General features: G+C 65.2%; 54 protein-coding genes and 3 pseudogenes (2 of these 57 running past the window's edge). 30 read left to right on the plus strand and 27 right to left on the minus strand.

Annotated elements, in window-relative coordinates; all coding sequences use genetic code 11:
- The 8 genes and pseudogenes from dxs to RO07_RS26800 form a co-directional block, all read right to left on the minus strand.
- On the minus strand, nucleotides 1–223 hold the beginning of the coding sequence (gene dxs, locus RO07_RS07750; RefSeq protein ID WP_039409526.1) for a 1-deoxy-D-xylulose-5-phosphate synthase. Its footprint begins 1688 nt before the window's first position; 223 of the gene's 1911 nt are visible here — the first part of the coding sequence; it begins with the start codon at nucleotides 221–223; the stop codon falls past the left edge of the window.
- 22 nt (nucleotides 224–245) lie between these two features.
- Nucleotides 246–1319 (minus strand): 2-aminoethylphosphonate aminotransferase, encoded by a 1074-nt coding sequence (locus tag RO07_RS07755; protein ID WP_039409528.1) that lies wholly within the window; start codon nucleotides 1317–1319, stop codon nucleotides 246–248.
- A 39-nt stretch (nucleotides 1320–1358) separates the two neighbouring features.
- A complete protein-coding gene (aepY, locus tag RO07_RS07760; RefSeq protein ID WP_039409530.1) occupies nucleotides 1359–2546 on the minus strand; it encodes a phosphonopyruvate decarboxylase in 1188 nt (395 codons plus the stop codon).
- Nucleotides 2539–4257, minus strand: a complete 1719-nt coding sequence (gene aepX, locus RO07_RS07765) for a phosphoenolpyruvate mutase (RefSeq protein WP_039409532.1) — start codon at nucleotides 4255–4257, stop codon at nucleotides 2539–2541. Before aepX ends, aepY begins: the two co-directional genes overlap by 8 nt.
- A complete protein-coding gene (locus RO07_RS07770) occupies nucleotides 4254–5018 on the minus strand; it encodes a phosphocholine cytidylyltransferase family protein (RefSeq protein WP_039409534.1) in 765 nt (254 codons plus the stop codon). Before RO07_RS07770 ends, aepX begins: the two co-directional genes overlap by 4 nt.
- A gap of 15 nt (nucleotides 5019–5033) precedes the next feature.
- A complete protein-coding gene (locus RO07_RS07775; protein ID WP_039409536.1) occupies nucleotides 5034–6053 on the minus strand; it encodes a flippase-like domain-containing protein in 1020 nt (339 codons plus the stop codon).
- Nucleotides 6054–6881, minus strand: coding sequence for a HalD/BesD family halogenase (locus tag RO07_RS26420; RefSeq protein ID WP_052267548.1), 828 nt, complete (start codon nucleotides 6879–6881; stop codon nucleotides 6054–6056). It abuts the gene before it with no gap.
- 219 nt (nucleotides 6882–7100) lie between these two features.
- Nucleotides 7101–7583, minus strand: a pseudogene (locus tag RO07_RS26800) (CDP-alcohol phosphatidyltransferase family protein); the annotation flags it as partial.
- Between the two features lie 373 nt (nucleotides 7584–7956).
- Here RO07_RS26800 and RO07_RS07790 point away from each other — a divergent pair.
- Nucleotides 7957–8712 carry an SDR family oxidoreductase gene (locus RO07_RS07790; protein WP_039409538.1) on the plus strand — a complete coding sequence of 252 codons (756 nt, stop codon included), beginning with the start codon at nucleotides 7957–7959 and terminating at the stop codon, nucleotides 8710–8712.
- 167 nt (nucleotides 8713–8879) lie between these two features.
- Here the strand turns inward: RO07_RS07790 and RO07_RS07795 are convergent, their stop codons facing one another.
- From RO07_RS07795 to pagP, 11 genes and pseudogenes are all read right to left on the minus strand, one after another.
- Nucleotides 8880–9227, minus strand: a complete 348-nt coding sequence (locus RO07_RS07795; protein WP_039409540.1) for a hypothetical protein — start codon at nucleotides 9225–9227, stop codon at nucleotides 8880–8882.
- Nucleotides 9228–9378: 151 nt separating this feature from the next.
- Complete coding sequence (locus tag RO07_RS07800) at nucleotides 9379–9729, minus strand: cupin domain-containing protein (RefSeq protein ID WP_039409543.1); 351 nt, start codon at nucleotides 9727–9729, stop codon at nucleotides 9379–9381.
- A 72-nt stretch (nucleotides 9730–9801) separates the two neighbouring features.
- Entirely contained in the window at nucleotides 9802–10641 is an 840-nt protein-coding gene (locus tag RO07_RS07805) for a siderophore-interacting protein (protein ID WP_039409546.1), read from the minus strand.
- Nucleotides 10641–11276, minus strand: a complete 636-nt coding sequence (locus RO07_RS07810; RefSeq protein WP_084072511.1) for a PadR family transcriptional regulator — start codon at nucleotides 11274–11276, stop codon at nucleotides 10641–10643. The genes RO07_RS07805 and RO07_RS07810 overlap by 1 nt, the downstream gene beginning before the upstream one ends.
- Before the next feature lie 343 nt (nucleotides 11277–11619).
- The gene (locus RO07_RS26530) at nucleotides 11620–11919 is read right to left on the minus strand and encodes an ATP-binding cassette domain-containing protein (protein ID WP_269466455.1); all 300 of its coding nucleotides are present in this window, start codon (nucleotides 11917–11919) and stop codon (nucleotides 11620–11622) included.
- A gap of 11 nt (nucleotides 11920–11930) precedes the next feature.
- A pseudogene (locus tag RO07_RS07820) lies at nucleotides 11931–12260 on the minus strand (transporter substrate-binding domain-containing protein); the annotation flags it as partial.
- Between the two features lie 49 nt (nucleotides 12261–12309).
- Complete coding sequence (locus RO07_RS26535) at nucleotides 12310–12504, minus strand: hypothetical protein (protein WP_052267113.1); 195 nt, start codon at nucleotides 12502–12504, stop codon at nucleotides 12310–12312.
- A 41-nt stretch (nucleotides 12505–12545) separates the two neighbouring features.
- A pseudogene (locus RO07_RS26540) lies at nucleotides 12546–12773 on the minus strand (ABC transporter permease subunit); the annotation flags it as partial.
- 251 nt (nucleotides 12774–13024) lie between these two features.
- The gene (locus tag RO07_RS07830; protein ID WP_039409552.1) at nucleotides 13025–13480 is read right to left on the minus strand and encodes an HU family DNA-binding protein; all 456 of its coding nucleotides are present in this window, start codon (nucleotides 13478–13480) and stop codon (nucleotides 13025–13027) included.
- 347 nt (nucleotides 13481–13827) lie between these two features.
- On the minus strand, nucleotides 13828–14898 hold the full coding sequence (locus tag RO07_RS07835; protein ID WP_039409553.1) for a hypothetical protein: 1071 nt from the start codon (nucleotides 14896–14898) through the stop codon (nucleotides 13828–13830).
- A gap of 161 nt (nucleotides 14899–15059) precedes the next feature.
- Complete coding sequence (pagP, locus tag RO07_RS07840; RefSeq protein ID WP_084072512.1) at nucleotides 15060–15713, minus strand: lipid IV(A) palmitoyltransferase PagP; 654 nt, start codon at nucleotides 15711–15713, stop codon at nucleotides 15060–15062.
- 706 nt (nucleotides 15714–16419) lie between these two features.
- Here pagP and RO07_RS07845 point away from each other — a divergent pair.
- Both RO07_RS07845 and dmpG read left to right on the plus strand, forming a co-directional pair.
- On the plus strand, nucleotides 16420–17406 hold the full coding sequence (locus tag RO07_RS07845) for an acetaldehyde dehydrogenase (acetylating) (RefSeq protein ID WP_174234864.1): 987 nt from the start codon (nucleotides 16420–16422) through the stop codon (nucleotides 17404–17406).
- Between the two features lie 31 nt (nucleotides 17407–17437).
- The gene (gene dmpG, locus RO07_RS07850) at nucleotides 17438–18457 is read left to right on the plus strand and encodes a 4-hydroxy-2-oxovalerate aldolase (RefSeq protein WP_039409557.1); all 1020 of its coding nucleotides are present in this window, start codon (nucleotides 17438–17440) and stop codon (nucleotides 18455–18457) included.
- A gap of 160 nt (nucleotides 18458–18617) precedes the next feature.
- Here the strand turns inward: dmpG and RO07_RS07855 are convergent, their stop codons facing one another.
- The gene (locus RO07_RS07855; RefSeq protein WP_052267115.1) at nucleotides 18618–19409 is read right to left on the minus strand and encodes an IclR family transcriptional regulator; all 792 of its coding nucleotides are present in this window, start codon (nucleotides 19407–19409) and stop codon (nucleotides 18618–18620) included.
- 416 nt (nucleotides 19410–19825) lie between these two features.
- Here RO07_RS07855 and RO07_RS07860 point away from each other — a divergent pair, with 416 nt between their 5' ends.
- From RO07_RS07860 to RO07_RS07890, 7 genes are all read left to right on the plus strand, one after another.
- Complete coding sequence (locus RO07_RS07860; protein ID WP_147284532.1) at nucleotides 19826–21421, plus strand: hypothetical protein; 1596 nt, start codon at nucleotides 19826–19828, stop codon at nucleotides 21419–21421.
- Between the two features lie 129 nt (nucleotides 21422–21550).
- On the plus strand, nucleotides 21551–23056 hold the full coding sequence (locus RO07_RS07865) for an amidase (protein WP_237171398.1): 1506 nt from the start codon (nucleotides 21551–21553) through the stop codon (nucleotides 23054–23056).
- A gap of 80 nt (nucleotides 23057–23136) precedes the next feature.
- Entirely contained in the window at nucleotides 23137–24486 is a 1350-nt protein-coding gene (locus RO07_RS07870) for an MFS transporter (protein WP_072636986.1), read from the plus strand.
- Nucleotides 24487–24666: 180 nt separating this feature from the next.
- Nucleotides 24667–25398, plus strand: a complete 732-nt coding sequence (locus RO07_RS07875; protein ID WP_039409564.1) for a TenA family transcriptional regulator — start codon at nucleotides 24667–24669, stop codon at nucleotides 25396–25398.
- 93 nt (nucleotides 25399–25491) lie between these two features.
- Nucleotides 25492–26946 (plus strand): aldehyde dehydrogenase family protein, encoded by a 1455-nt coding sequence (locus tag RO07_RS07880; protein ID WP_039409565.1) that lies wholly within the window; start codon nucleotides 25492–25494, stop codon nucleotides 26944–26946.
- 60 nt (nucleotides 26947–27006) lie between these two features.
- A complete protein-coding gene (locus tag RO07_RS07885; protein WP_039409567.1) occupies nucleotides 27007–27486 on the plus strand; it encodes a GlcG/HbpS family heme-binding protein in 480 nt (159 codons plus the stop codon).
- A 13-nt stretch (nucleotides 27487–27499) separates the two neighbouring features.
- A complete protein-coding gene (locus RO07_RS07890; RefSeq protein ID WP_039409569.1) occupies nucleotides 27500–28534 on the plus strand; it encodes a 2Fe-2S iron-sulfur cluster-binding protein in 1035 nt (344 codons plus the stop codon).
- 91 nt (nucleotides 28535–28625) lie between these two features.
- On the opposite strand, the gene RO07_RS07895 is transcribed toward RO07_RS07890, so the two are convergent.
- A complete protein-coding gene (locus tag RO07_RS07895; protein ID WP_039409571.1) occupies nucleotides 28626–29555 on the minus strand; it encodes an ornithine cyclodeaminase family protein in 930 nt (309 codons plus the stop codon).
- Between the two features lie 229 nt (nucleotides 29556–29784).
- Between RO07_RS07895 and RO07_RS07900 the strand changes: the two genes are divergently transcribed.
- The 4 genes from RO07_RS07900 to RO07_RS07915 all read left to right on the plus strand — a co-directional run bounded on the left by RO07_RS07900 (nucleotide 29785) and on the right by RO07_RS07915 (nucleotide 32533).
- Nucleotides 29785–30096: a 2Fe-2S iron-sulfur cluster-binding protein gene (locus RO07_RS07900; RefSeq protein ID WP_039409574.1), complete on the plus strand. Its 312-nt coding sequence runs from the start codon at nucleotides 29785–29787 to the stop codon at nucleotides 30094–30096.
- Nucleotides 30097–30461: 365 nt separating this feature from the next.
- The gene (locus RO07_RS07905; protein WP_039414694.1) at nucleotides 30462–30740 is read left to right on the plus strand and encodes a 2Fe-2S iron-sulfur cluster-binding protein; all 279 of its coding nucleotides are present in this window, start codon (nucleotides 30462–30464) and stop codon (nucleotides 30738–30740) included.
- Nucleotides 30734–31684 carry an alpha/beta hydrolase gene (locus RO07_RS07910; protein WP_084072513.1) on the plus strand — a complete coding sequence of 317 codons (951 nt, stop codon included), beginning with the start codon at nucleotides 30734–30736 and terminating at the stop codon, nucleotides 31682–31684. The genes RO07_RS07905 and RO07_RS07910 overlap by 7 nt, the downstream gene beginning before the upstream one ends.
- 174 nt (nucleotides 31685–31858) lie before the next feature.
- Nucleotides 31859–32533, plus strand: a complete 675-nt coding sequence (locus tag RO07_RS07915; RefSeq protein ID WP_052267116.1) for a GntR family transcriptional regulator — start codon at nucleotides 31859–31861, stop codon at nucleotides 32531–32533.
- A 46-nt stretch (nucleotides 32534–32579) separates the two neighbouring features.
- On the opposite strand, the gene RO07_RS07920 is transcribed toward RO07_RS07915, so the two are convergent.
- Nucleotides 32580–33782 carry an ammonium transporter gene (locus RO07_RS07920; protein ID WP_039409577.1) on the minus strand — a complete coding sequence of 401 codons (1203 nt, stop codon included), beginning with the start codon at nucleotides 33780–33782 and terminating at the stop codon, nucleotides 32580–32582.
- Here RO07_RS07920 and RO07_RS07925 point away from each other — a divergent pair.
- The 9 genes from RO07_RS07925 to RO07_RS07965 all read left to right on the plus strand — a co-directional run bounded on the left by RO07_RS07925 (nucleotide 33781) and on the right by RO07_RS07965 (nucleotide 42265).
- Complete coding sequence (locus RO07_RS07925; protein WP_147284531.1) at nucleotides 33781–34167, plus strand: hypothetical protein; 387 nt, start codon at nucleotides 33781–33783, stop codon at nucleotides 34165–34167. The two genes, RO07_RS07920 and RO07_RS07925, sit on opposite strands and share 2 nt — an antisense overlap.
- A 27-nt stretch (nucleotides 34168–34194) precedes the next feature.
- Nucleotides 34195–34494, plus strand: a complete 300-nt coding sequence (locus RO07_RS07930; protein ID WP_039409583.1) for an antibiotic biosynthesis monooxygenase family protein — start codon at nucleotides 34195–34197, stop codon at nucleotides 34492–34494.
- Nucleotides 34495–34730: 236 nt separating this feature from the next.
- The gene (locus RO07_RS07935) at nucleotides 34731–35462 is read left to right on the plus strand and encodes a FadR/GntR family transcriptional regulator (RefSeq protein WP_039409587.1); all 732 of its coding nucleotides are present in this window, start codon (nucleotides 34731–34733) and stop codon (nucleotides 35460–35462) included.
- A 48-nt stretch (nucleotides 35463–35510) separates the two neighbouring features.
- Nucleotides 35511–36923: an FAD-binding oxidoreductase gene (locus RO07_RS07940; RefSeq protein ID WP_039409590.1), complete on the plus strand. Its 1413-nt coding sequence runs from the start codon at nucleotides 35511–35513 to the stop codon at nucleotides 36921–36923.
- A gap of 136 nt (nucleotides 36924–37059) precedes the next feature.
- Nucleotides 37060–37950 (plus strand): amidohydrolase family protein, encoded by an 891-nt coding sequence (locus tag RO07_RS07945; RefSeq protein ID WP_039409591.1) that lies wholly within the window; start codon nucleotides 37060–37062, stop codon nucleotides 37948–37950.
- A gap of 63 nt (nucleotides 37951–38013) precedes the next feature.
- A complete protein-coding gene (locus RO07_RS07950; protein WP_039409593.1) occupies nucleotides 38014–39243 on the plus strand; it encodes an MFS transporter in 1230 nt (409 codons plus the stop codon).
- Nucleotides 39244–39317: 74 nt separating this feature from the next.
- Nucleotides 39318–40067, plus strand: a complete 750-nt coding sequence (locus RO07_RS07955; RefSeq protein ID WP_039409595.1) for an electron transfer flavoprotein subunit beta/FixA family protein — start codon at nucleotides 39318–39320, stop codon at nucleotides 40065–40067.
- Nucleotides 40068–40081: 14 nt separating this feature from the next.
- Nucleotides 40082–41014 (plus strand): electron transfer flavoprotein subunit alpha/FixB family protein, encoded by a 933-nt coding sequence (locus RO07_RS07960; RefSeq protein WP_039409596.1) that lies wholly within the window; start codon nucleotides 40082–40084, stop codon nucleotides 41012–41014.
- A gap of 147 nt (nucleotides 41015–41161) precedes the next feature.
- Nucleotides 41162–42265: an NAD(P)/FAD-dependent oxidoreductase gene (locus RO07_RS07965; RefSeq protein WP_039409598.1), complete on the plus strand. Its 1104-nt coding sequence runs from the start codon at nucleotides 41162–41164 to the stop codon at nucleotides 42263–42265.
- Nucleotides 42266–42410: 145 nt separating this feature from the next.
- Here RO07_RS07965 and RO07_RS26280 read toward each other — a convergent pair whose 3' ends face one another.
- Nucleotides 42411–42806, minus strand: coding sequence for a transposase (locus RO07_RS26280; protein WP_024788698.1), 396 nt, complete (start codon nucleotides 42804–42806; stop codon nucleotides 42411–42413).
- Nucleotides 42807–43525: 719 nt separating this feature from the next.
- On the opposite strand from RO07_RS26280, the gene RO07_RS07975 reads away from it, so the two are divergent.
- The 3 genes from RO07_RS07975 (at nucleotide 43526) to RO07_RS07985 (ending at nucleotide 47430) form a co-directional block, all read left to right on the plus strand.
- The gene (locus tag RO07_RS07975) at nucleotides 43526–44341 is read left to right on the plus strand and encodes an IclR family transcriptional regulator (RefSeq protein ID WP_039409601.1); all 816 of its coding nucleotides are present in this window, start codon (nucleotides 43526–43528) and stop codon (nucleotides 44339–44341) included.
- A 544-nt stretch (nucleotides 44342–44885) separates the two neighbouring features.
- Entirely contained in the window at nucleotides 44886–45968 is a 1083-nt protein-coding gene (locus tag RO07_RS07980; protein ID WP_039414703.1) for a porin, read from the plus strand.
- Nucleotides 45969–46068: 100 nt separating this feature from the next.
- Complete coding sequence (locus RO07_RS07985) at nucleotides 46069–47430, plus strand: MFS transporter (RefSeq protein WP_039409604.1); 1362 nt, start codon at nucleotides 46069–46071, stop codon at nucleotides 47428–47430.
- Between the two features lie 131 nt (nucleotides 47431–47561).
- Here the strand turns inward: RO07_RS07985 and RO07_RS07990 are convergent, their stop codons facing one another.
- The 3 genes from RO07_RS07990 to RO07_RS08000 form a co-directional block, all read right to left on the minus strand.
- Nucleotides 47562–48572: an AraC family transcriptional regulator gene (locus RO07_RS07990; RefSeq protein ID WP_039409607.1), complete on the minus strand. Its 1011-nt coding sequence runs from the start codon at nucleotides 48570–48572 to the stop codon at nucleotides 47562–47564.
- A 144-nt stretch (nucleotides 48573–48716) separates the two neighbouring features.
- Nucleotides 48717–49484, minus strand: coding sequence for an SDR family NAD(P)-dependent oxidoreductase (locus RO07_RS07995; RefSeq protein ID WP_039409610.1), 768 nt, complete (start codon nucleotides 49482–49484; stop codon nucleotides 48717–48719).
- Nucleotides 49485–49549: 65 nt separating this feature from the next.
- Nucleotides 49550–51211, minus strand: coding sequence for an acyl-CoA synthetase (locus RO07_RS08000; protein WP_039409612.1), 1662 nt, complete (start codon nucleotides 51209–51211; stop codon nucleotides 49550–49552).
- 436 nt (nucleotides 51212–51647) lie between these two features.
- Here RO07_RS08000 and RO07_RS08005 point away from each other — a divergent pair, with 436 nt between their 5' ends.
- From RO07_RS08005 to RO07_RS08015, 3 genes are all read left to right on the plus strand, one after another.
- Entirely contained in the window at nucleotides 51648–52781 is a 1134-nt protein-coding gene (locus RO07_RS08005) for an acyl-CoA dehydrogenase family protein (RefSeq protein ID WP_039409614.1), read from the plus strand.
- A gap of 236 nt (nucleotides 52782–53017) precedes the next feature.
- On the plus strand, nucleotides 53018–54169 hold the full coding sequence (locus RO07_RS08010; RefSeq protein ID WP_039409617.1) for an enoyl-CoA hydratase/isomerase family protein: 1152 nt from the start codon (nucleotides 53018–53020) through the stop codon (nucleotides 54167–54169).
- A gap of 64 nt (nucleotides 54170–54233) precedes the next feature.
- Entirely contained in the window at nucleotides 54234–54791 is a 558-nt protein-coding gene (locus RO07_RS08015) for a YggT family protein (RefSeq protein ID WP_039409620.1), read from the plus strand.
- Here the strand turns inward: RO07_RS08015 and RO07_RS26365 are convergent.
- Nucleotides 54765–55196, minus strand: a complete 432-nt coding sequence (locus RO07_RS26365) for a hypothetical protein (protein ID WP_039409623.1) — start codon at nucleotides 55194–55196, stop codon at nucleotides 54765–54767. The two genes, RO07_RS08015 and RO07_RS26365, sit on opposite strands and share 27 nt — an antisense overlap.
- Nucleotides 55197–55613: 417 nt before the next feature.
- Between RO07_RS26365 and RO07_RS08025 the strand changes: the two genes are divergently transcribed.
- A protein-coding gene (locus RO07_RS08025) for a MurR/RpiR family transcriptional regulator (protein WP_039414706.1) crosses the window boundary here: on the plus strand, nucleotides 55614–56642 show its 5' portion. The gene runs 156 nt beyond the window's last position; 1029 of the gene's 1185 nt are visible here — the first part of the coding sequence; it begins with the start codon at nucleotides 55614–55616; its stop codon lies beyond the right edge, outside the window.

The raw sequence follows: 56642 nt of genomic DNA on the forward strand, positions 1-56642 counted from the left end.
GATGGCCGACGTCCCACACGATGCGATCGTTGGGCGTGTCGAACACGTAGTGCAGGGCGATCGTCAGTTCGACGGTGCCGAGGTTCGACGACAGGTGCCCGCCGGTGCGCGACACGTTTTCCAGCACACATGCGCGCAACTCGTCGGCCAGACGGCGCAGTTCGGCGCGCGAGAGGGCGCGCAGGGCCGCCGGGGACTGGATGCTGGCAAGCAGATCGGTCATGGTTGAACGTCCGTCCCCGCGCTCACTTCACCAGTCGGGCGAAGGACGCCAGCAGGCGATCGATGTCGGCCGCGGTGAGGTTGCCCATCGTCGAGATGCGGAACAGCTCCTTGGACAGACCGCCCTGGCCCGCGTAGATCACGAAGCCGTCGGCCTTGAGCCAGTCGTGCAGGCGCGGGTAATCCACGCCGGCAGGCAGCTTGTAGGCGCGCAGCACGACCGACGACTCGCCCGGCGGCAGCACGCTGTCGATGCCGAGTGCGGCCAGACCGGCGCGCGCCTGCTCGGCGAGCGCACCGTAGTGCGCGTGACGCTTCTGCCAGCCGCCGGCATCCTCGAGCTCGCGCAGCGCTTCGACGAGCGCATAGTACGCGTGCACGGACGGCGTGAATGGCGTGTTGCGCTCGGCCTGGAGCTTGGCGAGACGGCCGATGTCGAGGTAGTAGGTGCGGCTCGCAGCCTTGGCGAGCGCGCTCTTGCGCACCAGCACGAAGGACACGCCCGGCACGCCATGCAGGCATTTGTTGGCGGTCGCGGCCACGGCCACGATACCGGGCGAGTCGAAGTCGATGGCTTCGGCCGCGAAGCTGCTCACGCCGTCGACCAGCAGATCGATGCCGCGCTCGCGACAGGCGTCGGCGACACCGGCCAGATCGTTCAGGCGGCCGGTCGTCGTTTCGTGGTGGATGATCGCCACGTTCGTGTACGGACGATCGCCGGCGGCGTCGAGCTTCGCGACGATCTGCGCCAGATCCGGCGCCTGCATCCATTCGAAATGGATGACGTCGTGATCGATGCGGTACTGCTTGGCGATCTGCGAGATGCGCTCGCCATACACGCCGTTCTCCACGATCAGCAGGCGGCCGCCTTCGGGCACGAGGCCGGCCGTCATGCTTTCCACGGCGGCGGTGCCGGAGCCGGTCATCAATACCGGCGCCCAGACCGCCGGGTCGAGACCGTAGACAGCGCTCAGACGTGCGCGGGCTTCCTCCTGCAGATCGAAGAACTCGGGCTCGCGGTGGCACAGGTCGGGCTGCAGCAGCGCCTTGCGGACACGCTCGGTCAGGGTAACGGGGCCCGGATTCAGTAACAGCATGGCAGAGCTTCCTCGGCAAATATCGTAAAGGGGGAACGCTCAGGCCGAGGCCGGGGCGCGTTGTGCAATATGGTCCATCAGGCGCGACTTGACCGCCTCGGGCGTGACGTTCGGCCGCGGCAAGCCGTCGGGCGTACCCGGGCGCGTCGTCAGGCAGGCGAAGCGCGGGCCGTCGTTCAGGCTGGCCGTGCGGGCGTCGAACAGTTGCTCGACGACATCGAGCGTATCGCCCTCGAGGGCGAGCGCGTAGCCGCTGGCGGCGGCCACTCCCGCGAACGAGACCGTCGGCGAGACGGTGGCCTGTGCGCCCGTGGAGTCGTGCGACGCGTTATCGAGCAGCAGATGCACGAGATTCGACGGACCGTAGGCGCCGAGCGTGGCGAAGGCGCCCATGCGCATGAGCGCGGCGCCGTCGCCGTCGAGCGCCACGACGCGCAGGTCGGGGCGCGCCAGCGCGAGGCCGAGCGCGAGCGTGGTCACGCAGCCCATCGAGCCGACCATGTAGAGCTGGTTGGGACGGTCGTCGAGCGCATACAGCTCGCGGCCGCAGAAGCCGGTCGAGGCAAGCACGACGGTGCCGTCGAGCGGCGTATGGGCGATGACGCGCTCGAGCGCATCGCGACGCGCCGGCAGCGCGGACGGCGCCACGCCGCGCATGAGCGACACGGGCGCGGGCTGCGCCGGGCGTGGCGGACGCTCGGCCGGCTGCAGCGGGAACGGCGCCACGCTGCCCTTTTGCATCACGAGCGCGTACGGACGGCCGGTCTCGTCCATGTGCTTCACGGCGCGTTCCAGCGCCGGCGCTATCGCGTCCGGCTCCGTGGGGAACAGTTCCCAGGGCACTTCCATCAGGTCGAGCATCGCGGGCGTGATCGGACCCATGAGCGCGTGCTGCGGCTCGTCGGTGATGCCCGGCTGGCCGCGCCACGTCACGATCAGCAATTGCGGCAGACGGAACGTCCAGGTGAGCGACGTGAGCGGGCTCACGGCGTTGCCCAGCCCGGAGTTCTGCATCATGGTGACGGCGCGCGCGCCGCGCCCCTCGCCGAGCGTGGCGCCCGCGGCGATCGCGACGGCGTCGCCCTCGTTGGCGGCCGACAGGTAATGCAGCGTCGGGTCCTGCAGCACGTAGTTGATGAACGGCGTGAGGAACGAGCAGGGCACGCCGGTGTACCACGTGAAGCCGTGGGCGCGCGCGGCTTCGACGAACTGACCCGCCTCAATCACCTTGCGCCTCCGCATCGGTGCCGCTGAACGGCGTCTGGCCGTGCGCGAAGTCGGCGGCGCGGCGGAATTCCTCCATGTCGTTCACCCCGCGCCAGTGGCCGTGCACGTACTGCACGGCGATCTTCGCGCCATCCTGCACCAGCGCGTTGATGAGATCGGGCATGCCGAGCCGGTCGAAGTCGGCGCGGGCCTGCAGCGCGGCGAACACACGTTGCAGTTGTGCGCGGCCTTCGTCGCCGCGCACGCCGAACAGGCCGATCCAGCGGCCGTTCGGACCAGGGGCGGTGTCGGCGGCATCGCCGGCGTCTGCGCTGATCTTCTCGAGCAGCACCTGCTGACCGAACAATCCGCGGTCGTCGCCCGACGAGCAGTACGCGAAGTCACGCACGCTGGCGTTGGCCGCATTGACGGTGGTGGCGGCCGTGGAATCGACCACGACGGTGAAGTCGGCCTCGCTTTCGACGAGATCGCGCACGATGTAGCTGCGGAAGAGCAGGTCGCCGTAGGAGACCACCGTGTCTTGCGTGAAAGCGTTGGCCACGCGTGCGAGCGAGGCGAGCTCGCCCGTCTCGGCGTGACGCTCGTTGATGGCGAGCGTGATGCCGGCGGTGTCGATCGCGTCGGCGCGATAGCCGCCCACGACGGTAATGTCGTTGACGTTCTGCTTCTTGAAGCCGTCGACCAGCCAGCGCAGCAGCGGCTTGCCGGCGACCGGCAGCATGACCTTCGGGCGGTCCGTCGTCACGCTCTCCAGATTCTTGCCGCGGCTGGCCGCCAGCACGATGGCCGAGCGCGGCGCATTCGCGGCCGACAGGTAGCGGTCTTCCGCTTCGGTGTATTCGTCGGCGTCCTGAAGACGGAAGATCTCGTCGACGGTGGCGATGCGGTCCTCGACGTTGACGAGCGTCTCGCTGCGATGGATTTCGGCCGCCACCGCCTGCATGGCCGACGTGGCTGCGCGGATCAGGTGGTTCGCCCAGATCACGACGCTGATGCCAGCTTCGCGGAAGACATCGGTCGGCGTGCTGTAGTACTTGGTCGGCACGATCACCAGCGGGCAGCGGTTGCCCCATTCGCGGGCGAACTGCACGATCTCGTCGGCGCGCTTGAGCTTGCTGTGGATCAGGATGGCGTCGGCGCCGGCCTGGTGGTAGGCCTCGGCGCGGCGCAGGGCTTCTTCCATGCCCCAACCGGCGATGAGCGCTTCCACGCGGGCCACGATCGAGAAGTCGTCGTCGGCCTGCGAGTCCTTGCCGGCCTTGATCTTGCCGCAGAACTCGTCGATGTCCGCGAGCGGCTGGCGCTCGCCGCCGATGAAGCTGTTCGTCTTCGGGAAGACCTTGTCTTCGATGCACACGCCGGCCACGCCGCGTTGCTCGAGCTTGCGCACGAGACGGCGCATGTTGTTGAAGTTGCCGTAGCCGGTGTCGCCGTCGAGCAGGATCGGCAGATCGCTGGCGTCGGCCATGAATTCGAGGTTGTCGACGACCTGCGTCCAGCTCGCTTCATTGTTGTCGCGCACGCCGAACTGCGCCGAAATCGCCAGGCCGGAAGCCCAGATGCCCTTGAAGCCCGCCTCGCGCACGATGCGCGCGGACAGGCCGTTGTGGGCTTCCATCAGGAACTCGAGCTGGTTGCTGCGCAGCATGGCGCGCAGCTGGGCCGCGCGCGTGGTGGTCGGCGGCAGGGAAAATGCGTCGGGAGCGTTCATTCGGACACCATCGTGAGCGGTTCGAGTTGCGGCAGCACCTGGTCGGCGGCGCGCTTCACGTCCTCGGGGTAGTCGATTTCGATCCACGGGAAGCCCGTGACATCGGCCGTTTCGAATTGCGCACCGCGCTCGAGCAGCAGATCGCGCACGGCTTCTTCGTGCGGCATCTTGGCGCGGCCGGATTCGACGTAGTCGCGCGTGATTTCCGCCAGACGCGTCGCCGTGGCCTCATTGAAACGGAAGAAGCCGACCGATTCGCCAACAGTGTCGTATTCCAGACCGACCATGACCTGCTTGCGCAGTTCGACGGGCACGCCGTCCTTGAGGCACAGTTTGACGGGTTCGTCGCCGACTTCGAAGTCGCGGTCGATGAGCAGACGGTTGGCGGTCTTGCCGGCGACCAGCGCGTTGAAGATACGTTGATCGTAGAGCACGTCGGCATCCATGACGAGCACGTCGCCGCCGGCGGTCATCGCGTCGGCAGCCGTGTGCAGCGTGAGCACGCTGCCCAGATGGAATTCGGGATTGAGGCGAATCTGCGGACGCGGCGTCCAGTCCAGGCGTTCGAGTTCCTCGCTCACCTGCTCGTGGTGGAAACCGAGCGCGAGCACGACATCGGTGATGCCGGCGGCCGCCAGCATGCGCAGATGGCGCTCGAGCAGCGACATGCCGTCGAACTTGAGCAGACACTTCGGCGACTGCTTGTCTTCAGGCTGGAGCAAACGCAGGCCCATGCCTGCTGCGAGAATGATGGCCCGCATGGTCGATATCCTTCTTTAAAGCGGTGCAGTATCGGTGGCGGGCAGCGGCACGCTTTGTTGCGCGGCGCGCTGGCGACGCCAGCCACGTTCGGAGAAATGCAGATAGACGAGACCGGGCACGCCGAGCAGCAGCTCGCGCGTGCGCTTGGCCAGCGACAGGGCCAGCGCGGCGTCGGCCGACAGGCCCACGAGCGGGGCGAGCAGCAGGTAACCGCCTTCCTGCACGCCGAGCGAGCCCGGCACGAAGAAGGCGGCGCCGCGAATCGCCTGCCCGAGACTTTCGAGCAGCAGGGCGTCCACCCAGCTCACCGGATGCCCGATGAACTGCAGAATCAGCCAGACTTCGGCGGTGCCGACGATCCAGCCGACCAGACTCAGCGCAAAGCTTGCAAGCACCTGGCGGCGCCGGCCGTACATGCGTTGCACGATTTCGTCGACGGCGTTGGCGCGATCGAGCAGTGACGACCAGTCGCGCTTGGACGACATCTTCGAGAGCATGCGAAACGCCCAGCCGAAGATGCCGCGCCGCTGCGCGACGTAGAACGCATAGAGCAGCGCCGAGATCACACCGGTGACGAGCAGCATCGGCAGCCAGAGGCCGGCGTCCGTGTCACGCGTGGCGCTGATGCCGAACACCGCCAGTCCGAGCAACGCGAAGACGATCTGTGCGACGGCCTGCAGCGTCGTGCTCACGGTGATGGCGGCAGCCGCTTCCCGGCCGGCAAGTCCGCGTTGTTTCATTTGACGCACCATGGCGATCGGCCCGCCGATCTGGCCCGCCGGCAGCAGGCTGTTGACCGACTCGCCCACCCAGCGCGTGAGTACGGCGCGGCGCAGCGAGCAGGACCTGGCGACCAGCACCTGGATGGCGGCGGCATCGAGCACCAGCGGCAAGAAATGGAAGGCCGCGATGGGCAGGAGGCCCCAGCCGGCAATGGCCAGCGTGGACATGACCGAGCCGGCGCCCTGCCAGATCAGCAGGGCGACGAAAAGGGCAAGGCCGAGGGAGAGAGAGACGATGGCGGTCCGGTTCATTTAGCGTTTCGTCCGTCCCAATACTTGACGAAACACTTGCCGGAAACCGAAATAGGCGATGGCGTCCTTCATGTTCGAAATGAAGCGCTGCCAGGTGCCCATGCGTGGGTCGGTCACGTACTCGAACGTCAGCGAAATCCGCTCCTCGTTGTCGCCGAGCGGCGTGATGCGGTGATGCAGCTTATCCCCGTCGAAGAACACGAGCGCGCCGGGCGGGTACGCCACGGCGCCGTCGACTTGCGTCACGCCGGGGTTGCGCGTGTGCAGCCGGTATTCGAGCTTGCAGCTCGATCGATCCACCACGCCCAGCAGCAGCGTGTAACGACGGCCCTTGTAATAGGACGTGTCGTAATGCCAGCCGATGTGATCGCCCGGGCGCGTGTAGTAGTACAACGCGTACGCGTGCGGATCGTCCTGCGGCGAGGGTAGCAGCCTTTCGCCGGCCAGACGCTCGAGAAAGCGCATCAGCGCGGGCGAGCGATAGAGCTCGGCCACGTATGGCGCACGCTCGTCGAGCGTGTGGCGGCTCACGCTGCCGCCTTGCTTGTGTCCCGGCAGATAGTTGCGGTTCACGTTGGGCGTGACCGCGCGCGCGGCGGCGATCAACTGCTCGGTGACCGCCTGCGGCAGGAACTTTTCCAGATAGATGAAGGCGTCCTGCGACTTGAATTCGCGCGTGACGGCGTCGAAGTCGATGGCGTCGAGCGCGCGTTCGATCTCGGCATCCACGGCGAAGGCGGCAGGTGCGGCGGGAGCGAGCGGCGCGAGCGGTTCGGCGGTGGCTGCGGCCGGTGCCGCTTCGGCCTTGCCCGGCAGCGGGCGGCGCATCACGCGCACGTAGTCGGCGATCACGAGCAGCGCGAAAAGCGGCGCGCCGATGGCCGCGGCGATGAGGAAGCCGCGGGTGCCGTCGAACAGCGTGACGAGCGGCATCAGGTACAGCACGTCTTCCGTCTCGAAGCCGCCGACGGAAGCCTGTTTCGTGCCGGCCTTGCCCACGCGGTCCTCGATGCGCATGCGCAGGAAAAAAATCAGCGCCACGGCGACGCCGGCAATCCAGCCCAGTGCCGACGCCGATAACGGGACCGGCAGCAGGAACTGGCCAGGCGCGAGCGTTTCCACGCCCATGCCGATACCGCCGAAGAGCAGCACGGTGACGAGCGCGTCAGACGCGAGATCGTACAGATGGCCGAAGCGGCTCGTCTTGCCGCTGATGCGGGCGAGCTCGCCATCGGTGTGATCGATGAAATTCGACAGCACGAGCAGCACCGCGCCGAGGTTGGCCATCGCATAACCGCCTTGGGCGAACGCCCACGTGCAGGCCAGGCCGACGATCAGACGCAGCGTGGTGAGATGGTTCGGACTCACACGCGTGTCGACGAGCGGTGTGACGAGCCAGCGCGCGAGCCGCGCATCGTATTGACGGGGGCGCGGCGGCATGGGGCGTGTGGTCTTCTCTGTGGTCGGCGCAACAGCAGGCGCCGAAATAGTTTTCGGTATCGTTTCCATGAGGGGGGAATATATACCCATAAGACGGTAATGTGCAGGCCACCAAAATGCCTGTACCTACCGCGACACCCTTGACGGACGGGGCATTGACGCGCGAGGGAAAGTTCGCGCAACACCGCATTCCCGACCGTTCCGGCCGTCGTGTGTCATACCTTAGGCGATATGCGGACCAAGTCCGCGATTATATTCCGCAACACTCCGTTTCGCTTTTGATATCCCAGGGCGTCGTTTTGACGCACCCGCATGGCGACGCCCGCATCGCACAGGGGGCCGTCCGAGGCCCACATCGCCGTCAAAACCGACAGATAGTCGGTATAGCGGCCGCCTCGCGATGCGCGGATAATGGCGGTCCCGTTCGTCACTTATTGCGGCGTGACTCACCCGCATTTCTCTCATGTTCCAAACGATTGCGATTCTTACCGGCGCTTCGCGCGGTCTCGGCGCGGCGCTCGCGCGCGGACTGCTCGCCCCCGGCACCCATCTCGTGACGCTGGCGCGTCGCACGGACGACGACCTCGCCACGCTGGCCGCCGCGAAGGGCGTCTCGCTCGAGCAGATCCCTGTCGACCTGTCCGACGCCGATGCCGCCGCCCGCGTGGCCGAACGCGTCTGCGCCGCGCTGCCGCGCGACGCCGGTCGCTATCTGCTGATCAACAACGCGGGCACCGTCAACCCGGTGGCCAACTCGGCCGTGCTCGACGACGCTGGCGCGATCGGCGCCGCGTTCACGCTGAACGTCACGTCCGTGATGCTGCTCACGTCGCGCTTTCTGGCGGCGACGCAGGGCCTTGCCGCCCAGCGTCAGATCGTGAACATCTCGTCCGGCGCCGGCCGCAACCCCAATGCGGGCTGGGCCGTGTACTGCTCGACCAAGGCTGCGCTGGATATGTATACGCGCGTGGTCAACGCCGAGCATCGCGAGCACGGCGTGCGGGCTGTGTCGCTCGCGCCGGGCGTGGTCGATACCGGCATGCAGGAGACCATTCGCAGCAGCAGCGTGGAGAGCTTCCCGGCACTGGCGCGTTTCCAGGATCTGAAGGCGAGCGGCAAGCTTTCGTCGCCGGAGGACGTCGCCCGCCGTATTCTGGCGCTGGCCGAGCGCGACGATTTCGGTCAGATCGAGATCGACGACATCCGCAATTACGCCTGATCGCGCTTTTTGCACCTGCGTGGCGTGTGGGGGCGACTCAGCGCCCGCACCGCTGAGCGTTCCCGACAGGTAAGAAGAGCACCGGTCCGCCAGTGGGGTGAACCGGTGCCCGTCGGTCGATGCGTGGGCGTTACGCCGCGAACCCAGCGTAACGCCGTGTGCGCGGTCTACTGCTCCGTACTCGTAATGAAGACGCTCCCATTGCGCTCCGGCGCGTACAGGATGAGCGTCGGTGCATGAATGTCGAAGGCGCGCTCGCACGCTTCGGCAAACGAATCGAACTGCACGGCCCAGGCGCCGTTTCGTACGTAGCAGTGCGTGATGGTGTCGGTCCGGCGATCGAATTCCTGCCCCAGAAATACGCCCTGGGTGTAGCACCAGACGACGAACCCGTGAAAATCGGCCTGTTCGGGTGCGCGAAACACGCGCCAGCGGGCGTCGTCCCGCCCCGCCTGGCGCGCCGTCGCGCCAGCCGCCCAACGCTCGAAGCCGTCGTGTCGTTTGCGTTGCTCCATGCCGTGTGACCCCCCTTGGGTGAACCGCCCTCCGGGTGCCGAAATTCGACATCCCCGGGCGCGTTTCCATAGTCCGAAGTTGTTCCCGGCTTTTCTATCAGGCAATTCCGAAAGATGGCAGGGAATTTCTCCAAAGGGACAGCTTGGAGGATCAGTCGTAATGGACCGCGAGCCATACCGTGGCCTCACCTTGCGCGGTCCATTCGACGCGATGCTTCCGGTGCGCCGCGATCGTCAGCACGTCGCCCGGGCGCAGCACGAGCGTCTCGCCCGGCGTGTCGGCGAACGAGAGTCCAGCGCTCCCCGCGAGCAACGCCACCCACTCGTGTTGGGGTTGGTCGTACCAGACGCCCGGTGGCGACGCCTGCCCGGTCGAGACGATGCGCTCCACGCGCAGGCCGGGGCGGGCCAGCAAGGCGTCGAATCGCTCGGCCGCGGCGGGATCGGGCGAAGCGGGCAGACCGGCAAACAGGTTCGAGTCGGGCAGGAGCGGTGTCGTCATTGGCGGGCGCGTCGGGCGTCGTAAGGGGGGCGATAGGGGATAGAACGCGTACATGCGCGCGTCTCCCGGCACTCAGTCGTCGAGGTTTTCATGCACGGCGGCGTCGCCGCGTCGCCAGTAGGCGGCCGCCTTGACCCACTTCGGGTTCAGGCCGCGTGCCTCGACCAGATGGCGGCGCACCGCCTTTGCCACACCCGCCTCCGCGGCGACCCAGGCGTGGACGTCGCCGGCCGGCAGTGTGGCGCAAGCCAGCGCGTCGATCAGCGCCGTGCTCTGTCCGGCCGGTGTGCCTTCGCGGTAGATCCACTCGATCACCACATCCGCCTCGCTCGCGAAACGCAGACGGTCCGCCGGACTGTCGACTTCGGCGAAGACGAATACGAGCGCCCCTGCCGGCAATTCGGCCAGCCGACGGGCGATGGCGGGCAGGGCCGTATCGTCGCCGATGAGCACGTAGCCGTCGAAATTCATGGGAACGATGAACGAGCCGCGCGGGCCGCCCACACCGAGTGGGTCGCCAGGCCTGGCCGAGCGCGCCCATTGGGTGGCGGGGCCGGATTCATGCATCGCGAAGTCGATCACGAGCGTCTTCGACGCGGCGTCGTAGCGGCGCGGCGTGTAGTCGCGCATGAGACGCGGCGCTTCCCCTGGCGCGGGCTTCGATACACCCTCCGGGCCGATCTGCGGCAGCGACAGTTCGCCGGTTTCGGGGTTGGGGAAGAACAGCTTTACGTGATCGTCGAAGCCGGGGCTGTGAAAGCCCTCGAGATCGTCGCCGCCGAGCGTCACGCGCAGCATGTGCGGCGTGAGCGACTCGACGCTGCGCACTTCGAGCCGGCGCATGCGGAGTTCGTGCCGCACACGTTGCGGCGTGTGGTCGGGAGAGGTATTCAGGGCAGAGTTGTCCCGCATCAGATTCGCTCCAGTTGTTGTGCGGCCGCGTCGAGGATCGCGGCGAACGCGTTGGCTTGTTCGGTCGTGAGCGGTTCGCCGCCCAGACGCAGGTGCACGGCGTACTTGAAGTTGTGCAGCGCGCGCATGACCTGCGGTGGCATGTCTTCCGATCGCTCGCGGCGCATGGCCAGTCGGGCGAGCAATTCGGTCACGTTGTCGTCGTTTTCCGCCAGGTATTCGCGACCGGCGTCGGTCGCCTCATAGGACTTGCGTTGACTGTCGCCCGTGTTTTCCTGCACACGGATGTAGCCCATTTCTTCGAGCAGGGTGAGCGTGGGGTAGACCACGCCGGCACTCGGGCTGTACGTGCCGTTGACACTCTCTTCGATGGCCTTGATGAGTTCGTAGCCGTGACGCGGCTGCTGTGCGATCAGGTGCAGCAACACCAGTCGCAGGCCGCCGTGGCTGAACAGACGACCACCGCCGCGTCCTCCACGGCCGCCGCGCTCCCCGCGCTCGCTGCGACCTTCGCGGCCATCGTCGCCTCGACGGCTCCAGCGCTCGCCGTGGCCGCCGCGACGTTCGTCGCCGAAATCCATTCTGTCCAGGCCCTGCGGGCCTCGGCCCATGAAATCGCCACGTGATCCACGCATGATGCGACATCCTTATCGATGTAGTTAAGACGTGTTTACGATATATCTAAATTGCATCGAAAGCAAAATTATTTTTGGAAATCAGCCGGGGAGTGGGCAACAAAGCCCGTGGGACGGGGCATTGGCGGGTGAAGCGGAGTGGGCAGGAAGGCGGCTGGATCGGGGAAGTCATATCGAAATCGATATGTTGCTGGCGCGGGAGAGGGCGACGGGCGATCACCGGCGTGCCGTCGGAGAGGGACGGATGGCACGTTCGGGTTCACCCCGGGACGAATCGTGAAATTCGTCCCGACGGTTCGAAGGGCGACGACGGGCAATGGGTGACGCTCGCCGCCCGGCGGAGCTACTGCGCCGGGTGATTCGGCAACTGGCCGAGAAACTGACGCGTCTTGTCGTGCTGCGGATTGTCGAAGAACTGCGAGGGCGGCGCCTGTTCGACGATGCGTCCACGCTGCACGGGCTCGAGCCGGTTGATGCAGCGAATGAGCGTCGATTTGCCTGAACCGGACGGCCCGCAAATGACGATCCGCTCCCCGGCCGCAACCGTTAGATCGATATCCGTGAGCACCTGGAACTCGCCGAACCACTTGCTCACGGCGTTCATCTCGATGATCGGTGCACCGCACCCGGCGGATGCCCGCATGACGGCGTCGCTCATTGCAGCTTCGGCAAGTCGGTGTCGAGCCACTTGCGGTACAGCTTGTTCAACTCGCCGTTGGCCGTGTTGCGGGTGACGAAATCGTTGACCGCCGCGAGCAACTCGGTCTGATTGGGACGAAGCGCGATGCCCATGGACTGTTGCAGCAGGTTGAACTTCGGTTCGAACTGTCCCGGTGCCCGCTGGCGGATCGCATTGGCGACGGTGACGGAGCAGCCGATCGCATCGACCTGTCCCGAGAGCAGCGCCTGCATGGCGGAGGCGTCGTCGTCGAAGCGTCGGATTTCGGTGCCTGCCGTCGCTCGAGCCGCGCGGCGAATCGCGACAGCGGCCAGCACATCACGAAGTACAGCGCGGCCACTACGGAAAATACGATCATCGGATGGAACGTCGCATTATTGACGATCTGCCCGGCGCGGGTGATTCCGTAAAGCCGATGATCGCGGCGAGCGATGTGCCTTTGACGATCTGCACCAGATAGCCCACCGTGGGCGCGATGGCGATGGCGATGCGCCGCGCCTGCAGCAGCACGATGTCGCGCATGCGCTGGGACCACGTGAGCGAGAGCACCTGCGCCGCTTCGGTTTGACCGGGCGGTACCGCTTCGATAAAAAGAAGAAGAGCTGAACGAGGAATGGCGTGTTGCGGATGCGTTCGATGTAGGTCTCGACAAGCCATCGCACCGGCGCTGGCCCCGACGTTTTGCCCCAGGCACACGCAATCGCGAGCAGCAGGCCGAGCGCCATCGCATTCAGCGAGAGTTCAATCGTGATCCAGGCGTCTCTGAGCAGTAATGGCCACGCCGCGAATACGTCGCCAAACGCAAACGTGTATTGCAAGGAGTCCCCCTTGCAGCTTGCCGACGGATGTCCCGAGCGATGTTAACGGGCGCCGCATGGGGCGTCCACTCCGCACAAACCCCAGCGAAAACCCCAGGTTTTTGCCGAGGAAGATTCGCGCGGACGAGTGGCTTCACGATGTCCGGACGAAAAAAAACGGCGCCGAAGAATCGGCACCGTTTTCAGGCATGGCCTGCCAGATCCTGCCCAATCGCGCCGCCGTGCGGAGCACGGCGTGACGATGGCAAGACTTACTGGGCGGCGTCCTTGACCTTCTTCAGCGGGCGAACCTTCACGCGCACCGAAGCCGGCTTTGCCGGGAACCAACGCTCCTGGCCCGTGAACGGGTCCTTGCCGAAACGCTTCGCCTTGGCGGCGATTTGTTGCGACGTGACCTTGAACAGACCATGCAGCGTGAATTCGCCGGCACCCTTCTTGTGCAGCGAACCGAGGATCGTGTTCTCAAGCGCGGCCAGCACTGCCTTCACTTCCTTCACGGCGACAGCCGATTGGTCTGCGAGGTGCGCTGCGAGCTGGGTCTTGTTGAGCGTGTCCTTGATCGGCGAGAGCTTGCCGTTGGCGGCTGCCTTCGGAGCTGCCTTGGCTGCCTTCGGGGCTGCCTTTTTCGCTACCGGAGCCTTCTTGGCTGCCGGAGCCTTTTTCGCCACAGGGGCCTTCTTTGCTGCTGCTTTCTTTGCCGTTGCCATATCGATCCAATCGATGAGAATAAGAAAGTGCCGTCGGAGAACGGCCACCCGAATGATACGTCTTGCTGCGCCGACGATTCTACCTAAGAAATCGCTTTGTGCGAGCAGTGTGCGACGAATGTTGCGCGCTTGCCGCACAAGGCTGAGCGGCGATTCGGCTGCATTTCCACTCGTTTCGTTCGCGACGCGATGCGCGGGCTTTGTAGCGAAACGCAGCCGACGAGAATTCGACGCCCGCCTTTTCGCGAACGCCGAGGCCGGCTTTCATGCCATTTTTCAGGGGGATTTTGACGTGCGCGCCGATCCGGAATGCGAGCCAGCACTCTTGTCAAATGCCCCGAAAACCCTTAGAAACGCTGCATTTCGCAGGTCTCGCAGCGGCCGTCGCCGTTGCACCAGGCGTCGGTGAGGGTCGTGCCGTCCGCGCCGAAAGTGATGTCGTGCTTCGCACCGTAGCTGCCCGCCAGTTGCAGGCGATCGCCGGCGAGCGAGCCCTGCACCGTGGTGTGAATGTTCGGTTCGACGTCGTCGACGCTGCCGGTGACTTGCGAGCCATTGAGAGCCAGCGCCATCAGCCTCGTCATCGGCGAGCTGAAAATTCCCCACCACGGCGGGGCGCTCTTGCACAGACCGCGCCAGCGACCCGATGGGTTCACCACGCGCAACGGCGCGGCGGCGGCCGTGCCCGCCGCCGCATCCGGTGCGCCCGGTGCAATGGGCGGTGTGACGATCGTGGCGACGGCCGGGGCAGGCGCATCGATCGCGGCGACGTCGCGCGCGAGCTCCGGCGTGCCCGTGTTTGGTGTGTTCACCGCATTGAGCCCGGCAGTGTCGCCGATGCTGCTCGGCGGCGCCGTGCTCGCGAGCGCCGCGTTCTGCGCCGTAGCGGCGGGCGGGGCGTAGGTGCTCACGTTTCCGGCGGGCGCGGTGGACGGTGCGACGGCGGCAACGGGTGCCATGGGCGCGGCGCTGAATGTGCCCGGCGCGCCATCGACGCGCGCCATGTCGGGCGGCAGTCCGTCGTTCGCGACCGGCGCCGACGCGGCGGCGCACACGTGGCACGACATATGAGAGAGGCTGTTGCGGGTGAGCGGACGTGCGCCATACAGACGCTGAGTGCTCATCGCCCCGTCGCGCAGGATCGTGACGTAGGGCGTGTCGTCGAGTTGGTAATCGATCCTCGCGCACGACGGCGCGTCGGTTTGCAGCGTGACGTCGGCCGAGAACGCGCCGTTGAGCGCGCGCGTCGGGAGCACCGTCACGGAGGCCGAACAATCGGCCACGATCTGTGCGCAGTTGCAGGCGGCAACCGGCGTGCGCGCCGGACTGCCCGATTGCGCCTGTGCATGACCGGCAAGGCCGAACATGCCCGCGACGAGCCATCCCGTCGCGAACTTCCAAGTCTTGAAACCCCGCATGATGTATCCCCGAATGTGGCGGCTTATCCCAAGCTGCGGATAGTCGATCAAAAGACGTCCGCTGACAAGAGCCGAAAGCCGGGAACAGCGAGGGAAAAGCGAGACACGACGTCGTTTTGGATGCCATCGGGGCGTCATGCATCCGTGAGATTTCGCCGAATTCAGCCCGGTTTGCCGAACGTATAGCGCCCGAAGATGAACAGCACGTTGCCGTTGCCCTTGCCGCCGGGCACGTAGGCGGTCGCGATGGAGGCGCGCCCCACGCCGATTTCCGCGAGCGGCAGTGCGCCGGGGAAGGGCACGCCGCCGAGCGTGTCCGAGCGCGACATCAGGAAGACCGTGTAGCCGAGACCGAAACGGACCGGTCCCGCGTTCGCGACATTCCAGATCCTTCCGTAGCCGGCCATCGGCGACCAGTCGTTGTGCGAGTCCTTGAACGCCATCGCGTACAGCATGCGCGAGCCGTTCTTGCCGTCGGAGAGCACGCGTCCGTAGCCGAGACCCCACGGGTTTTCGTTGTACTGGGAGATCTTCTCGCGGGTGTAGGCGAAGCGAAGGTGGTGCGTGTGCAGCGGCACGTAGAGATCGCTGGCGCCTTGCGTGGCTACTTCGCGCACTTCGTCCACGATGGCGCCGGTCCACGTCGAGATGCCGCTCGGTGCATCGTCGGCCTGTGCCGCGAACGGTGTCAGGAGAGACAGCGCAGCACACCATGCGAGACGACGGGGGCGTTGCGGCGTATGGGGGCGGGGGGCAGGCGGTGCGAGATGAACCGATTGCGCGAGCCGCCCGTTGTTTTGGGGGGTCGTAGACATAGCGGGCGTGAACCGTCGATCAGGTTGTGGGAGCCGTCGAGCGATGCGTCGACGTCGAATCGGTAGATGGGGAGACGCTGAATCAGCGGATGGGGGGACGCTGAGCTACCTTGATTCGCGGGGTATATAGACCGCGGGACACACACAAAAGTTCTCGCTCGCGCGATGGCCGGGACCCTCGCTCACGGTTCGGGCAACGGCTGACCGCGGTTGCTGCGCGGCGAGAAAAACCTTTCGCATCAACGGGATACCTCGGATATCGACGCGTTATTCACCGGGTTGTGAACATTTTCTGTGGATAACCGCGCTAGGGGGCGGCGTCGCTATTCGCGTCACTCGCAGGCAGTCCCTCATGGCGCGCGCCGCACGCCAACGGCGCGGCAGTGGCGCAGTAAATGCGCGCGCGACTTTTTCCCCGTCCGATCAACGACTTGAGCGAGCTATCCGGGAGTTGTCCACTGGCTTGCAAACAGATTCTGTGGATAACGATGCATCCCGTAAACCCGCGTCATGCCTGGTTTTGCGGCCGATGGCACAACTTTCGCGCGCGGCAAATCTTCCTTGTCGAATCATCGACTTGCGACGCTTTTCCGCAAGTTATCAACCGCCTTGTGAACAAAAAATGTGGATAAACCGCCAATGCATTTAATCTCAAAATATGAGATAAATACTTACATATTGACATTTAAGTTCGTGCGCAATTACGATGCGCCTCATACCGGTGGACGGACACGTTCAGGAGACAACCGTGACGGAACGACGCAAGCAGAAAGTGGCGATCATTGGCTCGGGCAACATCGGCACCGACCTGATGATCAAGGTGATGCGCAATAGCGAGCATCTGGAAATGGGCGCGATGGTCGGTATCGACCCGGCGTCGGACGGTCTCGCGCGGGCCGAGCGTCTCGGCGTGCCGACGACGGCAGGTGGCATCGATGGGCTGCTGGCGATGCCGGGTTTCGACGACATTCGCATCGCGTTCGACGCGACCTCGGCCAAGGCGCACGCGCACCACAGCGAACTGCTGCAGGCGCGTGGCGTGCAGGTGATCGACCTGACGCCGGCGGCCATCGGCCCGTACGTGATTCCGTCGATCAACCTCGACGCGCATCTCGACGCGAAGAACATCAACATGGTGACGTGCGGCGGCCAGGCCACGATCCCCATCGTGGCGGCCATCTCGCAAGTGGCGAAGGTGCATTACGCCGAGATCGTGGCGTCGATCTCCAGCAAGTCGGCCGGCCCGGGCACGCGTGCGAACATCGACGAATTCACCGAAACGACGTCCAAGGCCATCGAAGTGCTCGGTGGCGCGTCGCGCGGCAAGGCGATCATCGTGCTCAATCCGGCCGAGCCGCCGCTCATCATGCGCGACACGGTATTCGCGCTGTCGGAGCCGGGCGATCAGGCCGCCATCGAAGCGAGCATTCAGGCGATGGTCGACAAGGTGCACGCGTACGTGCCGGGCTATCGTCTGAAGCAGAAAGTGCAGTTCGAACTGTTCGATGCCTCGCGCCCGCTCAACGTGCCGGGACTGGGCAAGCTCACTGGTCTGAAGACCTCGGTATTCCTCGAAGTGGAAGGCGCCGCGCACTATCTGCCGGCCTACGCAGGCAACCTCGACATCATGACCAGCGCCGCGCTGGCCTGTGCCGATCGTATCGCCGCCACTCGCCTGGCCATTGCCGCCTGAGCGCCGCGCGCGCTCCCGGAGACACATCACCATGACGCAGAAAAAGCTCTACATTTCCGACGTGACGCTGCGCGACGGCAGCCACGCGATTCGCCACCAATACAGCATTGCCAACGTGAAGGCGATCGCCGCGGCGCTCGATGCGGCGCGCGTCGATTCGATCGAAGTCGCGCACGGCGACGGCCTGTCCGGCTCGAGCTTCAACTACGGGTTCGGCGCCCACACCGATCTCGAATGGATCGCGGCCGTGGCCGAGACCGTCACGCACGCCAAGGTGGCCACGCTGCTGCTGCCGGGCGTGGGCACCGTGCATGACCTGCGCGAAGCCTACGATGCAGGCGCTCGCGTGGTGCGCATCGCCACGCACTGCACGGAAGCCGACGTTTCGCGTCAGCACATTGCGTACGCGCGCGAGTTGGGCATGGACACTGTCGGCTTCCTGATGATGAGCCACATGACCACGCCGCGGCATCTGGCCGAGCAGGCCAGGCTGATGGAGTCGTACGGCGCGACGTGCATCTACGTGGTCGATTCGGGCGGTGCACTGGGCATGAACGACGTGCGCGATCGCTTCCGCGCGTTCAAGGACGTGCTCAAGCCCGAGACGCTCACCGGCATGCATGCGCACCACAACCTGAGCCTCGGCGTGGCGAACTCGATCGTCGCGGTGGAAGAGGGCTGCGATCGCATCGATGCGAGCCTGGCCGGCATGGGCGCCGGCGCCGGCAACGCGCCGCTGGAAGTGTTCATCGCGGCCGCGTCGCGTCTTGGCTGGAACCACGGCTGCGATCTGTACACGCTGATGGATGCGGCCGACGACATCGTGCGTCCGCTGCAGGATCGTGCCGTGCGCGTCGACCGCGAGACGCTGGCGCTGGGCTACGCGGGGGTCTATTCGAGCTTCCTGCGTCACGCCGAGGCGGCCGCGGCGCGCTACGATCTGAAGACCGTCGACATCCTGGTCGAGCTCGGCCAGCGTCGTATGGTCGGCGGGCAGGAAGACATGATCGTCGACGTCGCGCTCGACTTGCTCAAGCGTCGCGCCGCGTGAGGACGTAAGGCGGCCGCGCGATCCGACGCAAGGCGCACACGCGTTGGCGGTGGATTGCCAACGCGTTATCGGGTATCACCCTGGCAGTCGTATCACCCAAGCAGTACCGGTGCCGGCCCGCTTCACGCGGTGCCGGCTTTTTTGCGTCCGTGCGCCGAGTTCAGCGCGCGACGCCGGACCAGCCGAGTTGCCGACTGATCTGTGCGGCCGTGTCCCTCACGCGCGGCACGAGCTCCTGCATGCGTTCGCGGCTCATGTACTTGGTCGTACTCGACACGCTGATGGCGGCCACGATGCGCTGGCTCGCGTCGTACACGGGGGCTGCCACGCAGCGGATTTGCGGCGTGTCGTCTTCGAGGTCGAAGGCGTAGCCCAGACGCGCGTAATCGTGCATGCGCGCGAGCCACGTTGCCGTGTCGATGGGATGCGAGGGCACTTTCGTCTGGAAGTGTTCGAGTTGCGTGCGCCACGCCGCTTCGTCCTGATCGAGCAACAGCGCCTTGCCGACACCGGTCACGCAGATCGGCTTGCGCCCGCCGATGCGCGAGCTGATTTCCACGGCACGCTGGCCAGGCAGTTTGTCGAGATACATCACTTCCCAACCGTCGGCGACGGCCAGATGCACCGTGTCCTGCGTTTCGCTCGCCAGCGTTTCCAGCGCGGGGCGCGCCACGCGCGGCAGGTCGATCTGCCGGTATGCGAGAAAGCCGAGCTCGATGAGCTTGTTGCCGAGCCGGTAGCCGCGTCGCGGCTCGAAGCGCAGATAGCCGGCGTGGACGAGCGCCGACGCGATCCGGTGCGTGGTCGACGGCGTGATGCCGGTATGCGCCGAGAGCGCCGGCACGGTGTCGATGCCGGCGGCCACGGCTTCCACGATGTCGAGGCCGCGAAAGAGGGTCTGGCTCGCGAGCGTGCGTGGGCGCTCGGTCTTCTGCGCTTTCGGTTTTGCCATCACGCCCCCTCGAGCGCCGGCAGGCGTTCGTGGACGTAGCCCGTGAGTGGGACGCGCGGAAATCCCGGGGTTGTCGTGCAAAGGGTCGTGGACGCGTGAGAGGGTGTATGGGTAGGCATGTCGGTTCAGCGAAGTGGGCGCTCGCCGGAGCGCCCGAGACGGCCGCGGACGTCAGTGTGGCGAAAGTCTACCGCGACGCATTGTCACTTGGCGAGAGCTCAAGCCCCAGGACGCTGTACAAGTTGCGTAAGTGGGGGCTCGCTGGAGGAGAACGACAAGGCGGGGGACCGCGTTTCGACATCGGAATATCAAGGCTTGCGCGCGTGCCCGTCCTGCGAAGCGCCGCGCGTTCCGCATCGTCTGCCTATAGTCGACAGTTTGCCGACACGCTCGGCGACGAACTTGCGGGGGATTCGATGGGGTGCCAACAGTGTGCAGGCGCGACGGGCCCGGGCTCGGGATGGGACGCCGATTCCAGGGTCAAGGCGCAGGCTGGCCTCGAGATGGCGGGCATGCGCGAGGAGGCGGCATGCCTGCGCGCCGAACAGATGAGTTTGGGCGCCCGGCTCACGCGTGCGTGCAATGCGGCGAGCAACGCGCAGCGCAACGGCCAGGCGCTGCCGCGTGGCGTCGACCCCGCTCTGGCGCGGGCATTTACGCGCGCATGGGCGGGTCTGTGGGTGTCGACCGGACCGTGCCAGCATTTCTATCGCAAAGAGTTCGATCTCGCGCACCAACGCGATGGGCGGCTCGCGCAGACCAGGCATCGGGTCGATGCGAGGTTGGCGCCCACTCACGGTGAGGACGTGCGGCAATCGACCGACGTTCTCGCCGAGCAGGTCAGCAGCGACGCACTCGCGTGGCTGAAGACGATTTCCGAGACCGGTCATCGCGGATGGCATTTCCGTGCGGCGCGCGACGCCATGTCGCTCGTCGGCAACCTGTCGTTGCTTGCGATCGTCGCCGCTTGCTTTTACCGCGAGCACCAGGCGGACGACGAGCCGACAGGAGATCCGGCGGCTCGGATGTCCGCGGCCAACACACCGTTCGGTGTGCCGTGGGCCGACTGGACGTTGCTGGCGTTCGAAGGGGCGAAAGGCGTACTGACACAATCGCTGGGCTCGCCGACGCTCATTCGCCATCACGCGGTCGACGAAGTGCTCAAGCGCATGGATGCGGGATGTCGTCTGCTCGAAGCATGTGTGATGTTGCCAGCGTCCCCGAGGACATCGCCATGGCGCGATACGCTGGGCACACTCACCCGGGCGCGCGACGTCGCGACGCTCTTTACGTTTGCCAATTCCGCGGTGCCACCGACGCGGTTTGCCCTATGGATACCGTCCTGGTTTTCGGGCCCGTCGGAGACGAGAGACGGCTACCGCGGCCTCCTGCGGGTTGCGGGATTGATGCTGGACTCCTGTCGTGCCGTAACGAGTCTGCTGGGCACATGGGCGCGCAACGAGGCCTTTACCATCGATGCGAACGGGCTGGCGCAGCGATGGGAAGCGCTTTGTGCACGATTGGCGGCGGTGCCGGCGGAGGATGTGGCGACCGTGCTCGATCGCGTCGAAGCCGTCACGCAACTCGCCGCCCTTTGCGACACGCCACTGCTGGCGAAGATTGCGTCGCTCTCGATGTTGCGCGAACGTTTGCTCGTCTCGGGCGGTAGTTTGACCGCGGATCAGATTGCTGTTGAGTGCGCAGCGCTCCAGGTGCCGTGTCATGCGTCGCGCGTCGACGGCGCGAGCCGTCTGAGTCTGAACCCGGGGGAAAGCCCGTGGGGGCATCGCTGGAACGGCGAAGCGTGGCAGATCGGCGCTGCCACGCCAGCCCGGGCGTCGTATCGGTTGTTGTTGCTGTATCAACACTGGAGCGCGGCGCTGCTCGAACGGGCGGTGTCTGCCTCGATCGCCGAGAAGCAGGAGGCGGTGTCGTCGCAAGACGATCGCTCGCGCGCCGGACGTACGCGCTCAAGCGTGGCATACATCGATATCGAATCGACGCGGGTCTGAGCCAAGCGTCGCCACCGTGCGTCCCTCCCCACATCACCGCATCTAAGCGGAAACCCTGATGAGCATTTGACTTGACACCGATAATTTGTCCATCGATGGTATACAGAATACTGAAACGAGTTTTCCATCATGATGAATCCCACAGTCGAGCCGCTCGACGACGGTGTCATATCAGGTCGGGCAACCGGGGCGGTGCCATGGCATTACGCCACGCTGACAGCAGTCCAGGAGGCGCTGCGGCGGCGTGAGGTCACTTCCGAAGCCCTCGTGGCAGCGTGCGAGGGTGCATGGCGCAAGGCGAATCCGCGGCTCAATGCGGTCGTGGTAAGCGATTTCGACAGCGCCTACGCGCTCGCGCGCAAGCGCGACGCCGAGTTGCGCGCCGGACTCGTCCGAGGCCCCTTGCACGGCGTGCCGTTCACCATCAAGGAGTCGTTCGACGTCAAGGGCTGGCCCACCACCGTGGGCGATCCGGCGTTCACCGGCAATATCGCGGCGCGGCATGCGGGCGTGGTGCAACGGCTGACCGACGCGGGGGCGATCTTGCTGGGCAAGACCAACGTGCCGATCTGGCTGCGCGACTGGCAAAGCTACAACGACGTCTACGGCACGACGCGCAATCCTCACGACATGCACCGCACGCCGGGCGGTTCGTCGGGCGGCAGCGCTGCCGCCGTCTGTACGGGCATGGCGTTCTTCGACGTCGGATCGGACATCGGTTCCTCGATCCGCAATCCAGCGCACTACTGCGGCATCTTTTCGCACAAGAGCACGCACGGTCTGGTGCCGCTCGACGGCCACGGACTTCCCGGTGGCATGACGTTTCCCGATATCAACGTGGCCGGACCGCTGGCCCGCAGCGCGGCCGATCTCGAGGTGGTGCTTGCCGCGATCGCCGGGCCGTCCGCCGAGGCCGCATGCGCCGTGCGCTTCGAACTGCCGCGCTTTCATGCCACCGATCTGCGCCAGATCCGCTTCGGCATTCTGCCCAATCACCCGGTTGCCGACGTCGACGCCGAGGTGGAGCAATGCCTCGTGAATCTCGGCAAGGACCTCGAACGGCGCGGCGCGCAGGTGCTCTGGAACGCCCACCCGTCGCTCGACGCTACCGAACTCATGCGCGTCTATACGCTGATGCTGCGCGCGTCGACCTGCGGGTATCTCGGCGACGACGCTTTCGAGGCTGCCGTCGCGGCCGCCGCGCAGGCGCCCTCGGACGACGTCCGTTACGCATCGCTCCAGTACGTGGGGGCCGCGATGCGCCACCGCGACTGGCTCAGGCTGCAGCCGTTGCGTGAGCGTTTTGCCGCGGCGTGGCGCGAGTTGTTCGAATGCGTGGACGTGCTGCTGTGCCCGGTGGCCGCCACACCGGCGTTCCCCTTGAACGAGGAGGGGGCGCCCTGGCAGCGCACGCTGGAGGTCAACGGCTGCGCACAGCCGCTCACCACACAGCTTTTCTGGGCCGGACATTCCGGCTTGTGCGGCCTGCCCTCGACCGTGGCCCCCGCGGGGCGTACGGCTCGGGGGCTGCCCGTCGGCGTGCAGATCGTGGCTCCGCTGTATCACGACCTGCGCTCGATTCATGTAGCCAGATTGCTGGAAGCCGCCGGCTACGCCTTCGTACCACCCGCCTGATCCTTCGAACCACCGAAACCCCAAGCGTCGACAACCTCATCGATCCCACAAAACCCACGACCTCCAAGGAGGACGCCGCCATGTCCTGGCTAAATTCGCTATCGAGAAACGAGAAGCGTGCCTTTGCGGGCACGTTCATCGGCCATACGGTCGATGTCTACGATTTCATGATCTATTCCTTTCTCATTCCGGTGCTGCTCACCACCTGGAACATGAGCAAGGCCACCGCGGGCAGCATCGTCACGTACACGCTGATCGCTTCCCTTGTCGGCGCGATCGGCGCGGGCCTGCTCGCCGACCGTTACGGCCGCGTGCGCATCCTGCGCTGGACCATCGCCATCTTCGCGCTGGCGTGCTTCGGCTGCGGTCTGACCAACTCTCCCACGCAACTCGCCGTGCTGCGCATCGTGCAGGGCCTCGGCTTTGGCGGGGAGTCGTCGCTGTGCATGGTGCTGGTCATGGAGACGATCCGCAATCCGGCCCATCGAGGCAAATTCTCCGGCTTTACGGCCAGCAGCTATTCGTTCGGCTGGGCGCTGGCGGCCATCGCATATAGCGCGATCTTCAACTGGCTGCCGTCCGAGATCGCCTGGCGCGTGTGCCTGTTCATCGGTGTGGCGCCGGCGTTGATGGTGTTCTGGCTGCGCCGCAATCTCGAAGAGCCGGAAGCCTTTACCCGCACGATGGCGGAGCGCCGTCAGACCAGCCCGCTCACGACGATTCGTGGTGTGTTCAGCGGACGCCTTGCCGCTCGCACCCTGTGGTGCAGCCTGCTGTCGGGAGGCATGCTCGGCTCGTACTACGCGATCGCGACCTGGATGCCGACGTGGCTCAAGACGGAGCGGGGCCTGTCGGTGACGGGAACGGGCATGTGGCTCGCGATCACGATCGTGGGCTCGATCGTCGGTTACGCGGCAGGAGCGTGGTGTACCGACAGGCTCGGCCGTCGTCCGACCTACATCCTGTTCGCGCTCGGCGCATTCGCCATGAGCATTGCCTACATGCTGATTGCGGCGCCGATACCCGTGATGATGGTGCTGGGCTTCCTGATGGGCGTGCTGATGCAGGGAACGTTCGCGGGCGTGGCGGCAACGATTTCGGAGACGTATCCGCACGAAGTTCGCGCCACCGGTTATGGCGTTGCCTATAACGCGGGACGCGTCATCGGCTCGATCTTCCCGTTCATGGCGGGCTGGCTTGCCAGCGGTCACACCACGCTCACCTTCGCCATTCCGATCGTCGCCGCCGTCGGTTATGGTCTCGTGGTCGTTGCGGCGCTGATGCTGCCCGAGACGAACGGTATCAAGCTGGACGCGATCGATCCCGTGAATGCCGATACCCGCGCTGACGCCGACGCTTCGCGTACCGTGCATCCGGTCCACGGCACTCATGGCACAGTGACCAACGCCGTTGGCCGCGCCGTCGACTGAGCTTTCCTTCTCTCTCTGTATCCCTGCACCTCTTTACCGCGGCACGTCCCGCACCGGAATTTGTTGTATTGGCATTTTTGGTAAAACTGTATACAGTGTACCAAAATGATAAATCGAACCCGCTTTGTACCGGCTTGCCGGGGCGGAGCGGGTCAACCACCTGAAACCAAGGAGCAAGACATGGCTGAACTGATGGACCGCGAAACCTTCCGCGCGGCACTCGAAGAAGCAATCAAGGGCAAGAGCGCGAACAAGGCGCCGTTCAGTATCGCGTGGGCCAGCGGCAAGCTCTCGCGGGCGCACCTGGCGCGCTGGGCGGAGAACCACTACCACTATGTGGGCCCGTTCGCCGATTACCTCGGCTACCTGTACGCCCGCACGCCCGACCACATGACCGAGGCGAAGGACTTCCTGCTGGCGAACATGTACGAAGAGGAGATCGGCGGCGATCGCCACACCGATCTGCTGATCCGTTTCGCCGAGGCGTGCGGTACGACCCGCGAGCGCGTCGTCGACCCGGACAACATGTCGCCGACCACGCGCGGCCTGCAGAGCTGGTGCTATGCCGTGGCGATGCGCGAAGACCCGGTGGTGGCCGTGGCCGGCCTGGTCGTCGGTCTGGAGTCGCAGGTGCCGTCGATCTACCGCAAGCAGACTCCCACGCTGCGCGACAAGTACAAGTTCACCGACGAGGAAGTCGAGTTCTTCGATCTGCATATCGTCTCTGACGAGATTCACGGTGAGCGCGGCTATCAGATCGTGCTGGAGAACGCCAACACCGTGGAGCTTCAGCAGCGTTGCCTGAAAATCTGTGAGATCGGCGCGCAAATGCGTCTGCTCTACACGACGGCGCTCTATTACGACTACGTCGAGAGCGAAGTGCCGCTGCCCGAACTGGGACTTGCCGCCTGAGCAGGCTCCGCCTCCCCGCGCCGCCAACCGTCCTGTCTTCCGGGCGACACACGGCGGCGCGGTCCTGAAGACGCTTTGCAGGACGCTGTTGTCATGACATCCGCTCCCACATTTCTGAACTACATCGACGGCGAATGGTGCGCGAGTCGCTCGGGCGCCACCTTCGCGAATCTGAACCCGGCCGACACGCGCGACGTCGTGGGCCACTTCCAGGCGTCCAGCGAGGTGGATGCACAGGCCGCCGTGCGCGCCGCCGCATCGGCATTCGACGCCTGGAAGCGCCTGTCGACGAGCGCTCGCGCCAGATTCCTCATCGATGCGGCGACCTATCTCGAACGCAACGCCGAGCGTTTCGGCGAAGAGCTCACGCGCGAGGAGGGCAAGCCGAAGGCCCTCGCGAAAGACGAGTTCATGCGCGCGGCGCAAACGCTGCGCTACTACGCCGTCGAGGCGCAGTCGTACGGCGGGGAGACGTTTCCCAATGACGACGCCGATATGACGGTGTATACCGTCCGCGAGCCGCTGGGGGTGGTCACGGTGATCTCGCCGTGGAATTTTCCCGTGTCGATCCCGGCGCGCAAGATCGCGCCGGCCCTCGTCTGCGGCAACACGGTGGTGTTCAAGCCGGCGTCCGACGCGCCACTGAGCGGGCTGCGTCTGGCGGAGGCGTTCGTCGAGGCAGGCATTCCCGCGGGCGTACTCAACTTTGTGACGGGCAGCGCATCGGCCGTCGGCCCGACACTGGTCGGCGCACGCGAAGTGCGCGCCATCTCCTTTACCGGATCGACGACGGCGGGCGAGCAGATTCACCGTGCCGCGTCGATGTCGACTCGCACGCAGATGGAGCTCGGCGGCAAGAATCCGCTGATCGTGCTCGACGCGCGGGACATCGACCGCGCTGTCGATCTGACGATCAAGGGCGGCTTCTCGCTCACCGGTCAGGCGTGTACCGGCACCAGCCGGGTCCTGGTGGCGCGCGATATCCGCGCCACATTCGTCGAGCGGCTGGCCGCGAAGACCGCGACGCTCAAGGTCGGCAGCGGCATGCAGCCCGGCATCGATATCGGCCCGTTGGCAAACGCGGGGCAGTTGCGCACGGTGCTCGACTACATCGAGATCGGCAAACGCGAAGCCACGCTGGTATGCGGCGGCGAGCAACTCACGCATGACGCTTACGCGCACGGCTACTTCGTCACGCCGGCGGTCTTTTCGCAGGTACCACGTGATGCCCGTATCGCACGCGAGGAAATTTTCGGCCCGGTCATCGCCGTGATCGACGTGGACGGCTACGAGGACGCGATCGCCGTTGCGAACGACAGCGACTATGGACTCGCCGCCGCGCTCGTCACGCAGGATCCGCGACTCATGCACCGTTTCGCGAACGATATCGAAGTCGGCACCGTCAAGATCAACCGCACGACCACCGGCAATCTCGTGAACGCGCCGTTCGGCGGCATCAAGCAGTCGAGCACGGCCACATTCCGCGAGTCCGGGCGCGACGGCCTCGAGTTCTATCAGCAGATCAAGACGGTCTATCGCGGTGTTTGACGCCCGCGCATCTTCCGTTCCCGATATTCCAGATATCTCCGACACCTCACCGGATCAGTCATGAAACCCTTCTTCAAACTTGAACTTGCCGAAGCCCGTCACATGATCGCGGCGGCGATTGCGCGTTCGCGGGAAATCGGCGTCCTCGAGTCGATTTGCGTGGTCGACGAGGGCGGCTTCCCGCTCGCGCTCGAACGCATGGACGGTGGCCGCATCACCGGCCCGCAGATCGCCTGGAACAAGGCGTTCACGGCGGCGGGACACAAGCGCTCGACGCACTTGTTCACCACGCCTCCCAACGGTCCCGCGCTGCCCGGCAACGAAGCTTTCGGTATCCAGTGGAGCTTCGAGGGGCGCTTCGCGGCGTTCGTCGGCGGCTTCCCCATCGTGGTCGACAAGCAGGTCGTCGGCGGCATCGGTTTGTCGGGTGGCAATGGCGAGCAGGATACGCAGGCGGGTCTGGCGGGTCTGGCCGCGTTGCAGGCGCTGTTGCGCGAGAGCGGACGCGAAGTCCTCGTCCAGCCCGACATCAAGCTTTGATGCGAGGCCGCCGGTGAGCTATCGAATCACATGGATCGAGGCCCAGCGAAGCTTCGACGCAACGCCCGACGAAACCGTGCTCGAGGCCGCGCGGCGGGCGGGGGTCGTACTGCCGTCCGAGTGTGAGTTCGGCGGCTGTGGGACGTGCCGCGTCAAGCTCACGCAGGGGCGCGTGCGGTACGAGGACATGCCGGGCGCGCTCTCGCGCGAGGAGGCCGACGCGGGCTACGCACTGCTGTGTCAGGCGCATGCGTGCTCCGATCTCGCGATCAGTACGGAGCGCGTGCTCGAATCGCCCGGGCCGGCACGTCGGCGTCTGGCGACGGTGGCTCGCTTGGCATCGCTTGCGCCGGACGTGACCCGGCTCGTGCTGGCCATCGACGACGGCGATCCGTGGGTCTTCCGTCCCGGGCAGTACCTCAATGTTTTCCCCGGCGGCGATTTGGGGCCGCGCAGCTTCTCGATGGCGTCTCATCCCGACGCCGCCGACGGGCGTCCCGAAGTGGAGCTCCATATCCGTCATATCGAGGGAGGGCGCTTCACGCAGACGCGCCTGAGCCAGCTGCGTCCCGGCGACAAACTCGAGGTGGAAGCCCCGTTGGGTGGATTCGGTTATCACGAAGACGACTACCGGCCGATCGTCATGGTCGCCACCGGCACGGGCATCGCACCATTGCGCAGCATGCTGGCGCAGATGCTGGCAAGCGGCGATACACCGCCGATCGATCTGTACTGGGGCGGTCGCACGCAGGCGGCGCTGTATCTGCACGGCGAGCTGACGCAGCTTGCCGCCGAGCACGAGGATTTCCGCTACGTGCCGGTGCTTTCGCGTGCGGATGACGACTGGCAGGGCGCACGCGGTTACGTGCAGGGTGTCGTGCTGTCCGAGCATCCCGATCTTTCCGAGCATGCGGTGTACCTGTGCGGCTCGCCGATGATGATCGCGGACGCGCAGCGGGCCTTCGTCGCGAATGGCGCCAGCGTGCGCTATGTGTATGCCGACAGCTTCACGTTCCAGCATCCGGCGCCCGTGGAGGCCGCAGCCTGAGCGTCATGCAAAAAGCGGGGGAATGGCGCTTGCGCCGCTCACCCCCGCCCGTCGCCCATCCGCCCCTGTCTATCGGAAGCGCTTCGACGTATCACGCGCCGCGCTCGATGAACGTCCGGTAAGCCAGCGCGGCGAGTGCCACGTCCTGCAGACCGAATCCGACCGCCTTGTAGACGATGATCTCGTCGTCGCGTTGCCGGCCCGGCGTCAGGCCTTCGAGCACGTCGCCCAATTCCTCGACTTGGTCCCAGTCGACGAGCCCCGGCGCGGCCAGCAGCAAATCGCCGGCTTCTTCGCGGGCCTGCTCGCGCAACTCCACGACGACGCGCGCCGCACGGGCGAGGGTGCTGTCGTCCGTCTCGCGCGTGGTCGGCAGGCTCGAACCGATAGCGGCGACGAAAGCGCCCGACGACAGGGCGCGGCCATCGAAGAGCGGCGTCGTCGAGCGTGTTGCGGTGACGACGATATCGGCGCCATCGAGCGCCTCGTCGGTTTGCATGGCGCTGGCCGTCACGCCTTGCGCGCCGTAAGTCTCGTTGAGCGCTGCGGCGAGGGCGGCATCGCCGTCGATACCGACAATCCGCAGCGTTTCGACGCCCCGCATTTGCGCGAGCGCGTGGGCGTGAGCCGCTCCCTGGACGCCGGTGCCGAAGACCGCCGCCGTGCGTGCGCCGCGCCGGGCCAGCGCCCGTACGGCGAGCATCGTCGTCGCGGCCGTGCGCACGCGAGTGATGGCATTCGCGTCGAGTGTGGCAAGGCAAGCGCCGTCGGACGCGCGGAACAGCACGATCACGAAGTTGAACTGACCTCGAATGGTGGAGTAGACCTTCGCACCCGCGACGTCCGCGCCGGGGAGCACGGCGCCGAGGGTCGAGAGCTTCGTGCCTTGTGCTTCGGTACGTATACGACGTTGCACTGCGGCGCTACCGCGTGCGAGTTCGCGAAATGCGCTCTCGAGCGTGGGAATGGCTTGCGGGACGTCAATCAGCTTGTCGATTTGTGCGTCGGTGAGATGAATCATCGGTCGCGTTTTGTATAGATTGAAAATGGGTATACGGTATACGAACAAAAGCCATCTCACAAATAGTTCGAGGCCGAGGGGCCAGTGAAAAGCCTGAGTTTCGAGGTCGAGACGCCACAGAGCGGTCCGTTGGAATTTATTTCGGTATACAGTATCCATTAACGCGTTACACTGTCGCAAAAACCGCCGCCGTACGCCAAGGGGCGGGGTCTCGGTGAAAGGAGGAGGTATGCCAGTCGTTGTATTTCGCAGGAACGGTCAGACGTACCGGGAAGAGGTGAAGGCCAGGACCAACCTGGTCGTCCGTGCGGGCATCAAGCAGTTTCCATTCCCCCATTTGCGCTACGAATGCGGCATGGGCAAGTGTTCGCGTTGCGCGTGTCGCGTGCTGGCCGGCGGCGAACATCTTCCGGCGCCGAACTGGAAAGAGAAGAAGCAACTGGGCGAGCGGCTCGATGCGGGTTTCCGGCTGGCTTGTCAGCTCTGGATCGAGCACGACATCGAACTGGAGCAGGGCGACGAATTGCCGGTGGCGCCTTGAGCGCAGGGCACTGTCGCGCATCGTCAGGCTACCCGCAACGAGGAAAGCGAATGTACATCGTACTTACGAGCCGCCCGGGCCAGTATCGCAGCGAACCCACGCCCGGCATCACACCGATCGAGACCCACGACTACTTCTACGGCACGCGCCACGTCGCGGCGTTCGTGGTGGCAAAGCTGGACGCGCAAGCGCGCGTGCGCATCGTCGACGAATCCGTGCCGGACGAGGCGAATCTCGTGCCCACCAAATTTTTCGAGAAGTTCGACAGCGTGTCGGAGGCGGTGGCGTCGCTCGAGTCGCTCGTTGGCCGCGAACATGCGCTGGCGCGACTTCGCCGCCGCAATCCGGAGACATCGGTCAACACCATGGTGCAAATCACGTTCATCACGAATGGCGGCAAAGTCGTCGAGGCGCCGCCCAACAGCAATCTGCTGCGCGTGTCGTTGCGCGAGAAGGGGGGGATTCCGTTCAAATGCGGCGGCGGTCTGTGCGGTACCTGTCGGTGCCGTGTGGAACAGGGCCGTGAGCATACCGACGAGGTCAAGCAAAAGGAGCGCAGGCACCTGAGCCCCGACGACCTCGCCAACGGCTATCGCATGGCCTGCCAGACCTTCGTCAACGGCAATGTGAGCGTGTCATGGTGAGCGGCCCGGACGTGACGACCGAGCCGTTCTCGGCCTTGCCGATCGAGCAGCGTCGGCTGATGCTCGAACTGGGGCCGCGCTGGAACGATGACATCATCGCGCACCGCAAGGCGGTGATCGAGTGCTACACGCCAGTGCTGGCGGCGGCGCCGAGGAGTCCGCACGTCGAGCGCGACGTGCCCTACGGCGAGCATGCGCGTCAGGTCCTCGATGTCTTTGAACCGGTCGCGCCTTCGACGGACCTGCGCGAAGCCGTCCTGTTCGTCCATGGCGGTGCGTTCGTACGCGGCAACAAGAGCGTCAACGGTGAGATTTACGACAACGTATGCCACTGGTTCGCGCGACAGGGCATGTTGGCGATCAACGTCGAATACCGTCTGGCCGACGAGGCGCGGTGGCCCGGCGGCGCGCAGGATGTCGCGCGGGCCATCGCCTGGGTGCACGAGAACGCTTCGCGCCTGCGTATCGACACGTCGCGCATCTTCCTCATCGGACACTCGGCCGGGGGCACGCACGCGGCCGGTTGTCTGTTCGATCCGGCGCTGACGGAAGCGTCCTCCTTGCCGGCTGGAGGTGTGGCTGGCCTGGTGCTGATCAGTGCGCGGTTGTTCGCGGATGTCGATGCGCGCAACCCGAACGCGGGGCCCGTGCGGGCGTATTTCGGCGGCGATGAATCGCGCTATGCGCAGCGCTCGCCGCTCACGCACGGTGCGTGCTGCGCGGTGCCGACGATGATCGCCGTCGCGGAATACGAAAACCGGTTCCTCGACGACTACGGCGCGGCGTTTTTCCAAACACTCCTGCGCGCACGCGGTGCGGCGCCCCGGTTCGTCCAGGTGCGCGGCCACAATCACACGTCGATCGTGGCGCACTTCAATTCCGGTGAGGAGTGGCTGGGGCGGGAAATACTGGCGTTCATGGCGTCGGCATGTCGTCCTGCCTGAGAGCGGACATCTACGCCGCGTCCCGGGCAATACTTGCCGGCGGAGTGCCTCCCTGATCGTGTACAGTCTACAAAAAGCCGTTGCTGCTATAAAATGCGTCGGTTATTGGGGACCATGGGCCACGGCAGCAGGCGTCCGTGGGCGCGGAACCGTCGGTTTGTGGAGATTGGAATTATGGTACGGGGAGCCACAGGGGCAAACGGTCGCGAGCCGATCATGCACCAGCAGCTTTCGGATCTGGTGACTGCCCGTTTGCGCGAGTCCATCACCTCGGGGACTTACAAGCCGGGCGACCGCCTCGTCGAAGGACGGATCGCTCAGGAACTGGAGGTGTCGCGCGTGCCGGTGCGCGAGGCGTTGCGGGCGCTGGCCGTCGAGGGGTTGGTGGAAGTGAGGCCCCGGCACGGTGCGGTCGTGGCGTCGTTCGATCCGGCGTCGGCGCGTGAACTGGTACAGATCCGCGCCACGCTCGAGGGACTGAACGCCCGCCTGGCGGCGGAACATTGCACGCCGGAGTTGGTCAAGCGCATCGAAAAGGTTCTGCAGGAGGGCAACGCCAAGGTCGCCGCGGGAGAGACGTCGGGCCTCCTGGAACTCAATGCCCGTTTCCACGACTTGTTGTATTCCGCGGGCGCGAACGCGATGCTCGCGGACCTGATGCGTTCCATGCGCGACCGTTCGCGCATGCTGTTCGTCAACGCCAGCGACGAAGAGGTACGCATCACCTGGGAAGAGCACGCCGCCATTCTGCGCGCAGTGCAGTCCGGCGATGCGGCGTTTGCCGCACTTCTCGCCGAACGCCACGTCACTCGCGCCGCGCAGTACTACCTGGATAACCTCGCCCGCTGAGCTGCTTGCGTCGAGCGAAGACACAAGCGCTTGGCTCACCCTCGGTTCACCAATTCGTCTCCCGCTCCGGCGTCGCCGTGATCTTGTGGATGGAGAGGTCGGCGCCGTAGTACTCCTGCTCGTCGTCGAGCCGCAGGCCCATGACGCGCTTGATCACGCCGTAGACGAGGTAGCCGCCCGCGAAGGCGATGGCCACCCCCATCATCGTGCCGGCAACTTGTGCGATGAAGCTCACGCCGCCGAGTCCGCCGAGCGCCGTCTGACCGAAGATGCCCGCCGCCAGCCCACCCCAGATGCCGCACACGCCATGCAGCGGCCACACGCCAAGCACGTCGTCGATGCGCAGGCGATTCTGCGTCACCGTGAACAGCCATACGAACAGTCCACCCGCCACGGCGCCGACGACGAGCGCGCCCAGCGGATGCATCACGTCGGAACCCGCGCACACCGCCACGAGCCCGGCGAGCGGGCCGTTGTGAATGAAGCCCGGATCGTCCTTGCCGACCCACATCGCGACGAGCGTGCCACCGACCATCGCCATGAGCGAGTTCACCGCGACCAGCCCCGAGATACCGCCCACGCGCTGCGCACTCATCACGTTGAAGCCGAACCAGCCCACGATCAGGATCCATGCACCGAGCGCCAGGAATGGAATCGACGACGGCGGATGTGCCGCGACCTGTCCCTGACCGTTGTAACGTCCGCGGCGAGCCCCGAGGTGCAACACGGCTGCCAGCCCGATCCAGCCGCCGACCGCGTGCACCACGACCGAACCCGCGAAGTCGTGGAACGGCGCGCCCAGCGCATGCGTGAACCCGTCTTGAATGCCCAGATGGTTGTTCCACGCAATTCCCTCGAAGAACGGGTAGATCACGCCCACGAGGAAGAAAGTCGCCACCGATTGCGGATGAAATTTCGCGCGCTCCGCAATGCCTCCCGAAACGATGGCCGGAATCGCCGCGGCAAACGTCAGCAGGAAGAAGAAGCGGATCAGCGCATAGCCATTGTGCTCGGAGAGCACCGCCGCGCTCGACCAGAAATCGACGCCGTAAGCGAGCGGATAGCCGATAAAGAAATAGGCGAGGCCGGAGACCGCGAAGTCGGTCAGGATCTTGACCAGTGCGTTCACCTGGTTCTTCTTGCGAACCGTACCAAGTTCGAGAAAGGCAAAGCCGGCGTGCATGGCAAGCACCAGGATCGCGCCGAGCAGAAGGAACAGCACGTCGCCGGGGGTATTGGAATTGGGCATGAATGTGCTCTTTTGGTGCAAACGAGAAGAAGAACGAAGATATGCAAGAGCGATGCCAGACTTCTCAACCACTTTGATTTATATGGACGTTTTATCTGATGAGTCGATGTGGTCCGTCGCGTCTGGCACGATCGTGGTGCCGTGTGCCGTCCTGGGAACGAAGATGGGCGAACTCGGTGCATGTCGTCGCGAGGGCGGCAGTGAAAAATGCGGAAAGGCGTGCCGCCGTCATGCGCGATGCGGCGCACTCGCGTGCGGTATAGAATCGGGCGTTCTCGCAGCTTCGGACCGAGGCTGCGTCGCGCGGCGTCGCACGATGCGTCTGGACAGCGCCTGGAGCGAGGGCGGTGAGGCGGCGCTGTGCGACAACTACAACATCGATTGACACACGCACAACCACAGAGGAAATCCCATGATCTTTGAAATTGCCCAGATCGAAGTGAAGCCCGGCACCGAAGCCGCCTTCGAGCAAGGCGTGGCGAAGGCCGCACCGCTTTTCAAGGGCTCGAAAGGCTGCCACGGCATGCGTCTGCTCAAATCCATCGAGCAGCCGACGCACTACAGCCTCGTCGTCACCTGGGAAACGCTCGAAGACCACACCATCCACTTCCGCAACTCGGAAGCGTTCCAGCAATGGCGGGCACTGGTGAGCGAGTGCTTTGCCGCACCGCCCAACGTGAGCCACGTCACCGAAGCGCTGATCGGTTTCTAAGCGACGGGATGTCAGGCGCGTCCGGGCGCTGCCCAGGCCCCAGGCCCCAGGCCCGGATGACGCACCCGGCGGCGCAACGCCGTGAGTCCAAAGGGCGGCGGCAGGAGAAGTCCTCGTCGCCGCCTTTTGTTTTTCTGTCTTTCATCGGATGGGAGACTAAGGGTTAACTCGGTGAAGTTCGTCGAAAGTTTTCAGATAACATGAAAACCAGAAAAGCATGAGACGGACGTGAGAGGATGGCCACCAAGCCCAAGACCCTGACCGAACAGGTCGCGCAGCAATTGCAGGACGCGATTCGGCAGGGCGTTTATCCCGTCGGCACCCGGTTGCCGACCGGCAAGCAGCTTTCCGAGACCTATGGCGTAAGTCCCGCGGTGATCCGTGAGGTCACGGAGCGCTTGCGCGCGCAGGGGCTTATCGACAGCCGGCAAGGTGCGGGCGTGACGGTCAAGGCGCGTACGCCGTCGAGCGGCTTCCAGGTCCCCGTGGGGCAGGACGCCGCCGATCTCGCGAGCGTCTACGAGTTGCGTCTCGACCTGGAGAGTACGGCCGCCGCGCTCGCCGCCGTGCGTCATACCGAGGAGGACATTCGTCGGCTCGGCGACATTCTCGAAAAGCTCGAAACGAACCTGTATCACGTGGAAAACGGCGCGGAGTACGACACGGCGTTCCATGCCGCCATCGCCCGCGCCACGCACAACCGCTACTACGCCGATCTGCTGCAGTATCTGAATCTGCAGATCCGCCAGGTCGTCCACACCGCGCGCACGAACACGCTGCTCCACGAAGGGCTTGCCGCGCAGGTGCATCAGGAGCACGTGGCCGTGTTCAATGCGATCAAGGCGCGCGACCCATTGCTCGCACGCGCCGCGTCGCTCTCGCACCTGCTGCGCGCCTCGGCTCGTCTCGGTCTGACGCTGCCCGGTCGAGACGTCATCACCGGCGCCATCGCGCCGACCCGGCCCTGATCTGTCAGATGCCATTCCCTGCACTGCAACTCCCCGACGCGGGACATCATGACTCACACCGCTTTTGCTCAACGCCTCATCGATGCCGTCGGCGTCGACAGCGTCCTCACGGCAACCGACGACATCGCACCGTGGCTGGCCGACTGGCGCGGCATGTATCGTGGCAATGCGCAGGCCGTCGTGCGTCCGCGCACCACGGAAGATGTCGCGAAGATTCTCGCGCTCTGTCAGAGCACGGGCACGCCCGTGGTGCCGCGTGGTGGCAATACCGGCTTGTGCGGGGGCGCGACGCCCGACGCCTCGGCGCAGAACGTGGTGCTGAGTCTGGACCGCATGAATGCCGTGCGCAGCCTCGACACCATCGCCAACACGATGGTCGCGGAAGCCGGCTGCATTCTCGAAGACCTGCAGCGCGCCGCGCGCGACGCGAACCGTCTGTTGCCCCTGAGCCTCGCCGCCGAAGGGTCGTGCCAGCTCGGCGGCAATCTCGCGACGAACGCCGGCGGCGTGAACGTCGTCCGCTACGGCATGACGCGTGAGCTGGTCCTCGGCGTCGAAGCCGTGCTGCCGAACGGCGAGATCCTGCACGGCCTGCGCACGCTGCGCAAGGACAACACCGGCTATGACCTCAAGCAACTGCTCATCGGCTCGGAAGGCACGCTCGGCGTGATCACGGCGGCGGCGCTGCGGCTCCATGCGCCGACGCCGGTGCGACAGGTGGTGATCGCGGCCGTTGGTTCGCCGCGTCAGGCGTTGGCGCTGTATGAGCTGCTTTTCGCCGAATGCGGTCCGCGCATGCAGGCGTTCGAGTTCTTCACCGGCGAGTGTGTCGATCTGGTGATCGCGAACGTGCCCGGCGTGCGGGCGCCGTTCGCCGACCGGCATCCCGGCTATGTGTTGATCGAGCTTGCCGACACGGCGAACGAAGCGGCGTTGGCCGCCTTGCTCGAGCGGGTTATCGAGACGGCGATCGAGCGCGACCTCTGCGCCGACGCCGTGGTGTCGTCCACACTCGGCCAGCTCGAAGCGATGTGGAAGCTGCGCGAAGAGATTTCCGAAGCGCAACGCGCGGACGGCCCGCATCTCAAGCACGACGTTTCGCTGCCGATCGAAGCCATTCCCGATTTCATGGCGAGCGCCGAGGCGCGCGTGCGTCGCGTATGTCCGCAGGTCCGTCCGTTCATCTTCGGTCACTTCGGCGACGGCAATCTGCACTACAACCTGTCTCGCCCCGCGGGGGAAGCGCCGGACTTCATGACGAAGCACGGAGAGGCGATCACGGCGGAAGTGCTCGACGAAGTCGCGCGCCACGGTGGCAGCATCAGTGCCGAGCACGGCATCGGGCAGCTAAAGCGTTCGTATTTCGCCAAGTACAAGTCGCCGCTCGAACTGCGTCTGATGCGCGAGATCAAGGCCGTGTTCGATCCGGCCGGCATCATGAATCCGGGCAAGCTGCTGTAAGCGCGCGCTTCCCGCTTCCCCGTTTTTCCGGTTTGTTCCGGTTGTTTTTCCTCGGGCGCCGTCGCCCGATCCGTTTTAGCCCCTGGCGTGAGCCCGACGTCGTCACTGTCGCCCTCGCGCCTCCTGAGGAGTCGACATGACCGCAACCCCCGCCGCCGGAGCGCCGCTGTGCCTTGGCCCGCTGCCGGAGATCGATCCATCCACGTTTGACGTGCCCGCGGGCGCGGTCGATACGCACGCGCACGTCGTGGCGGCGAGCGGCGACTATCCGATGGTGCCCGAGCGCAGCTATACGCCGCCGCCCGCGCCCGAGGAGAAGTACCTCGCCATGCTCGACGCCACCGGCATGCGCCACGGCGTACTCGTGCAGATCAGTGTCTACGGCACCGACAATCGCTACATGCTCGAGACGCTGCGCCGTCATCCGGATCGACTGCGCGGTATCGCCGTCGTCTCGCCCGACGTGACCGACGCGGAACTCGAGGCGATGCACGCCGCCGGCGTTCGCGGCCTGCGCATCAACGTGCTGTTCGGCGGTGGCATCGGCTTTGCGGCGATGGAGACGCTGGCGCATCGCATCAAGGATCTCGGCTGGCACATGCAGTTCCTGATGGACGTGAAGACGCTGCCCGAACTCATGCCACGCATGACGAAGCTGCCGGTCACCGGGATCGTCGATCACATGGGACATACGCCGGTGGCGCAGGGACTCGATGCGCCGGGCTTCTCGGCGTTGCGCTCGCTCGTGCGCGATCACGGCTACTGGGTCAAGCTCTCGGGCGCCTATCGCATCAGCGAGCGGTTTCCGACGTTCGACGACGTGACGCCGTTCGCGCAGGCGCTTATCGACGACGCCCCCGACCGCATGGTGTGGGGCAGCGACTGGCCCCACGTTTCGCTCACGCGCATGCCGAACACCGGTGCGTTGCGCAACCTGCTGCCGATCTGGGCGCCGGACGCCGACGTGCGCCGCCGCATCCTCGTCGACAACCCGGCGCGTCTGTACGGATTTCCCACAACGGCCTGAGCGCATGACATCGCGGACGCCCGATGCGCCCGCGCATCATTCAAGATTTCAAGAGGAGACAAGATGAACTGGTATCGCCAGATGAACAAGACCGAACGGCGGACTTTCATCGCCGCGTTCGGCGGGTGGGCGCTCGATGCGCTCGATTTCATGGTGTTCACATTCGTGATCAGCACGCTCATCACCATCTTCAGCATCGACAAGGCGCAGGCCGGCATGCTGGCCACGGTGACGCTGCTGTTCTCGGCCATCGGCGGCTGGCTCGCGGGCGTGCTCGCGGACCGCTTCGGCCGCGTGAAGATCCTGCAGGTCACGATTCTGTGGTTCTCCGCGTGCACGATCCTGATCGGCTTCGCGCAGAACTTCGAACAGATCTTCGTGCTGCGCGCACTGCAGGGCCTGGGCTTCGGCGGTGAGTGGGCCGTGGGTTCGGTGCTCATGGGCGAGATCGTGCGCACCGAGTATCGCGGCCGCGCCGTGGGGACGGTGCAAAGCGGCTGGGCCATCGGCTGGGCGGTGGCGGCGCTGTGTTACACGGTGTCGTTCTCGTACTTGCCGGAAGCGTACGCCTGGCGTGTGCTGTTCTGGATCGGGGTGATTCCGGCGCTCTTCGTGATCTTCATCCGCAAGCACGTGCCCGAGCCGGAACTGTTCGAGCGCACCCGCAAGCAGGAAGCCTCGGCCGCCAAGCGCACGTCGGCGTGGGCGATCTTCTCGCCGGCGCTCCTCAAGACGACGGTGCTCTCGGCGTTGCTGTGCACCGGCGTGCAGGGCGGCTATTACGCCGTGACGACGTGGCTGCCCACGTTCCTGAAGACGGAGCGTCATCTGTCGGTGATCGGCACGGGTGGCTATCTGCTGGTGATCATTCTGGGATCGTTCATCGGCTACCTCACCGGCGCCTATTTGACGGACCGCCTGGGCCGCCGCGCCAACCTGCTGATCTTCGCCGTGCTCTCGGGGGCAAGCATCTACGCGTACACGCAGTTCCAGCTGAGCAACGACCAGATGCTGATCCTGGGTTTCCCGCTCGGCTTCGCCGCCTCCGGCATTTTCAGCGGCATGGGCGCCTACCTGACCGAACTGTTTCCGTCGGCGGTGCGCGCGAACGGGCAGGGCTTTGCCTACAACTTCGGGCGCGGCATCGGCGCACTGTTCCCGAGTCTCGTCGGCTATCTGGCCAAAACGAGCGGTCTGGGCACGGCCATCGGCATGTTTGCGGGCGGCGCCTACCTCGTGGTGCTCGTGACGGCATTTCTGTTGCCCGAGACGAAAGGGCGCGAGATCGAGTAAGTTCTTACCTTCGCGGGTGGCGGATGCGGCAGCGCCGGTGTGCCACCCGGTTTTCATGATTCAACGGAGTTCGCATGAAGGTTCTGGTGCCGGTCAAACGGGTAGTGGATTACAACGTAAAAGTTCGCGTGAAGAGCGACGGGAGTGGGGTTGACATCGCGAACGTGAAGATGTCGATGAATCCGTTCGACGAAATCGCGGTGGAAGAGGCGGTGCGACTGAAGGAAGCGGGCGTGGCGACCGAGGTGATCGCGGTGTCGGCGGGCGTGTCGCAGTCGCAGGAGACGCTGCGCACGGCGCTGGCGATCGGCGCCGATCGTGCGATCCTGATCGAGTCGGACGAGGAACTGCAGCCGCTGGCGGTGGCCAAGCTGCTCAAGGCGATCGTCGACAAGGAGCAGCCGCAACTGGTGATCCTGGGCAAGCAGGCCATCGACGACGACTCCAATCAAACCGGACAGATGCTCGCGGCGCTGGCCAGGCTGCCGCAGGCGACGTTCGCCTCGAAGGTGACGGTGGCGGACAATCGCGCGCAGGTCACGCGTGAGGTGGACGGCGGCCTGGAGACCGTTTCGCTGTCGCTGCCGGCGGTGATCACGACCGACCTGCGCTTGAACGAGCCGCGTTACGTGACGCTGCCCAACATCATGAAGGCGAAGAAGAAGCCGCTGGAGACGGTCAAGCCGGGGGATCTGGGCGTGGATGTGTCGCCGCGTCTGAAGACGCTGAAGGTGGCCGAGCCGCCCAAGCGCAGCGCGGGGGTGAAGGTGGCGGACGTGGCAGCGCTCGTCGACAAGCTGAAGACCGAAGCGAAGGTCATCTGAAGGGGGACGACGAGATGAGCATTCTGGTAATTGCGGAACACGACAATCAATCGATCAAGGCCGCGACGCTGAACACGGTGACGGCCGCGCTGCAATGCGGCGACGACGTGCACGTGCTGGTCGCGGGCAGCAACGCCCGGGCGGCGGCCGACGCGGCCGCGCGGATCGCCGGCGTGAAGCAGGTGCTGCTGGCCGACGCGCCGTATTTCGGCGACGGGCTGGCCGAGAACATCGCCGACGAGGTGGTGTCGATCGCGGGTGCGTACTCGCACATCCTGGCGCCGGCGACGGCGTACGGCAAGAACATCGCTCCGCGCGTGGCGGCGCTGCTCGACGTGGCGCAGATTTCGGACATCACGAAGGTCGACAGCGCGGACACGTTCGAGCGCCCGATCTATGCCGGCAACGCGATTGCGACGGTGCAAAGCGCGGACAAGGTGAAGGTGATCACGGTGCGCTCGACGGGCTTCGACGCGGCAGCGGCCACGGGTGGCGGCGCGGCGGTGGAGACGGTGGCGGCCACGCCGGACGCGGGCGTGTCGCAGTTCGTGGGCCGGGAGGTGACGAAGCTGGACCGTCCGGAGCTCACGAGCGCGAAGATCATCGTCTCGGGTGGCCGAGGTCTGGGCAGCGGCGAGAACTATACGAAGGTGCTCGAGCCGCTGGCGGACAAGCTGGGCGCGGCGCTGGGCGCGTCGCGCGCGGCGGTGGACGCCGGCTACGTGCCGAACGACTATCAGGTCGGTCAGACGGGCAAGATCGTGGCGCCGCAGCTGTATATCGCGGTGGGGATTTCGGGGGCGATTCAGCACTTGGCGGGGATGAAGGATTCGAAGGTGATCGTGGCGATCAACAAGGATCCGGAAGCGCCGATCTTCTCGGTGGCGGACTACGGTCTGGTGGGCGATCTGTTCACGGTGGTGCCGGAGCTGACGGGCGCGCTGTAAGCGTTCGGCGGACGCTACATTGAAGCGAGGCTGCGGGGCGTGTCCCCGCAGCCGATCCGCATGAGGATGGCGTGCTCCGCGAGATTGGCGGGCGCGGCTGACGTCTTCATGTCTTCATGCGAATCGGAAGGAAATCAAGGAACAGCAATGGACAACGTCGATTGCGTCGTGATCGGCGCGGGTGTGGTGGGATTGGCCGTTGCGCGGGCGATGGCGCAGGCCGGCCGGGAGGTGATCGTTCTCGAATCCGAGCGCGCGATCGGCACCGGCACGAGCTCGCGCAACAGCGAAGTCATCCACGGCGGCATCTACTATCCTCCCGGCTCGCGCAAGGCGACGCTGTGTGTCGAGGGCAAACACCGGCTCTATGAATTCTGCGCGTCGCATGGCGTGGAGCATCGTCGCTGCGGCAAGCTGATCGTGGCGACGACCGATCGTCAGATCGAAGAACTCGAAGCCATCGCCGCCAACGCGCGCGCGAGCGGCGTGGACGATCTCGAATGGCTCACCGCCGCTCAGGTTGCGCGGCGCGAGCCGGCGTTACAGACATTCGGTGCGCTGCTTTCGCCGTCCACGGGCATCGTGGACAGTCATGGCTTGATGCTCGCCCTGCAGGGAGACGCGGAACGTGCGGGTACGATGGTGGCGTTCGAATCGAAGGTGACGGGGGTACGTGTCGGCCCGGGCAGCGGTATCGAGCTCGATGTCGAGACCCAGGGCGAGACGGCGACTCTGCTTGCGCAAACGGTCGTCAACAGTGCCGGACTTCAGGCCGTCGATATTGCGCGGCGCTTCGAGGGACTCGCGCCCGAGCACATTCCGCCGCGCTACTACGCGAAGGGGAGTTACTTCACCTGTACGCAACGGGTGCCGTTCTCGCACCTGATCTATCCGGTGCCCGAGCCGGGCGGACTCGGTGTGCATCTCACGCTCGATCTCGGTGGGCAGGCGCGCTTCGGGCCGAACGTCGAATGGATCGACGAGATCGACTACACGGTGAACGCGTCGGATGGCGACGGCTTTTACGCGGCGGTGCGGCGCTACTGGCCGACGCTCGCGGACGGCGCATTGCAACCGGGGTATGCGGGAATTCGGCCGAAGATCAGCGGGCCGGGAGAGCCGGCGGCGGATTTTCGTATCGATGGGCCGGCCGTGCATGGCGTCGCGGGACTCGTGAACCTGTTCGGTATCGAGTCGCCCGGGCTGACGGCGTCATTGGCCATTGCCGAAGCGGTGCGCGCAGCGTTGTAACGCGAGACGTGACCCGCTGGCCCGTCTCGCGCATCGGCTGCTATCTGGCTAACCCCGTGATTCCTGCCTGGCGGTGCCGCGAACCTTGCGCGGCAGTCCTGTCGGACGGGAGTCGTTGCGTCTTTTGGCTTGCCGGGTACGCGGTTCAGCGCACGGCAACCGGCGGCTTCCACGAAGCCGGGTTCGTCCAGAAGACACCCCGCAGGCGATCGGTGTCGCCACACGGCGTACTGCGCGCCGGCTTGCTGATCTGACCTGCGCAAGCGCTGATGTCGCGGCCCGATTGCTGCAAGCGTTTCAGAATCGTATCGAGCATGCCCGATTCGCGCCATTCATTGAGTTTGCGGCGGCAAGTCGGCACGGAGGGGTACTGCATGGGCAGCTTGGACCAGCTCTCGCCAGTGAACAGCACCCACAAGACAGCATTGGTCAGCGTGCGCTGCTCGACTTGAGGGCGGCCTCGTCGTTCCGTACGGACCGGTCGGTCGCAAATCAGATCACGCAGGGCGTGCCATTCAACGTCGCTCAGTTCAGTAAACATAACACCTCGACCCAAAACAAACGGAGGCGCCGCAGGGGGCGAGTCCGGATTTCGCGATCTCGCACGAACCGATGCAAACGGGTGCGTGCTTATCGTCGAAACTCGGCCAAGGCGGCGTCGGTCCCCGATGCTGGAAACACAAGCAACAAGCATGCCAGGACATCGGGTTCTCTCGTGAAGAACGCCGCGGGCGGGTCGAACCACACTGCGAAGGGAGCGTTTGACCAGCAAAAAAACGCCCACTTGGCAGGTGGGCGCAGCTCCTGAGTGGCAATTGGGATAGGCAATCGCAAAAGCGTCAGGAGAAAAGGAATACGTGCCTTTTGGCCGGTCCGGATCGTTTTTTGTTCTCGGCCCTGGCCAGGGTGTCTCGCTCCACATGCGCCAGCTTGTCAAGCTTGCAGGCGCAATGATGACAAAAAGCGCGAGTCGACGCGCTTCGGAATTACCCCCATTGCGGTGCATGGCGCTCGCCGAAGGCGATTCGCCCAACAAGGGTGCCCGCTTGCGCCCGGATAGGGCACCGCGTCGCGGGAATGGGCGCAACCCTGCCGGGCAGGCGCAACCGTTATCGTCACGTGAGAAACTGGCCCGGTCTTGGCATGGTGTACCGTCATGGTCGGGTGGCAGGTCGGTAGCCTATAATGTGCGCCTTCCCTCGATATCGTCCATCGGCTGCGCGCAACCGCTGCCGGTCGGCGCCAGTGTGCGCAAACGGCATGAGCAACGACAGCGATAACAAATACTCCGTTCCCGGTCTCGAGCGCGGTCTGCGCATTCTCATGACATTCTCGGCGCGCGAGCCGGTACTCGCGGGCGCCGATCTCGCCCGCCGTCTCGACATCCCGCGCTCGACGGTCTTCCGTCTGTTGCAGACGCTGGAGGCCGAGGGCTTCATCGAAAAAGCGGGCGACGATCGTCACTACCGACTGGGGGTGGCCGTGCTGCGTCTGGGCTTCGAGTATCTGAACTCGCTGGAACTCACGGATCTGGGCACACCGGTCATCGAGAAGCTGCGCGACGCGACGGGGTTCTCCAGCCACATCCTGATCCTGGATCAGCGCGACGCGGTTTTCGTCGCGAAGGCGGCGAGTCGTGAACTGGTGTTCGGCACCGTTCGCGTGGGGACGCGATTGCCGGCGCATGCGACGGCCGTCGGTCATATCCTGCTCGGCGACTATTCGCTCGCGTCGCTCAAGCAGTTGTATCCGGAGCGCAAGCTCGAAGCCTTCACGGCCCATACGCCGACGACCGTCGACGCGCTGTACAAAGTCGTGCAGGAGGACATCGCTCGCGGCTACAGCATGAGCCAGTCTTTCTTCGAGCAGAACATCTCGACCATTGCCGCTCCCGTGCGAAATCATCGCGGACAGATCGCGGCCGTGGTCAGTGTGACGATTCCGCAGGCGCGTGTGGAAGCGGATCTGCTCAAGAGTGGCATCGTCGAGAAGGTGGTGTCCGCCGCCGACGAACTCTCGCACAAGCTCAACTACCGCGCCGAGCGTCCGGGTAACGTGCCCGCGATGCTGAAGTAAGCGTTTTTCCTTCGGCTGGGCCGGTATTTCGTCGGCCTCACCATTTCGGCTGGGCTCGCGTTTCCGAACTGCCGAAACTGCCCCTGCGGCGTTCGGCTGCGCCAGCGTAACGCCGAACGAAAATCGCTTGCCTCATCCTCCCATCGCCCCTCGTCACCGGCGGGGCCCGCCACGCCAGCCAGTCCCTCGACTCCGCGCCATTGCACCGCTGCATGGCCGGTTGAGTCGTTACGCCAGGGGACTGACGACCTCGCTTCATACATCCCGTTCCCTCTCGCACCGTCGCCCGTTTCGCAATTTTTTCTCCCTGACGCGCGCAGTCTTTGTCATTAGCATTTGCGCAACATCAATCAGTGCCGACTTAATTTCTGCTTGTCTCGCTATTTTCTCTTCGCCATAATTGTCTCACCTATTAATCGTTGTTTCATATATAAGACAAAAAATGCGCGGCCGCAATGTCGCAACCGCCGTCGTAGACGTGGAGCGGTACCGGCATGGGGCGTTCAACAGCGCCGGCGCATCGGATGCAAAACAGGAGTCGAAGGTGAAGAGACGCAGTATCGGTGCCGCCTGTCTTTTGGCGTGCGCCTGCACGGCACATGCCGCCGGCAATTCGTTGCAAATCTACGGGACGATCGACGACGGCCTCACGTACGTGAGCAACTCAGGCGGTGGTCGCATGTTCAAGATGGACGCCGGCATCGGGCAACCCGACCGCTTCGGCCTGAAGGGACGTGAGGATATCGGGGGCGGGCTCGCCGCCGTGTTCCAGCTGGAACAGGGCTTCAACACGAGCAACGGGGCGCTTATCAACAGTGGTGTGGAGTGGAACCGTCAGGCGTGGGTCGGCCTGGCGAGCGACCGCTTCGGCATGGTGGCGATCGGCCATCAGACGGACTTCATGCAGGACGTGTCGATCCGCTATTCGAACGGCTTCTGGCAGCACAACCTGTACGCCTATCACCCGGGCAACCTGGACAACCTGGCGAACTCGTCGCAGATCGACAATGCGGTGAAGTGGAACAGCGCGAGTTTCCACGGACTGACCGGCGGTCTGATGTACGGCTTCGCGGGCGGCAACGCCCTGGGACGTACGGTCGGCGGCTACGTGAAATACGACAATGGTCCGCTTTCGGTCGCGGCGACCTATGTCAGCATCAATAAACGCATGTTCGATTTCTCGTCGCGTCTGGGCATTTCGTCGATCTTCGGACAGTCGGGGCTGTCGGCCACGAACGTCTTCAAATCGGACGCCGTGAACAACACTGGCATTGGCGCGTCGTATCGCATCTCGTCGCGCTGGAACGTGCACGCGCTCTATACGCGCAGCGAAGTGCGTGCGCCGGGCGGCTCGGGCAACATGTTCAACTACGACGTCGGCACGGAGTACCGCGTGACGGAAGCCAACGCGCTCACACTCGGCTATTCGTACTCGTCATTCAATCACACGCACTACAACCAGATCGAAGCGGGCGACCTTTATTCGTTCTCGAAGCGCACGCAGTTGCAGGCGCAGGTGACGTATATCGCCGCCAGCGGCAACAATCGCGCCGCGTCGTATCCGATCGGCGCATCGAGCAATCACGATCAGATGCTGCTGCGCGTGGGCATGTATCACAGTTTCTAAGCCGCGATATTCCCGACGCCGGGCGGTATCGATCGGGCGTCGGGGCGGTAGGTATTCCGACGGTGCAGTGCCTGCGTCGTCGCTCACTTCGAGAACCCATATGTCAGTTTCTCCGAGCCCTTCATCGCCGCAGCGCCCCTCGCGCGTGCGCTACTGGATGCTCTTTCTGATCTTCGTCGGCACGGTCATCAACTACGTCGACCGCGCCAATCTGTCGGTGGCGGCGCCCATGCTCAAACAGGAGTTCGGCCTCGGTCCGGTCGAGCTGGGCTTCATTTTCTCGGCGTACGCATGGACCTACGTCATCGCCAATATTCCGGGCGGTTGGGTGATCGACCGCTTCGGCACGCGCGCGATCTATGGCATCGCCATCCTGAGCTGGTCGGTGCTGACCTTCCTGCAGGGCTTCACGTCGCGTTTTTCCACGCTCTTCGGTATGCGGCTTGGCGTGGGCATCGCGGAAGCGCCGACGTTCCCCGTCAATAACCGTGTGGTCTCGATTTGGTTCGCACAACGCGAGCGGGGCGTGGCGACGAGCGTCTATCTCGTCGGTCAGTACATCGGCATGGCGGCGCTCACGCCGCTGCTCTTCTGGATCGCCCACACGTGGGGCTGGCGCGAGATTTTCTACGCCACGGGGCTGCTGGGCATCGTCTGGGCCGGGGTGTGGTTCGTCGGTTACCGCGACCCCGACAAATGCAAATGGGTCAACGCCGCGGAGCTTGCGCACATCCGCAGCGGCGGTGCGCTGGTCGAGGCGAAGACGCCACGGCAGGGACCGCAGAAATTCCCGTGGCGCAAGCTGCTCGCGCTGTTCCGCAATCGTCAGATCATAGCGATCTGCGTGGGCAAGTTCGCGTCGCTGTCGTCTTTGTATTTCTTCCTGACGTGGTTCCCGACCTATCTGATCACGGAGCGTCATATGACGGTGCTCAAGGCCGGCGGCATGACGTCTCTGCCGTTCGTCGCGGCGTCGATCGGCGTGGTCTGCGGCGGACTGCTTTCCGACTGGCTGCTGCGCCGCGGCGTGGCCGTCGGCACGGCGCGCAAGACGCCGATCGTGACCGGTCTGCTGCTCGTGCCCACGATGTCGCTGACGGTGCTCACGGATGCGAACTGGCTCGTCATCGCGATCATGTCGTTCGCGTTTTTCGCGCAGGGCGTGGCGTCCGCGTCGTGGTCGCTCGTGGCGGACATCGCCCCGAAGGGCATGGTCGGCATCACGGGCGGCGCCGTGAACTTCGCCGGCAACCTGTCGGGCATCGTCACGCCGATCGCCATCGGCTTCATCGTGAAGGCTACCGGCACGTTCGGCTGGGCCCTGGGCCTCATCAGTCTGTTCGCCATCGCGGGCGTGCTGTGCTACTTGCTGCTGCTCGGCGAGGTCAAGCGCATCGAACTCGATGACGACGGAGAAAGTCAGGAACAAGGTCGGGTGAACGGCAAGGCTCGCGCGGCCTGAACGCCATCGATCGGCCGTGCTCGCAGGTGCCGGTGGTCGCCCATGCGAGCGTATGCGCATGTATGCCGGTGCACGTCGGCGTACGAGTGCGTACCAGCGCGTATCCGTGCGTACTCGTGCGTACTCGTGTGTCAGGCCTCCACGGCCTGACGTCGATAGTCGCCGGGACGCGCCCCCGTCCACTTCCGGAACGCGCGGAAGAAGGCGCTTGGATCGGCGAAGCCCAACGACAGCGCGATCTCCAGCATCGGCTTGGACGTGTGACACAGCGCGTGAATCGCCAGATCGCGCCGCAACTGATCCTTGATCGACTGGTACGACTGCCCCTCGTCCTCCAGCCGTCGGCGCAGTGTCGACGGTGTCGTGTGGAACTCGGCCGCCAGGGTTTCGAACGCCGGCCAGCTATCGGTCGGCATCGTCTTGAGCCGACGGCGCACGCGCGCCACCATCCCCTTCGTATTCTTGTACTTGAGGATGATGTTGGCCGGCGCCGCCCGCAGGAAATCCTTCACCGTGACTTCGTCCTGTACGACCGGCAGGTCCAGGCACGCCGCATCGAATTCGATCGCCGTGTGTGGCGCTTCGAACACCAGCCGCGGCGCGTACATGGTGCGGTACTCGTCGCTGTAGACCGGCTCCGGATAGGCGAAATAGGCGGTGCCCAACGTGACGCGGCGCGCGATCAGCCAGCACGTCAGCGCGTAGAAGAGAATCAGGAGCGTTTCATGCCCGAAGATGCGCGGCGCCTGGGCGTCGGCGCGCTCATGGACTTCCAGCCGGGCGAGCGCTCCGTCGCGAACGAGGTGCATCTCCAGATCGTCGAGCAACAGCCCCATGAAGCGGGTCGCACGCTGCAACGCTTGCTCGAGCGTGCGGCACGCGACGACGCTGTGACAGAGCATCGCGAAGCTGCCCACCTTCATACGGCGCGAATCCTGTCCGAAGAACTCGTCGTCGAGCGCGACGCTGATCAGTCGCCACAAGTTCGCATACCGGTCGGACGATACGCGCGCCTGCGGATGCATGAGCAACGACGGGGCGATGTCCGCCGAGCGCAGCAATGCCGGGACGTTGCCGCCCAGCCGCTCGACATGCGCCAGTGCATTGATAACGAAATGAATCGAGATGCTGCCTTTTTCCATGCGTCGCGAAACGGAGTGCCGTAGCAGGGGGACGCAGGGATTCTAGCAGTGCGGCCCCCGACGGCGCTTCCGGTCCCATCCGAAAACGGGATCGGCGTATTCCGATATCGTGCGCGACGCCGGAGGGGCGGCGCAGGCGCAGGCTTATTTCGGTGCCATGCGCAAAGCGCCATCGAGGCGGATCACTTCGCCGTTGATCATCGTATTCTCGAGGATGTGACGCACGAGCGCCGCATATTCGGACGGCCGTCCGAGTCGCGGTGGGAAGGGGACGGACGCGCCGAGCGCGGCCTGCACTTCGGGCGTCATACCCGCCATCATCGGCGTTTCGAAAATGCCCGGGGCGATCGTGACGACGCGTACGCCTACGCGAGCCAGCTCACGCGCGGCCGGCAGCGTGAGCGCCGCGACTCCGCCCTTGGATGCGGCGTAGGCCGCCTGGCCGATCTGGCCGTCGAAGGCGGCGACCGAAGCCGTGTTGATGACCACGCCGCGCTCGCCTTCCGCGTCGGCCTTGCCGTCGGCCATTGCCGACGCGGCAACCCGAAGCACGTTGAACGTGCCGATCAGATTGACGTTGACGATGCGCGCGAAGCTGTCGAGCCGGTGCGGTCCCTGCTTGCCGAGAATGCGCTCGCCGATGACCAGTCCGGCGCAGTTGACCACGCCGTTCAGGCCGCCGAAGGTTTGCGTGGCCGTTTCCACCAGATGCTGCACGTCGTCTTCGCGGGTGATGTCGGTGGCGACGAAGCGGGCGGCGTTGCCCAGCGCATCGGCCTGCCTGGCGCCGGCTTCGGCGTTGATGTCGCCGAGCACGACCTTGCCGCCCGCATCGACGAGCATGCGCGCGGTGGCGGCGCCAAGACCCGACGACGCGCCGGTCACGAGAAAGACACGATCCTTGATTTGCATGTGTTGCGATTCCTGTAAGAGTGCGGGTGCAGATGCGGTCCGGTCGGCAGGACCGGACGGACCGATCACGCGGCGTTGGCCGACGATTGCGTGGCCTTGGCGATTTCCTGATTTCGAAGAATGAAGCGTTGCAGCTTGCCGCTCGGCGTCTTGGGCAGTTCGGCGACGAATTCCACTTCGCGCGGATAGGCGTGCGTGGACAGGCGATGCCTGACGTGTTCCCGCAATTCGCGCGCCAGCGCCTCGGTCGGCGCGAACTGCGGGTGCAGCACGACGAACGCCTTGATCAGTTCCGTGCGTTCCGGGTCCGGCTTGCCGACCACCGCCGTCTCGATCACCGCCGGATGTTCGATCAGGGCGCTCTCCACGTCGAAAGGTCCGATGCGATACCCGGCGGAGGTGATCACGTCGTCGTTGCGTCCGACGAAGCTGATGCTGCCGTCCTCGTTACGCTCGACGGTGTCGCCCGAGAGGTAGTAGTCGCCCACGAAGGCGGGCGTCTCTCGCTCCCAGTAGCCGCCGAACCACATCAGCGGCGATTGCCTGCGGTCGAGCGCCAGCACACCGGGCTGACCGACGGGGCATTCGCGACCGTCGTCGTCGAGCACGACGACGCGATGGCCCGGTGACGCGAAACCGGCCGTCCCCGCCCGCACAGGGTGGGCGAGCGCATGGTGATTGCACACGACCATGCCGAGCTCGGTCTGCCCGTAGTGGTCGTGAATCGTCACGCCGAGATGCTCGTCGAACCAGCGGATGACTTCGGGGTTGAGCGGCTCCCCCGCGCTCGACGCGGCACGCAGTTGCCCTTTCACGGGCGCGGCCGCCTTGTCGCCGCCCGCGATCAACAGGCGGAACGCCGTGGGCGAGCCCGCCAGGTTCGTGATGCCGAGCTTGCGGATGATGCGGTAGGTGCTCTCGACGTTGAAAGGACCGTCGTAGAACGTCGTCGGAACGCCAAGCGCGAGCGGCCCCGTCACGCCGTAGTACAGGCCATAGGCCCAGCCCGGATCGGCAACGTTCCAGAACGCATCGGTCGGACGCAGGTCGACAGCGTCGCGCATGTAGCCGACGAAGGCCATGATGGCGCGCAGCGGCACCATCACCGGTTTGGCCGCGCCGGTGGTGCCCGAGGTGAACATCATCAGGAACGGGTCGTCGCCGCGTCGCAGCACCGGTGCGAACGTCTCGTCGTGCTGTTCGACCTCGTGCCAGAAGCTGAAATCGCCACGCCGAATGCCTTGGCCGCGCGCGCCGCCGACGGTCGCCACCGGCGGGCAGTTGACCACTTCGGCCAGCTTGCCGCGATTCGCGCCGTCGGTCACCACGAGCTTGCTCTGCGCGCTGTGCAGGCGATGCTCGATGGCTTTCGGGCCGAACGCGGTGAACAGCGGTTGGTAGACCGCCCCCGCGCGCCACGTGCCGAGAATCGTCACGAGCAGTTCGGGCGTGCGGGGCAGCAGGCCGCTCACGCGATCGCCGGGCTGCACACCCTGTTCGCGCAGAAAGTTGGCAAAGCGCGCGGAGAGCGTTTGCAACTGCCGGTACGTCCAGGTCTGACTGGCGCCGTCCCTGCCTTCCCAGAACAGCGCTATGCGCCCGGGAAGCGCGTGGCGGTCGCAACACTCGATGCAGGCGTTCATTGCATCGAGATTGCCGGCGAGCGTGGCACGCACGGTGGCATCGAGGTCGAACGCCCGGTAGGCGTCGGCGTACTCCACAGTCATGGGTTGTCTCCTGTCATCGAATGCTGGCCGGCGGCGCGCGGACGACGAAACGGCATCGGTGCGCGCCGCGGCTTCCCCGGGGCGCCGTCTTGGTGGGGGCGCGGCGCTCTCGGGGAGAATGGCGAAATTCATCCTAATGTGCGCCATTGGCGCCAGGCAATGTCCAAACGGGTCAGAGTTCGTGAAGGATTTTTCCACTCGGTCAACGCGGTGGGCGGCGCCGCGGAAGTGCCGCCTGGCGAGGGCGTCGAGGGGGCTTGGCGAAAATAGGGCGTTGTCCGGGGTGTCGATCGGACGCCTCCGATGGCAATTCCGCTCATCCAATTTGCTGTTTTTGGCTATGGTGCCAAAGCCTCGCCATCCCTAAACTGGGCCCATCGATACGACAGGCGTCAGCGGGGCCGTTCGGATCCCGCCAGGGCGCAGGAGACAGAACATGGATTTCTATACGGAAGACCAGCGCATGATTCGCGATATGGCGCGCGCGTTCGCCACCGAACAACTTGCGCCGAACGCTGCCCAGTGGGATCGCGACTGCGCCCTGCCCGACGCCATGGTCGCGCAGATGGGCGAGTTGGGACTGCTCGGCATGATGGTGCCGGAAGAGTTCGGCGGCTCGTATACCGACTACACGGCCTACGCGCTGGCGATGGAGGAGATCGCGGCGGGCTGCGCGTCCACGGCCACGATGATGTCCGTGCACAACTCGGTCGGCTGCGCGCCGATCCTGAAATTCGGTACGCAGGCCCAGCGCGAGCGCTGGCTGCCCGATCTGGCAGCGGGCCGAAAGATCGGCGCCTTCTGTCTGACCGAGCCGCAAGCCGGCTCCGAAGCGAACAACCTGCGCACGCGCGCGGAGCGCCGCGGCGACAAGTGGGTGCTCAACGGCAGCAAGCAGTTCGTGACGAACGGCAAGCGGGCGGCGGTCGCCATCGTGTTTGCCGTCACGGATCCGGCGGCGGGCAAGCGCGGCATCTCCGCATTCATCGTCCCGACGGACACCAAGGGGTTCGAAGTGGGGCACCCCGAGCACAAGCTGGGTATTCGCGCGTCGGACACCTGTCCGATCACGCTGGTCGATTGCGAGGTGGGCGACGACGCTCTGCTTGGCGAACCGGGGCAGGGGCTCAAGATCGCCTTGTCCAACCTGGAAGGTGGACGTATCGGCATCGCGGCCCTGGCGCTCGGCGTGGCGCGCGCGGCATTCGAGGCGGCGCTGCGCTATTCGAGCGAACGCCAGCAATTCGGCAAGCCGATTCGGGAGCATCAGAGCATTGCGAACATGTTGGCCGACATGAGCACACGCATCAACGCGGCACGCTTTCTGATCCTGCACGCGGCGGCGCTTCGCACGCAGGGCTTGCCGTGTTTGTCGGAGGCGTCGCAGGCGAAGCTCTTTGCGTCGGAACTGGCCGAATGGGTCTGCTCGCACGCCATCCAGATCCACGGTGGCTACGGCTATCTCGAAGACTATCCGGTCGAGCGACATTATCGCGACGCGCGCATCACGCAGATCTACGAGGGTACCAGCGAGATTCAGCGTCAGGTCATCGCACGCGCGTTGGAGTGAGCCGCCATCGGCGCTGACGGCATCGAACGCCGTCTGTGCGTGGCATCGCAGGCGCATTGGGCGGCCGACGCCGCTGCCGGACGCATGCGAAGAACGCGCGTGGAGGGCGCAATACGGCAATACAGAACGCAAACACAGGCCTCGTACACAGGATCCGCGGACAGGGCGCGGAGGCGGCACGCGAGCACCGGGCTCGGCTTGGGGCGTAGTCGAACGCTGGGCGGAGGAGGAAAGAAGTGAATCTGCACGATGGCGCCATCCAGGCGCAGGATGAAGTGTTGTTCGACGTGATCAATGGTTTCGGCGTGATCACGCTGAACCGGCCGCGCGCGCTCAATGCGATCACGCACGGCATGGTGCGTTCGATGTGGGCGCAACTCAGTGCCTGGGCCAGCGATCCGGCCGTTCACGCCGTACTCATCGAAGGGGCCGGCGAAAAGGCATTCTGCGCAGGCGGTGACGTGCGTGCGCTGTACGACAGCCGGGTGAACAACACCAACGAACATCAGGCCTTCTTCGTCGACGAATATCGCCTCGACTATCTGATTCACCGATATCCGAAGCCGTATATCGCGCTACTCGACGGCATCGTGATGGGCGGTGGTATGGGCGTTGCACAAGGCGCGGCGCTGCGGATCGTGACCGACCGGACGCGTCTGGCGATGCCGGAGACAGGCATCGGATTGTTCCCGGATGTGGGGGCGAGCTGGTTTCTCGGGCACCTGGCGCCGACGCTGGCGCGCTATCTCGGGCTGTCCGGCGCGACCATCACGGCGGCCGATGCGCTGTACTGCGGGCTGGCCGACGTCTGGCTCGAAGGCGATGCGCCGGAGCGACTGAAGCACATGCTGCGCGAATTCGACTGGTCGACGACGGTGGCCGGCCCGGGCGCACAAGGCGGTGCGGTGGACTCGACGCCTCTTCTCGAACCGCTTCGCGCGGCGATTCTGCCTTTGGGCCGCACCTGGGCCGACGCGGCACCGCTTGCACGGGTCCGGGCGACGCTCGATCGGCATTTCAGCGCCATCGACGTGTCGACCATCGTGGCGTCGCTCGCGGAGGATGCGCATTCCCCATGGGCCGCGGACACACTGGCGCTATTGAGGCAGCGTTCACCGCTCAGCCTGTGCGTGACCGACCGGCAGTTGCAGAAGGGGCGGCGTCTCGATCTGGCCGATGCCTTCCGGATGGAACTGGGGCTTGGCCATCACGTCTTCGCGTCGGGCGATTTCGTGGAGGGGGTGCGGGCACTGTTGATCGACAAGGACAAACAACCGCGCTGGCGCTATGCCACGCTGGCCGACGTGCCGGCCGCCGAGGTCGATGCCTTCTTCGTCTCACCGTGGCCGGAAGATGCGCATCCGCTGAAAGCGTTAGGCGACAGTTGAACTCGGGCAAACGCATGCGACAATGCCGGTTTTGCGGGGGACCGCACAATCCGTTGGAGTCCAGATGCTCGTCGAAATTGCCCGTCTGCTGCTAGACCTCGTTTTCTCGCTATTCGGCGCCTTGTTGTTGCTTCGCGTGTGGATGCAGGCGACACGACTGCCGCCGCGCAACCCGCTCTCGCAGGGGATTTTTCAGTTCACCAACTGGATCGTGTTGCCGTTGCGGCGTGTCGTCCCTGGCGTTGGCGGCATCGACTGGGCGTGCGTGATCGGCGCCTGGCTATGTGCGATTGTCTACCTCGTGCTGATCACGGCGGTGGTCGGAGTGTCGCCGGTCACGGTGTTCCCGCGCGGTCTGCTCGTCGCGCTCGTGCTCGTCGCGAAATGGGGCGCCAATCTGGTGATGTGGCTCACGTTGCTCATGGCGGTGCTGTCCTGGGTCAACCCGCGCGCCACGGCAATGCCGATTCTGCAGCATCTGCTCGATCCGCTGCTGCGTCCGTTGCGCCGCGTGATCCCCATGCTCGGCGGCTTCGATCTCTCGCCGCTGGCGTTGTTCGTTCTGATGCAGATTCTGCTGATCGTCCTCGCGCGCTTAAGCCTCTTCTTCGCGATGCTCTGAGCGGCCGGCTGGATCGATCGAACCGGCAGGCAGCGACGCTGCCTGCTGCGCTCCGGCATCATTGCCATCGCGACCCACATGACGGGCCTCCCGGGCGACTTCCTTCCCCCCCGAGCGTCCGGCCATCGAAATTCCTTCATTCGAAACCGCGCGCGGCGCGGCCATCATCGTCGGGCGCTGCGCGTCCTTGCGCTCGCCCTTCACGGGTTCCAACCCGAGGCGGCGCAGCACACGGTGACCGTCTTCGGTCACCGTCACCTGGGCTTGACCTTCATTGACCGCCACATGGACGAGGCGCGCTTGCTCGAGCGCGGCGAGATCGGGCAGTTCGAGCGCGTCGGCATCGATCGGTCCCAGGGATGCGGCCGCCAGCAGCAGCGTGGCGATTTCATGCGGGCTCAGCATGGTCATGCTCCTCGAGGCGAATTCTTCACGTCAGCGTAGCGAGCAGATGTAAGCCCGCGACTACGCCATGTTGACTGCACGTTACGACTCGCCTCCGACCAAGCCTCCCCAGGCGGTCCTGCGACTCTGTTGGGTGACATTCTGCGTTGCGCTACGAGTACTACGATTTCTGCGTAGCGAACATCGTATTCCAGACATCGGATCGCCAAGCGTCCGGCAAGTTCGTGCATTCGGGTTTCCCCTAGTATGCCCGCATTTTGCGTATTGCGGGAGCGCATCCCCCTTGTTTTGAGAGGGTTGGCAAGGCATCAGCGACGCTTTGCCGCACACCTCGACGCCGTTTGAACTATTTTTTTTCTTTTGACGGGGTGGCGATGAAAATATACTTTCCTTCACTCCGAAGGATTGCCTGCATTCATGACCCACGCTGATTCGCTGCCCGCCGATTTGCCGCTCACCGAGCGCATCGTGCGCGCCATGCCCGATCTCACGCCAGCGCAGCAGCGCATGGCGGCGTTCGTGCTCGACAATGCGTTTCGCGCGGCGACCATGCGCATAGACGAGTTCGCGAACGCAGTCGGAGTGTCGCTCGCCACGGTCAATCGCTTTGCCCGCGCGCTCGGCTTCGATGGCTATCCGCAGTGTCGCGCCGCGATGGTGCGCGGATTCGAGGCGACGCTCGCTCCTATCGAGAGCCTGCGTACGAGCAAGGCGCAGGTGAGCGCAAGCGCCGATGTGATGGCCGCGTCACTGGCGCAGGCGATGGAAAATCTCGACTGGACGCGCCGCTCGCTCGACGCCGGTACGTGCGAGCGCGCTGTCGACGCGATCCTGCAGGCGAGTCGCATCAACGTCGTTGGACTCGGCGCCAGCGGCTATCTCGCCGGCCTGCTCCACCACGGCCTCGACCCGTATTGCGAGAACGTGCAGGCGGTTGTCGGCGCTGGCGGCTCGACGCATGCCGCGCGTCAGCTGTTCAAGTTGCGCGAAGGCGATCTGGTCATCGCGCTCGCTTTCCCACGTTACGTCTCCGACACGATTACGTTGTGCCGCCGTCTGCGCGGCCGAGGCGTGCGGGTGCTGGTGCTCACCGACAGCCCGACTTCGCCGCTCGCGCCGCTGGGCGACATCGTGATCTTCGTGCGTAGCAAGCCGCGTCTGTCCAGCAACTCCGAGGCGAGTGTGCTGGCCATGATCGATGCGCTGTGCGACGCCGTTGCGCAACGCGCCAAGCACGCGGTCGATAGAGCGACCGAGTTGACCGATTTCCTGCTGCCGTGGCTTGACTCCGCGTCGCTTGCTCCCGCCAATCCGGCACCGGGCGCGGTCGTGAGCAGCGCCGTCTCGGTACGGCGCCCGGCCGCGGCGAACGCCGCGAGCGCGACCTCCGCGACATCGGCACCGGCAGTACCCGCAGCATCAATGGCACCAATAGCATCGATAGCG

Source organism: Pandoraea pulmonicola, assembly GCF_000815105.2.
Taxonomy (GTDB): Bacteria; Pseudomonadota; Gammaproteobacteria; order Burkholderiales; family Burkholderiaceae; genus Pandoraea; species Pandoraea pulmonicola.

Bases quoted from the DNA above. Each gene is read 5' to 3' on its own strand.
- aepX (WP_039409532.1), bottom strand. From the start codon at position 4,257: ATGAACGCTCCCGACGCATTTTCCCTGCCGCCGACCACCACGCGCGCG.
- RO07_RS07950 (WP_039409593.1), top strand. From the start codon at position 38,014: ATGAACTGGTATCGCCAGATGAACAAGACCGAACGGCGGACTTTCATC.
- RO07_RS07940 (WP_039409590.1), top strand. From the start codon at position 35,511: ATGACTCACACCGCTTTTGCTCAACGCCTCATCGATGCCGTCGGCGTC.
- RO07_RS07855 (WP_052267115.1), bottom strand. From the start codon at position 19,409: ATGGCAAAACCGAAAGCGCAGAAGACCGAGCGCCCACGCACGCTCGCG.
- RO07_RS26420 (WP_052267548.1), bottom strand. From the start codon at position 6,881: ATGCGCCGCCCGCTGCCGGGCAAGGCCGAAGCGGCACCGGCCGCAGCC.
- RO07_RS07835 (WP_039409553.1), bottom strand. From the start codon at position 14,898: ATGCGGGGTTTCAAGACTTGGAAGTTCGCGACGGGATGGCTCGTCGCG.
- RO07_RS07965 (WP_039409598.1), top strand. From the start codon at position 41,162: ATGGACAACGTCGATTGCGTCGTGATCGGCGCGGGTGTGGTGGGATTG.
- RO07_RS07770 (WP_039409534.1), bottom strand. From the start codon at position 5,018: ATGCGGGCCATCATTCTCGCAGCAGGCATGGGCCTGCGTTTGCTCCAG.
- RO07_RS07875 (WP_039409564.1), top strand. From the start codon at position 24,667: ATGGCTGAACTGATGGACCGCGAAACCTTCCGCGCGGCACTCGAAGAA.
- RO07_RS07800 (WP_039409543.1), bottom strand. From the start codon at position 9,729: ATGACGACACCGCTCCTGCCCGACTCGAACCTGTTTGCCGGTCTGCCC.
- RO07_RS07810 (WP_084072511.1), bottom strand. From the start codon at position 11,276: ATGCGTGGATCACGTGGCGATTTCATGGGCCGAGGCCCGCAGGGCCTG.
- RO07_RS08015 (WP_039409620.1), top strand. From the start codon at position 54,234: ATGCTCGTCGAAATTGCCCGTCTGCTGCTAGACCTCGTTTTCTCGCTA.
- RO07_RS07930 (WP_039409583.1), top strand. From the start codon at position 34,195: ATGATCTTTGAAATTGCCCAGATCGAAGTGAAGCCCGGCACCGAAGCC.
- RO07_RS07955 (WP_039409595.1), top strand. From the start codon at position 39,318: ATGAAGGTTCTGGTGCCGGTCAAACGGGTAGTGGATTACAACGTAAAA.
- RO07_RS07995 (WP_039409610.1), bottom strand. From the start codon at position 49,484: ATGCAAATCAAGGATCGTGTCTTTCTCGTGACCGGCGCGTCGTCGGGT.
- RO07_RS07830 (WP_039409552.1), bottom strand. From the start codon at position 13,480: ATGGCAACGGCAAAGAAAGCAGCAGCAAAGAAGGCCCCTGTGGCGAAA.
- pagP (WP_084072512.1), bottom strand. From the start codon at position 15,713: ATGTCTACGACCCCCCAAAACAACGGGCGGCTCGCGCAATCGGTTCAT.
- dmpG (WP_039409557.1), top strand. From the start codon at position 17,438: ATGACGCAGAAAAAGCTCTACATTTCCGACGTGACGCTGCGCGACGGC.
- RO07_RS07935 (WP_039409587.1), top strand. From the start codon at position 34,731: ATGGCCACCAAGCCCAAGACCCTGACCGAACAGGTCGCGCAGCAATTG.
- RO07_RS08000 (WP_039409612.1), bottom strand. From the start codon at position 51,211: ATGACTGTGGAGTACGCCGACGCCTACCGGGCGTTCGACCTCGATGCC.
- RO07_RS07865 (WP_237171398.1), top strand. From the start codon at position 21,551: ATGATGAATCCCACAGTCGAGCCGCTCGACGACGGTGTCATATCAGGT.
- RO07_RS07985 (WP_039409604.1), top strand. From the start codon at position 46,069: ATGTCAGTTTCTCCGAGCCCTTCATCGCCGCAGCGCCCCTCGCGCGTG.
- RO07_RS07905 (WP_039414694.1), top strand. From the start codon at position 30,462: ATGGTGCAAATCACGTTCATCACGAATGGCGGCAAAGTCGTCGAGGCG.
- RO07_RS07925 (WP_147284531.1), top strand. From the start codon at position 33,781: ATGAATGTGCTCTTTTGGTGCAAACGAGAAGAAGAACGAAGATATGCA.
- RO07_RS26365 (WP_039409623.1), bottom strand. From the start codon at position 55,196: ATGCTGAGCCCGCATGAAATCGCCACGCTGCTGCTGGCGGCCGCATCC.
- RO07_RS07885 (WP_039409567.1), top strand. From the start codon at position 27,007: ATGAAACCCTTCTTCAAACTTGAACTTGCCGAAGCCCGTCACATGATC.
- RO07_RS08005 (WP_039409614.1), top strand. From the start codon at position 51,648: ATGGATTTCTATACGGAAGACCAGCGCATGATTCGCGATATGGCGCGC.
- RO07_RS07860 (WP_147284532.1), top strand. From the start codon at position 19,826: ATGGGGTGCCAACAGTGTGCAGGCGCGACGGGCCCGGGCTCGGGATGG.
- RO07_RS26530 (WP_269466455.1), bottom strand. From the start codon at position 11,919: ATGCGGGCATCCGCCGGGTGCGGTGCACCGATCATCGAGATGAACGCC.
- RO07_RS07790 (WP_039409538.1), top strand. From the start codon at position 7,957: ATGTTCCAAACGATTGCGATTCTTACCGGCGCTTCGCGCGGTCTCGGC.
- RO07_RS07915 (WP_052267116.1), top strand. From the start codon at position 31,859: ATGGTACGGGGAGCCACAGGGGCAAACGGTCGCGAGCCGATCATGCAC.
- RO07_RS07910 (WP_084072513.1), top strand. From the start codon at position 30,734: ATGGTGAGCGGCCCGGACGTGACGACCGAGCCGTTCTCGGCCTTGCCG.
- RO07_RS07880 (WP_039409565.1), top strand. From the start codon at position 25,492: ATGACATCCGCTCCCACATTTCTGAACTACATCGACGGCGAATGGTGC.
- RO07_RS07795 (WP_039409540.1), bottom strand. From the start codon at position 9,227: ATGGAGCAACGCAAACGACACGACGGCTTCGAGCGTTGGGCGGCTGGC.
- RO07_RS07920 (WP_039409577.1), bottom strand. From the start codon at position 33,782: ATGCCCAATTCCAATACCCCCGGCGACGTGCTGTTCCTTCTGCTCGGC.
- RO07_RS26280 (WP_024788698.1), bottom strand. From the start codon at position 42,806: ATGTTTACTGAACTGAGCGACGTTGAATGGCACGCCCTGCGTGATCTG.
- RO07_RS07945 (WP_039409591.1), top strand. From the start codon at position 37,060: ATGACCGCAACCCCCGCCGCCGGAGCGCCGCTGTGCCTTGGCCCGCTG.
- RO07_RS07870 (WP_072636986.1), top strand. From the start codon at position 23,137: ATGTCCTGGCTAAATTCGCTATCGAGAAACGAGAAGCGTGCCTTTGCG.
- RO07_RS07755 (WP_039409528.1), bottom strand. From the start codon at position 1,319: ATGCTGTTACTGAATCCGGGCCCCGTTACCCTGACCGAGCGTGTCCGC.
- RO07_RS07990 (WP_039409607.1), bottom strand. From the start codon at position 48,572: ATGGAAAAAGGCAGCATCTCGATTCATTTCGTTATCAATGCACTGGCG.
- RO07_RS07975 (WP_039409601.1), top strand. From the start codon at position 43,526: ATGAGCAACGACAGCGATAACAAATACTCCGTTCCCGGTCTCGAGCGC.
- RO07_RS07805 (WP_039409546.1), bottom strand. From the start codon at position 10,641: ATGCGGGACAACTCTGCCCTGAATACCTCTCCCGACCACACGCCGCAA.
- RO07_RS07900 (WP_039409574.1), top strand. From the start codon at position 29,785: ATGCCAGTCGTTGTATTTCGCAGGAACGGTCAGACGTACCGGGAAGAG.
- RO07_RS07895 (WP_039409571.1), bottom strand. From the start codon at position 29,555: ATGATTCATCTCACCGACGCACAAATCGACAAGCTGATTGACGTCCCG.
- RO07_RS07845 (WP_174234864.1), top strand. From the start codon at position 16,420: ATGCGCCTCATACCGGTGGACGGACACGTTCAGGAGACAACCGTGACG.
- RO07_RS07775 (WP_039409536.1), bottom strand. From the start codon at position 6,053: ATGAACCGGACCGCCATCGTCTCTCTCTCCCTCGGCCTTGCCCTTTTC.
- RO07_RS07960 (WP_039409596.1), top strand. From the start codon at position 40,082: ATGAGCATTCTGGTAATTGCGGAACACGACAATCAATCGATCAAGGCC.